At 59.0% G+C, this 53,698-nt stretch carries 38 protein-coding genes, 2 rRNA genes, 1 other RNA gene and 2 pseudogenes; 13 read left to right on the forward strand and 30 right to left on the reverse strand.

All coding sequences use genetic code 11. The features are described from left to right. Positions 1-126, forward strand: a transfer-messenger RNA (tmRNA) gene (gene ssrA, locus ACIP1X_RS14720); the annotation flags it as partial. Between the two features lie 202 nt (positions 127-328). Here ssrA and ACIP1X_RS14725 read toward each other — a convergent pair. Next, on the reverse strand, positions 329-1,258 hold the full coding sequence (locus tag ACIP1X_RS14725) for a YeeE/YedE thiosulfate transporter family protein (RefSeq protein ID WP_400753110.1): 930 nt from the start codon (positions 1,256-1,258) through the stop codon (positions 329-331). A gap of 137 nt (positions 1,259-1,395) precedes the next feature. Here ACIP1X_RS14725 and ACIP1X_RS14730 point away from each other — a divergent pair, with 137 nt between their 5' ends. The 3 genes and pseudogenes from ACIP1X_RS14730 (at position 1,396) to ACIP1X_RS14740 (ending at position 5,103) form a co-directional block, all read left to right on the forward strand. Then, on the forward strand, positions 1,396-2,802 hold the full coding sequence (locus tag ACIP1X_RS14730; protein ID WP_400753113.1) for a DUF2252 domain-containing protein: 1,407 nt from the start codon (positions 1,396-1,398) through the stop codon (positions 2,800-2,802). 310 nt (positions 2,803-3,112) lie between these two features. Next, positions 3,113-3,700 (forward strand): ribosomal protein S5-alanine N-acetyltransferase, encoded by a 588-nt coding sequence (gene rimJ / locus ACIP1X_RS14735; RefSeq protein ID WP_053117000.1) that lies wholly within the window; start codon positions 3,113-3,115, stop codon positions 3,698-3,700. 69 nt (positions 3,701-3,769) lie between these two features. Next, positions 3,770-5,103, forward strand: a pseudogene (locus ACIP1X_RS14740) (ArnT family glycosyltransferase). A gap of 131 nt (positions 5,104-5,234) precedes the next feature. Here the strand turns inward: ACIP1X_RS14740 and ACIP1X_RS14745 are convergent. Continuing rightward, positions 5,235-6,068, reverse strand: coding sequence for a phosphatase PAP2 family protein (locus ACIP1X_RS14745; RefSeq protein WP_400753115.1), 834 nt, complete (start codon positions 6,066-6,068; stop codon positions 5,235-5,237). Continuing rightward, entirely contained in the window at positions 6,065-6,736 is a 672-nt protein-coding gene (locus ACIP1X_RS14750; protein ID WP_400753118.1) for a histidine phosphatase family protein, read from the reverse strand. Before ACIP1X_RS14750 ends, ACIP1X_RS14745 begins: the two co-directional genes overlap by 4 nt. A gap of 389 nt (positions 6,737-7,125) precedes the next feature. Here ACIP1X_RS14750 and ACIP1X_RS14755 point away from each other — a divergent pair. Further along, positions 7,126-8,052: pseudogene (locus ACIP1X_RS14755) on the forward strand (methyl-accepting chemotaxis protein); the annotation flags it as partial. After that, positions 8,047-8,910, forward strand: a complete 864-nt coding sequence (locus ACIP1X_RS14760; RefSeq protein ID WP_371262359.1) for a methyl-accepting chemotaxis protein — start codon at positions 8,047-8,049, stop codon at positions 8,908-8,910. The pseudogene ACIP1X_RS14755 and the gene ACIP1X_RS14760, both read left to right, overlap by 6 nt. A gap of 310 nt (positions 8,911-9,220) precedes the next feature. On the opposite strand, the gene ACIP1X_RS14765 is transcribed toward ACIP1X_RS14760, so the two are convergent. From ACIP1X_RS14765 to ACIP1X_RS14800, 8 genes are all read right to left on the reverse strand, one after another. Continuing rightward, entirely contained in the window at positions 9,221-9,640 is a 420-nt protein-coding gene (locus ACIP1X_RS14765; RefSeq protein WP_400753121.1) for a type II toxin-antitoxin system VapC family toxin, read from the reverse strand. Then, entirely contained in the window at positions 9,637-9,882 is a 246-nt protein-coding gene (locus ACIP1X_RS14770; protein WP_400753123.1) for a FitA-like ribbon-helix-helix domain-containing protein, read from the reverse strand. Before ACIP1X_RS14770 ends, ACIP1X_RS14765 begins: the two co-directional genes overlap by 4 nt. An 86-nt stretch (positions 9,883-9,968) precedes the next feature. Further along, the gene (locus tag ACIP1X_RS14775; protein WP_400753125.1) at positions 9,969-11,342 is read right to left on the reverse strand and encodes a DUF1329 domain-containing protein; all 1,374 of its coding nucleotides are present in this window, start codon (positions 11,340-11,342) and stop codon (positions 9,969-9,971) included. Between the two features lie 131 nt (positions 11,343-11,473). Then, a complete protein-coding gene (locus tag ACIP1X_RS14780) occupies positions 11,474-13,432 on the reverse strand; it encodes a DUF1302 domain-containing protein (protein WP_053116990.1) in 1,959 nt (652 codons plus the stop codon). Between the two features lie 49 nt (positions 13,433-13,481). Then, positions 13,482-14,771 (reverse strand): phospholipase, encoded by a 1,290-nt coding sequence (locus ACIP1X_RS14785; RefSeq protein ID WP_400753127.1) that lies wholly within the window; start codon positions 14,769-14,771, stop codon positions 13,482-13,484. 228 nt (positions 14,772-14,999) lie between these two features. After that, positions 15,000-16,568 carry an FGGY-family carbohydrate kinase gene (locus tag ACIP1X_RS14790; protein WP_400753130.1) on the reverse strand — a complete coding sequence of 523 codons (1,569 nt, stop codon included), beginning with the start codon at positions 16,566-16,568 and terminating at the stop codon, positions 15,000-15,002. 20 nt (positions 16,569-16,588) lie between these two features. Next, a complete protein-coding gene (locus ACIP1X_RS14795; RefSeq protein ID WP_400753132.1) occupies positions 16,589-18,184 on the reverse strand; it encodes a glycerol-3-phosphate dehydrogenase/oxidase in 1,596 nt (531 codons plus the stop codon). A 5-nt stretch (positions 18,185-18,189) separates the two neighbouring features. After that, the gene (locus ACIP1X_RS14800; RefSeq protein WP_400753135.1) at positions 18,190-19,785 is read right to left on the reverse strand and encodes an FAD-binding oxidoreductase; all 1,596 of its coding nucleotides are present in this window, start codon (positions 19,783-19,785) and stop codon (positions 18,190-18,192) included. 209 nt (positions 19,786-19,994) lie between these two features. Here ACIP1X_RS14800 and ACIP1X_RS14805 point away from each other — a divergent pair, with 209 nt between their 5' ends. Continuing rightward, positions 19,995-21,011: an AraC family transcriptional regulator gene (locus tag ACIP1X_RS14805; RefSeq protein ID WP_400753138.1), complete on the forward strand. Its 1,017-nt coding sequence runs from the start codon at positions 19,995-19,997 to the stop codon at positions 21,009-21,011. Between the two features lie 714 nt (positions 21,012-21,725). On the opposite strand, the gene ACIP1X_RS14810 is transcribed toward ACIP1X_RS14805, so the two are convergent. From ACIP1X_RS14810 to ACIP1X_RS14845, 8 genes are all read right to left on the reverse strand, one after another. After that, positions 21,726-22,094, reverse strand: coding sequence for a glyoxalase superfamily protein (locus tag ACIP1X_RS14810; protein ID WP_126359889.1), 369 nt, complete (start codon positions 22,092-22,094; stop codon positions 21,726-21,728). 134 nt (positions 22,095-22,228) lie between these two features. Next, the gene (locus tag ACIP1X_RS14815) at positions 22,229-23,704 is read right to left on the reverse strand and encodes an amidohydrolase family protein (protein WP_400753141.1); all 1,476 of its coding nucleotides are present in this window, start codon (positions 23,702-23,704) and stop codon (positions 22,229-22,231) included. Between the two features lies 1 nt (position 23,705). Continuing rightward, on the reverse strand, positions 23,706-24,566 hold the full coding sequence (locus ACIP1X_RS14820) for a MurR/RpiR family transcriptional regulator (protein ID WP_400753144.1): 861 nt from the start codon (positions 24,564-24,566) through the stop codon (positions 23,706-23,708). Positions 24,567-24,581: 15 nt separating this feature from the next. Next, entirely contained in the window at positions 24,582-25,931 is a 1,350-nt protein-coding gene (locus ACIP1X_RS14825; protein WP_159812847.1) for a GntP family permease, read from the reverse strand. Between the two features lie 704 nt (positions 25,932-26,635). Next, entirely contained in the window at positions 26,636-27,007 is a 372-nt protein-coding gene (locus ACIP1X_RS14830; RefSeq protein WP_400753146.1) for a hypothetical protein, read from the reverse strand. A gap of 7 nt (positions 27,008-27,014) precedes the next feature. Beyond that, the gene (locus tag ACIP1X_RS14835) at positions 27,015-27,908 is read right to left on the reverse strand and encodes an NAD-dependent epimerase/dehydratase family protein (protein ID WP_400753149.1); all 894 of its coding nucleotides are present in this window, start codon (positions 27,906-27,908) and stop codon (positions 27,015-27,017) included. A 103-nt stretch (positions 27,909-28,011) separates the two neighbouring features. Continuing rightward, positions 28,012-28,923 carry a LysR substrate-binding domain-containing protein gene (locus ACIP1X_RS14840; RefSeq protein ID WP_400753152.1) on the reverse strand — a complete coding sequence of 304 codons (912 nt, stop codon included), beginning with the start codon at positions 28,921-28,923 and terminating at the stop codon, positions 28,012-28,014. A 206-nt stretch (positions 28,924-29,129) separates the two neighbouring features. Beyond that, entirely contained in the window at positions 29,130-29,720 is a 591-nt protein-coding gene (locus tag ACIP1X_RS14845) for an NAD(P)H-dependent oxidoreductase (RefSeq protein ID WP_053117939.1), read from the reverse strand. A gap of 185 nt (positions 29,721-29,905) precedes the next feature. Between ACIP1X_RS14845 and ACIP1X_RS14850 the strand changes: the two genes are divergently transcribed. Next, positions 29,906-30,220 (forward strand): putative quinol monooxygenase, encoded by a 315-nt coding sequence (locus ACIP1X_RS14850; RefSeq protein ID WP_400753155.1) that lies wholly within the window; start codon positions 29,906-29,908, stop codon positions 30,218-30,220. Here ACIP1X_RS14850 and ACIP1X_RS14855 read toward each other — a convergent pair. Continuing rightward, complete coding sequence (locus ACIP1X_RS14855; RefSeq protein WP_400753158.1) at positions 30,210-30,974, reverse strand: sulfite exporter TauE/SafE family protein; 765 nt, start codon at positions 30,972-30,974, stop codon at positions 30,210-30,212. The two genes, ACIP1X_RS14850 and ACIP1X_RS14855, sit on opposite strands and share 11 nt — an antisense overlap. Before the next feature lie 215 nt (positions 30,975-31,189). On the opposite strand from ACIP1X_RS14855, the gene ACIP1X_RS14860 reads away from it, so the two are divergent. Together ACIP1X_RS14860 and ACIP1X_RS14865 are read left to right on the forward strand one after the other, a co-directional pair. Then, positions 31,190-32,071 (forward strand): LysR family transcriptional regulator, encoded by an 882-nt coding sequence (locus tag ACIP1X_RS14860; RefSeq protein WP_400753160.1) that lies wholly within the window; start codon positions 31,190-31,192, stop codon positions 32,069-32,071. A gap of 147 nt (positions 32,072-32,218) precedes the next feature. Next, the gene (locus ACIP1X_RS14865) at positions 32,219-32,569 is read left to right on the forward strand and encodes a cupin domain-containing protein (protein WP_103303269.1); all 351 of its coding nucleotides are present in this window, start codon (positions 32,219-32,221) and stop codon (positions 32,567-32,569) included. Between the two features lie 340 nt (positions 32,570-32,909). Here the strand turns inward: ACIP1X_RS14865 and mmsB are convergent, their stop codons facing one another. Beyond that, a complete protein-coding gene (gene mmsB, locus ACIP1X_RS14870) occupies positions 32,910-33,797 on the reverse strand; it encodes a 3-hydroxyisobutyrate dehydrogenase (RefSeq protein WP_400753163.1) in 888 nt (295 codons plus the stop codon). A 9-nt stretch (positions 33,798-33,806) separates the two neighbouring features. Then, positions 33,807-35,333: a CoA-acylating methylmalonate-semialdehyde dehydrogenase gene (locus tag ACIP1X_RS14875; protein ID WP_400753166.1), complete on the reverse strand. Its 1,527-nt coding sequence runs from the start codon at positions 35,331-35,333 to the stop codon at positions 33,807-33,809. Between the two features lie 149 nt (positions 35,334-35,482). Here ACIP1X_RS14875 and ACIP1X_RS14880 point away from each other — a divergent pair, with 149 nt between their 5' ends. The 3 genes from ACIP1X_RS14880 to ACIP1X_RS14890 all read left to right on the forward strand — a co-directional run bounded on the left by ACIP1X_RS14880 (position 35,483) and on the right by ACIP1X_RS14890 (position 38,339). Beyond that, on the forward strand, positions 35,483-36,430 hold the full coding sequence (locus tag ACIP1X_RS14880; RefSeq protein WP_053116972.1) for a LysR family transcriptional regulator: 948 nt from the start codon (positions 35,483-35,485) through the stop codon (positions 36,428-36,430). Between the two features lie 302 nt (positions 36,431-36,732). Continuing rightward, positions 36,733-38,076 carry an S-type pyocin domain-containing protein gene (locus ACIP1X_RS14885; protein WP_400753169.1) on the forward strand — a complete coding sequence of 448 codons (1,344 nt, stop codon included), beginning with the start codon at positions 36,733-36,735 and terminating at the stop codon, positions 38,074-38,076. Between the two features lie 8 nt (positions 38,077-38,084). Next, positions 38,085-38,339, forward strand: coding sequence for a bacteriocin immunity protein (locus tag ACIP1X_RS14890; protein WP_400753170.1), 255 nt, complete (start codon positions 38,085-38,087; stop codon positions 38,337-38,339). A 379-nt stretch (positions 38,340-38,718) separates the two neighbouring features. On the opposite strand, the gene ACIP1X_RS14895 is transcribed toward ACIP1X_RS14890, so the two are convergent. The 8 genes from ACIP1X_RS14895 to ACIP1X_RS14930 all read right to left on the reverse strand — a co-directional run. Continuing rightward, positions 38,719-39,171, reverse strand: coding sequence for an OmpA family protein (locus ACIP1X_RS14895; protein WP_400753188.1), 453 nt, complete (start codon positions 39,169-39,171; stop codon positions 38,719-38,721). A gap of 47 nt (positions 39,172-39,218) precedes the next feature. Beyond that, positions 39,219-40,487 carry a diguanylate cyclase domain-containing protein gene (locus ACIP1X_RS14900; RefSeq protein ID WP_400753173.1) on the reverse strand — a complete coding sequence of 423 codons (1,269 nt, stop codon included), beginning with the start codon at positions 40,485-40,487 and terminating at the stop codon, positions 39,219-39,221. Next, a complete protein-coding gene (locus tag ACIP1X_RS14905; RefSeq protein ID WP_400753176.1) occupies positions 40,484-41,059 on the reverse strand; it encodes a YfiR family protein in 576 nt (191 codons plus the stop codon). Before ACIP1X_RS14905 ends, ACIP1X_RS14900 begins: the two co-directional genes overlap by 4 nt. Before the next feature lie 119 nt (positions 41,060-41,178). After that, the gene (recD, locus tag ACIP1X_RS14910) at positions 41,179-43,287 is read right to left on the reverse strand and encodes an exodeoxyribonuclease V subunit alpha (RefSeq protein WP_400753179.1); all 2,109 of its coding nucleotides are present in this window, start codon (positions 43,285-43,287) and stop codon (positions 41,179-41,181) included. Further along, complete coding sequence (recB, locus tag ACIP1X_RS14915; RefSeq protein ID WP_400753182.1) at positions 43,284-46,973, reverse strand: exodeoxyribonuclease V subunit beta; 3,690 nt, start codon at positions 46,971-46,973, stop codon at positions 43,284-43,286. Before recB ends, recD begins: the two co-directional genes overlap by 4 nt. Then, a complete protein-coding gene (recC, locus tag ACIP1X_RS14920; protein WP_400753185.1) occupies positions 46,970-50,422 on the reverse strand; it encodes an exodeoxyribonuclease V subunit gamma in 3,453 nt (1,150 codons plus the stop codon). The genes recB and recC overlap by 4 nt, the downstream gene beginning before the upstream one ends. Positions 50,423-50,576: 154 nt before the next feature. Further along, positions 50,577-50,692: ribosomal RNA gene (gene rrf / locus ACIP1X_RS14925) — 5S ribosomal RNA — on the reverse strand. Positions 50,693-50,848: 156 nt separating this feature from the next. After that, positions 50,849-53,698 (reverse strand): 23S ribosomal RNA (locus ACIP1X_RS14930); the annotation flags it as partial.

Below are 53,698 nucleotides of genomic sequence, written 5' to 3' on the forward strand. Positions count from 1 at the left end.
ACACAACTCGCCCAAAGCACCCTGCCCTTCGGGTCGCTGAGGGTTAACTTAATAGAAACGGCTACGCATGTAGTACCGACAGCGGAGTACTGGCGGACGGGGGTTCAAATCCCCCCGGCTCCACCAACTCAAAAAAAGACGTCCTCGGACGTCTTTTTTTATGGCTGAAATTCAAGCATCTCGCTGGATTGAATGTATGAGCTCAGATTTTAGAGTACGCCAGCGCCGTGCGGAAACTCGATTCTGGGGTACTCAATCCGTCTTAAGGATTTTGCGCGGTCGCTGATGAGTAAACTGGCTTAAGGCGGCTAATCGCTGGCAAATGCACTCAAGAGAGTGTCAGATTCTTTCTACGCCAAACCCCTCGCCCCCCAACCCCCACCAACACCCCCAACACAATCGCCGCCAACGGCACCGCCCCCACCCATGTCATCGTCGGGAACACCAACAAGATCTGCGAGTCATTCCCGCCCAGCATCATCGACGCGCCAATCCCCATCAGCATCCCGGCCAGTAAATGCCGAACAACCGACAACCACTCCAACCGCTGATACCGAAACGTCCGTCGCTTCAACGTGTACACCAGCATCCCCAGCAGCAACATGCCAAACACCGCCACTCGCTGAACCGTCAACGCGCCCTCATCCATCGCCCAGAACATCCGCGACAAGTCATAAAAGAACACGCTCGGCGTCCACTGCGGTTCGAACGTGTAGAGCGCGCTGGTCAGAGCGCCGAGCAGCAGGCTCGAAACCACCACACGCCGATCGCCATGCACCTGTGACAAAAACACCAAAACCAGTAAGACGATGCCGATAGTCAGCCAATACTGATGGCTGGATATCTCCGCCATCTGCTGAATCTTGTGTTCAGTGAGCATGTTGAGGTGGTGCCAAAGCACGATGCCCAGCACCCATCCGATCACCGTAAACATTTTCGCCAGATGACCGCTGGCCAGTTTGGTCAGGGTGCCGACGCTGCATCCGTCGTTGAGCACCGAGGCGATACCGAACAGCAAGCCGCCAAGTACCAGTGACCAATAACCCACTTCAGGAATAAACAGCGGCTGACTGAACCCGGACAATCCATACAACGGCCCCAGCAACAATCCAAACAAGCCACAGGAAACCAACGACACAAACAGTGTCGGTCGGCGTCGCAGCAGTTGCCCGACCGCGTTGACCAGGCACATGCCCATGCGTTGGGACACCAGGCCAATAAGGAAGGCCAGCAGTAGCGAAATCAACAGTGAAAGCACAAGGCTCTCCGTTTTTGGAGCGTGAGGTCGTTGGACGTTATCGCAGATCGCGCGCGGTACAAACCTTGCGGGTGAAGTGCGAAAGCGCTTCTACACTCACAGCGCACATGCCTTTCAACGCCGACACCCGAATGATCATGACTTCCTTAAAAGACCGCATGCAAACCGGCAAGGACGCACGCAAGCAGTGCCCGCGTAGTGCTCAGGCTTCGACGGGCAAGATGAGTCGTGATCCGATTCCGCTGATCAAGGCGTCGAGTCAGGGGCGTGTCGAATCGTTGGTGGAGTTGCGTTACGGGCGCATGCTGGTGTCGCCGTTTACGTTTTTTCGCGGCAATGCGTTGTTGCAGGCGCATGACTTGTCGAGCACGGCGACCATGGGTTTGATTTCGCCGATCTGCGGTGATTGTCATTTGATGAATTTCGGTGGTTTCGCCACGCCGGAGCGCAATCTGCTGTTCAGCGTCAATGATTTTGACGAGGCGCATCCCGGGCCGTGGGAGTGGGATTTGAAACGTCTGGCCGCCAGTCTGGTGATTGCCGCGCGCGACTTGCGCCACGGCGATTCGGTCGAAGAGTCGGTGTGTCGCGACATGATCGGCGCGTATCAAGCGACGCTGCTGGAGTGCGCCGAACAGAGTTCGCTGGAGAACTGGTACGAGTCGATCAGTTACACCGACTTGCTCGCGCAGGCGCGCAAAACCACGCTTGAACACGTGCAACGCGCTATCGAAAAAGCTGAGCAGCGCACTCACGCAGGACTGCTGCCGAAGATCAGCGAGCGCGATAAACACGGGCGTCTGATTATTCGCGATGACTTGCCGGAGATTTTCCATCTGCACAACAACTCCACGTTGCTCGATGCCGAGGATGACTGGCTGCGACTGTCGGACTGGCGTCCGCTTTACGAGATGTTCATGCGCGATTATCGCGGCACGTTGCAACCCGATCGTCGCGAATTGTTGTCGCGGTTTCATGTGCAAGACATGGCGTTCAAAGTGGTCGGCGTTGGCAGTGTCGGCACGCGTTGTCTGGTGGCGCTGATGACCGACGATCAGGAATTTCCGCTGTTTCTGCAATTCAAGGAGGCGCGGCGCTCGGTGCTTGCCGATTACGTCAAAGGCAAATCGCGGGTGCGCCACGAAGGTCAGCGCGTGGTCGAGTGTCAGCGTTTGATGCAGGCGGCCAGCGATCTGTTTCTCGGCTGGACGACGGGGCCCAACGGTCGGCATTTCTATGTGCGGCAACTGCGCGACATGAAAATCTCCGCCGAACTGGAAACCTTCGACGCTGAAACCTTCGCCGCCTATGGACGGGTTTGCGGTCGCGCCCTGGCCCGCGCGCATGCGAAAGCGTCCGGGCAAGCCGCGCATATCAGCGGCTACATCGGCAAAAGCGATGCGCTCGCCGATGCGTTGTTGACGTACGCGCAAAGCTACACCGCGCAAAATGAACGCGACTTCGAACGCTTTCAATTGGCCTGTCGCAAAGGTCGATTGCGCGCACGTTCGGAAGCCGACTTTACCGCTGATTACCTGCCTTGAACCGGGCTAGAGCGGCCGCAAACGAGATGAATTTTTCTTCACTGCCCCTGCCCGACCGAACCTGTAAAGTTCGCTCGCTCATTCAAGAAACTACGGTTCGCCCGCGCTCCTGCGGGCTTTTTTTTGCCTGAAATTCCTCATCGTTCAAAGTTTCCCGTGTAGGCGCTGCCGAAGGCTGCGATCTTTTGATCTTGAAAACGCAGGAGCGAAAGATCGCAGCCTTCGGCAGCTCCTACTGAAGATCAACCGGTTTGTATTTTCTGCGGTGTCGGGCAATGCTGTCTGACAACCCCGCCGACCGGAACGTCCGATGCCGCTGTTGACCCTGCCCTGCCAACGCCTGACGCTGGCGATTCTTGCCCCGGATCAGGCGGAACTCGAAAGTGAGTTTTATCGCCGCAACCTGCGCCATCTCGCGCCGTGGTCGCCGATTCGCACCACTGAATATTTCTCCACTGCACAAATCCGTCGACGTCTCGAGATTCAGGCCAGTGCCTTCGAGGCCGGGCTGGCGATGCATTTCGCGCTGTTGTCGCCGGACGGCCAGCAGATGATCGGCGCGTGCAATTTCAGCGGGGTTATTCGCGGGGCGTTTCAGGCGTGTTATCTGGGTTATCACATCGATGAAGCCCATCAGGGCCAGGGTTTGATGCAGGAAGCGCTGGAGGCTGGCATCGCGTACATGTTCGAGGGGCAGAATCTGCACCGGATCATGGCCAACTACATTCCCGGCAACGAGCGCAGTGCGCGGTTGCTGGAGCGCTTGGGTTTCGAGCGTGAGGGCTACGCCAAGGCGTATCTGAACATTGCCGGACGCTGGCAGGATCATGTGCTGACGGCGCTGGTCAATCCGCGGTTCGAAACACCAGACAAACGTTGGTCGCGACCACTCGCTTAAGCTTCACGAATTGTTCAGCATTGCCGACGTATGCTCGGGGTTCCCGCCCCTTTCGGTAGCCTGAACGCCATGTCGCGTGCCGTCACTTCGCTGTTTCTGCTTGCCGCCCTGCTGTTTTTCTTTGCGCTGGGCAACCATCAGTTGCAAGGCTCCACCGAGGCCCGCGTCGCCGGCATCGCCATGGAAATGCACCTGGACAACGACTGGGTGACGCCGCGTCTGTTCGGCGAAGCGTTTCTGGAAAAACCCCCGCTGAGTTTGTGGCTGGACGTCGGTGCAATGCGCGTGTTCGGCGTTTCGCCGTGGGCGGTGCGGTTGGCCTCGGCGGTGGCCGGGTTGTTTAGCGTGATGTTGTTGTACGGCATGTTGCGTCGCTTCGAGCGGCCGAAAAGGGTCGCATGGACGGCGGGGATTCTGCTGGCGACCATGGCCAGTTACTGGAGCAACGTACGTGGCGTCGGTGAAGACGCGCTGCTGGCGCTCGGCGTGACGGCGGCATTGCTGGCATTTTTCCAGGCGCAGCGATTGCCGACGCTGGGCAATTCGCTGCTGTTTGTCGTCGGCATCGCCATCGCGACGTTGAGTAAAGGTGTGTTGGGCTTGGCGATGCCGGGCGTGGTGATTTTTGCTTATCTGCTGGCGGACAACCTGATCGACAGGCGTTTGAAGATCGCTGATTGGTTGCGGCCGGGGTTGCTCACCGTGGATCGTTCGTTGAGGCCGGGCATTACGAGCCGTTTTATTACTACCTCGCCAAGCTGCCGCAAGCGTTTTTGCCGTGGAATATCCTGGTGTATCTGGGGCTGTGGCACTTCCGTAAAGAGTTGAAGGCGAATCGGTATCTGCTGTTTTTCAGCCTGTGGATCTTGGCGCAGTTTGTGATGCTGACGTTGGCATCAAGCAAGCGCACGGTGTACCTGATGTCGATGACGCCGGCGGCTGCGGTGATCGCGGCTGAGTATGCATTTGTGTTGTTCGAGCGGTTGAAAGCGTACGAATCGGCGAATCGTTTTGTAGGCTGGGTCGCTCGTCGGCGTCAGGCATTGGGATTCGGCGTGTTGGCGGTGGTGATCGCCGGTTATCTCGGTGCGGCGCAGTGGGCGCTGCCGAATGCGGATAAACACCTGTCGTTCCTGCCGCTGACGGAACACATTCAATCGTTACAGGCCAGTGGTCATCAGGTGGCGTTGTTTCAGGCGAATGAGCGGGTGGGCGGTGCGAGCGTGTTTTATACGCAGAGTGTGCTGAAGGGGCTCGATACGGAGGCGCAGTTGCGGGAGTTTCTGGGGGCGGCAGCGACAAATGTGGCGGTGATCTCGGCGGATACTGAGCCTGTAGCGCCGCTGAAAGTGCTGAAGACCATGATGGTTGGGCGACAGGCTTATTACTTTGTCACTGACTAAACCAGACTAAACACACACCCCTGTGGTGAGGGGATTTATCCCCGATGGGCTGCGCAGCAGCCCTTTCTTTTGAATCAAGAGAGGGGCCGCTTCGCGCCCCATCGGGGATAAATCCCCTCGCCACAGGTTATTCACTGGATGGGCATTCCAACTGTTGCCGACGTGGCGACTGACACTGTCCGCTCATGCTTCTCCAACACCGGCATCTCCAACCGCGCCCGTCCATAAAACGCCAACGCTGTCAGCAAACACGCCAGCCAGACAAAGATCCCGGCCCAAAACGTGTGGGACATGTAGTGCCAACCTTGCAGGACGCGTGTCGTGCCGTAGATAAAACCGAGCAACAACGAGCCCCACAAAATCGCCTTGGAAAACCGCCACTGGTAGCGTCGCGCAACAAAGTACAGCGCCAGCATGGTGAACCCACCCGACGCGTGCCCGCCCGGCCAGCAACGGCCCTCGCCCGCTTCATGGAACAACTGGAAATTCTCGTACCACTCGACATGAGCCATTTTGCCGCCGTACAGCGTGGTCTCGATCGGGCAGTAAACGCTGGTGTGCGCCTTGAGGAAGTGGATCACCCCGGTGCAAACGGCGAACGCCACCACGACGAAGAAAAAATCCCTACGATGATCGGCGGTAAATCGCAGCACTGGCGCGACTCTGCTGCGCTCCAGAAAAGCACCCAGTCGTGGCCGCTTCTGCGGATTGACCAATGGCCAGATCACCGAGAGCATCGCACCGATCACGGCAATCTCGCCCGTCCAGTTCGGAATGATCCGCGCCCATTTATGCGTGAGTTTTTCGAAGAAGTGGATTTTGTCGAGCGGGAAAGTCTGGGTCAGCGGGTCGAACAACAGGTTGCTGAAAGCGATGTCGATTTTGGTCATGTCGAACAGCAGAAACACCACCGCTGCACACAGCAGCGGGATGCCAAAGTTATAAGCGTAGAAACGCGATTTCATCGGGTGGTCACCGTGCGCCAGTCGGAGGCTTCAATGAAGCCGAGCATCTGTGGGGCCGCCGGATTGGCAGCGGAGACAAACAGCGAAGAACCGTAGCCGGGATCGGAGGCCGGTACGTTCAGGTCTTTCTCGATTTGCGCCATGCATTCGCTGTGGGTCACCAGGATCAGATTGCGCCCCGGCACTTTGTGCGCCAGCGCCTCCTGCAACATTCGCCCCTTGCAACTGATCAACCAATCGGCGGCGGTGGAGGTCTTGGTGAACATGTAACCGGCGGTCTGCACGGTGCGCTCGATCGGGCTGTTGTAGAGGTCGGCGTTGCTCAGGCCCAGTTGTTCAAACTGCGAACCCACCGCATCCGCGACACTGCGCGAACGTTGAGTGATGCCGTCGTTGCCACTCAGGCACGGTGCCTTGGAGTGATCGCAGCGTTCGACGTGGCGCACCAGCACGATCATGTCGCCTTGCGCCCAGCCCTGCGCCAACGCCTGCGCGCCGGCGACATTGCCGTGGGCCAGATCCGGTACAGCTGCGGGTGCCAGCAACCACAAGGTCAGCGGAATCACCAGCACGGAGGCGGCCAACACCACCCACGTGTTGCGAAAACGCGCCAAACCGCTCAGATCGATCGTGCGTTTGACGCCGAACAGATTCAGTCTCAATTCCACAAAAAGCCGCCTCACCGGCATGCATCACTTGTCATTCGATGCGGCGAAGGTACAGAGGCGGGCGTGGGCAGCCAGTGAAACCCATGTGAAAAAAGTCTTGGGATCCTTTGTTACAAATTCCGTAGGACAAAATCCTTTCAGCTCTCGGCATTGCGGCCGATACAGACCTGCTAACACCCTTGCTGGCTCAAAAAAACAACAATCTTCCAGCCTAACCGACGACCAAGAAACCCAACGTTTCTGGAGGATTTTTGATGAATAGCTGGTTCGGCAACATCAGCGTGAACATGAAATTGGGCCTGGGCTTCGGCCTGGTGCTGGCCCTGACCTGCGTCCTGGCCCTGACCGGTTGGACCAGCCTCGGCGGCCTGATCGACCGCAGCAACTGGATGAGCGACATCACCCAGCTCAACTCCGGCCTGACCAAACTGCGCGTGGTGCGCCTGCAATACATGCTGACCAACGGCGATGAAACCGCCGCGCAAAACGTGCAGACCACCCTTGAAGCCTTTGCCGCGCAACAGCAGAAGTTGATCAGCAGCTTCAAGAGCCCGGAGAACGTCAAGTTGCTCAAGGCGCAGGCGGCGACCATCGCCGAATACCAGACCTCGCTGAACAAAATGCGCAACGCCTACCGCACCGCCAACAGTGCGCGCGACGCCATGAGCGTGAATGCCGACGCCGCGTATCGTCAGATCGAATCGATCAGCAAACATGTGCAGCAAATGGACATGAGCGAGCAACGTTTCGAACAGTTCCAGGCCATCACTACGGCCAAGGAAGCGTTCATCCTCACCCGCTACGAAGTGCGCAGCTACATGGCCGCCACCAACGCCGACACCGAGCAGAAAGCCGTCGCCCAACTCGACGTGGCGATCGCCAGCCTCAAACAATTGAACGTGCATTTCGCTGACACTCAGGCAGATGCCCTGCGTCAGCTGGAGACCGCGCTGGTCAATTACCGCAGCGCCTTGCAGGCGTTTAAAAACGCCAACAGCGAAGCCGTGCAGGCGCGCAAGGAAATGACCGATCAGGGCGCGACCATCGTCACCCAGAGCGAGCAGCTGTATCAGATCCAACTCGATCGTCGTGACGCCGAAAGCGCTCAGGCTCGCACCCTGCAATTGATAAGCACCCTGCTGGCGTTGCTGGTTGGCGTGATTGCCGCAGTGTTGATCACCCGTCAGATCACCCGTCCTCTGCGCGAAACCATGGCCGTAGTCGACCGCATCGCCAGCGGCGACCTGACCCACAATGTCATCGTTACCCGTCGCGACGAACTCGGTGTGCTGCAACAAGGCATCGCGCGCATGGGCGTGACCCTGCGCGACTTGATCAGCGGCATCCGCGACGGCGTCACCCAAATCGCCAGCGCCGCCGAAGAGTTGTCCGCCGTCACCGAGCAGACCAGCGCCGGGGTGAATAGCCAGAAAGTCGAGACCGATCAGGTCGCCACCGCGATGCACGAAATGACAGCCACCGTGCAGGAAGTCGCGCGCAACGCCGAGGAAGCCTCGCAAGCCGCTGCCGCCGCTGACGGCGAAGCCCGTGAAGGCGACAAAGTGGTCAACGAAGCCATCGCGCAGATCGAACGTCTGGCCAGCGAAGTGGTGCGTTCGACCGAAGCCATGAGCGTGCTGCAACAGGAAAGCGACAAGATCGGCAGCGTCATGGACGTGATCAAAGCCGTCGCCGAACAGACCAATCTGCTCGCGCTCAACGCTGCAATTGAAGCAGCGCGCGCCGGTGAAGCCGGTCGCGGGTTTGCCGTGGTTGCCGACGAAGTGCGTGGCCTGGCCCAGCGCACACAGAAATCCACCGAAGAAATCGAAGGCCTGGTCGCCGGTCTGCAGAACGGCACCCAGCAGGTTTCGGCGGTGATGAACAACAGCCGCGCACTGACCGACAGCAGCGTCGCGCTGACCCGCAAGGCCGGCCTGTCACTGGAAAGCATCACCCGCACGGTGTCGAATATTCAGTCGATGAACCAGCAGATCGCGGCGGCGGCTGAACAGCAGAGCGCAGTGGCTGAAGAGATCAGCCGCAGCATCATCAACGTGCGCGACGTCTCGGAACAGACGGCGGCGGCGAGTGACGAAACGGCGGCGTCGAGTGTGGAGCTGGCGCGGTTGGGTGGGCAGTTGCAGCAGATGGTCAGCCACTTCCGCGTTTGATCTTCACCTTGCAGTGAATGAAAGAACTTCGCGAGCAGGCTCGCTCCCACAGTTACAAGGTCGATCACAAAATGTGTGAACACCTTCAAAACCTGTGGGAGCGAGCCTGCTCGCGAAAGCGTCAGACCTGCCACCTCGATATCCCGAAAAAACCCCGGTACCCGTAGGAGCTGCCGCAGGCTGCGATCTTTTGATCTTCGCTTTTGAACAATCAGAAGCCAGATCAAAAGATCGCAGCCTTCGGCAGCTCCTACAAGTTGTACCTGGTAGCAACGTTTACGAGCAGATACCTAGTTCGCTGTGATATCCCTCAGGCCGCCCACGGATTGATCACCTCGACACCACTAAACTCGAAATCTTTCACGTTGCGAGTGGCAATTGGAACGCCGTGAGTCCGACAGATCGCAGCGATTTGCGCATCGGCCATTGAAGCCGCACGACCCTGGGATTCGCAATCAGCAAGAAGCGTTGCGTACTCAACAGCGGCATGAGCATCGAATGGGAGAATGCGTCCGGCAAAGTCTTCTTCGAACATCGCCATGGCATGCGCTTCAAGTTTCTGTTTGCGCTTGCCTGAAGGCAGCCGGGCAATGCCGTGGAGTATTTCTGCCACTGTCACCGCACTGACTGCCAGCTCCATGGCGGGTTGCGAATCAACCCAAGCAAGCACCCGGGTCTCAGGCTCGACTCGCATAAACTCTGAAAGAACATTGGTATCGAGCACTATCATTCAGAGAAATCCACCGCAGTGGCTTTTTCTGAGCGCTTCGGGAGATCGAGATCAACTCCGCCGACATCGCTGAATCTGTTGCGGATTCGGCTACCAAGTCCACCAGCACGATCGACTGCCGTCAGCGCCCTTCCCAGAATCAAACGAGCCTCTTCTTCCATAGAGTGGCCGTTATGAGCAGCAGTGATGCGCAACTGCTCCTTAAGCTTTTCATCAAGGTTTCGGATGGTGATGCTGGCCATGACGCCTCCTGCAATCAATGAGATCATTGATTGCAGGCTAGCACATCTCTCCTCGCCTAATCCGGGCAACTGCCGAATGGTCGAATTCAGCGCGTCCCACGCTGCCGCAACGCCGACGGCATAAAGTACGCATCCTCGGGCACCGGCTGGGCGAAATCCACGGTCTCGGCTTCTTCGTTGTCGAGGTTCTGCACGTAGTAACGACGGGCCTGCAAATCATGGAAAACGTCCAACGCACTCCACGTGGTGGGCAGGTCGTAGAAGTTTTTCAGATAGGCCATCGACACGCGCCACAACTCCCCTCGCCCGTCGTATTGATCGACCAGCGCGGCGCCCCAGCTGTCTTCATCGAGGAACAGCACGCGTTTCGAGTAGATATGCCGCGAGCCCGGTTTCAGGTTGCCTTCCACCACCCAGACCCGGTGCAGTTCGTAGCGGGTGTATTGCGGGTTGAGGTGGCCCGGGGTGAGCAGTTGCGCGTACTTCACGTCGGGGCTGGCGACTTTGTAGTTGTTGTAGGGAATGTAGATTTCCTGTTTGCCCTTGAGCTTCCACTCGTAGCGATCCGGCGAGCCGTTGAACAGGTCGGTGTCGTCAGCGGTGCGCAGGCCATCGGAGGATGAGATCGGCGTGTCGTACGCGAGATTGGGCGCGCGGCGCACGCGGCGTTGGCCGGCGTCGTAGACCCAGGCCTGGCGCGGGTCTTTGAGTTGGTCGAGGGTTTCGTGCACGAGGGCTGCGCCACCGGCCAGTCGCGCCGGGCTTTTCACGAAGGCGAGGTAGTAGAACAGGATGTTTTTCAGGTCGGCGAACTGGCCGTTCGGGCGGTAGTAGTTGAATAGCGCTTCCTGCTGCGAGGTCACCAACGCGAAGCTGCCGTTGCGCTGTACCGGCGCTTCGGAGGCGCGGCGCACGACGTAGATGCCGCGATAGCGAGTGATGTGGTTCCACAGCACTTCGACGCCGTCTTTCGGCACTGGAAACGGCACGCCGCCGTAAGCGTCGGAGAAGCCGCTGCCGCCTTCGAGCAGTTTCGCCGAGGTCGCGTTTTTCAGGGTGTTGTCGTACAGCCATTGCGGCGCCGAGCCGGAGCGACGGGACGGGTAGATCGGCATCTGGAAGGTGTCGGGGTAGCTGTTGAACAGCGCGATCTGGCCGGGGCTGAGATGGGCTTTGTATTGGTCGAGATTGGCTTTGGTGATGGTGAACAGCGGTTTGTCCGCCGCGTACGGATCAGGGTGATGCTGACCCGGTTTGTAGCCGGCCGGGGCTTGGGTGATGCCACCCGTCCACGCCGGGATGGTGCCGGCGGCGTTGCCGGCCCGCTCGGCGCCCATGGGGGTCAGGGTGGTTTTCAGTTGCTCGGCTTGTTGCGGGGTGATGGCGGCGAAAACGCTGCCGGCGGCCAGACCTAGAACAAGCCCGAGCGAAGCCCTGGTGAATCTTGAACTGTGAACCATGATCTTCTCCAAAATACAAAAACCTGTGGGAGCGAGCCTGCTCGCGAAAGCGGTGTGTCAGTCGACATCAATGTTGAATGTGCCGGCCTCTTCGCGAGCAGGCTCGCTCCCACAGGGGATCTGTGTGGTCTTTAAAGGAAATACTTGAGGTTGAACCCGACGTTGTCGCGGTCGCGGATGCCGTTGTTTTGTCCGCCGCCGTAGAACTCGGTGTACTGCAATTCGGCTTCGAGCTTGTTCTGATAGTTGGCCTTGATCCCCAGCGTGTAGGCCTTGCGACCTTCGATGGTGTTGCCGGCCTGGTAGCTGTTGCCCTGGAAATCGTCCTTGTAAACGATGTAAGGCGAGACGTTGACCCCGGCGTACACGTCGTTCCACGTGCCGTTGAGCATCGCCGTGTAGCTGTAGGAATCACGGTTGACCTGATCGTCGCGATCACCACCGGACACATAGGAATAGTTACCGGTACCCGCGTAATAACGCGTGCTGCCGTCATAAGCCGTGTATTGCAGGCTGCTGCCACGCAGATGTTCCGAGGCCAGTTCGAAGATGCCGAACAGCGAGTCGAACGAGGCCGTCGGGCCGAAGTTGTAGATGGTGCCCAGCGAGGTGTTGAACGCTTCGACGCGCTCGGCGTTGTTGATCTCGCTGTTGAGGTTGACCATCTGCCCGCCGACGTTGATCGACCGGCCCGTCACCGCCACCGCCGCACCGTTGGCCAGGTCGCCGATCAAATCGTTAGTGGCCGCGACGCCAATCGGCAGGTTCGGCCGATAAGCGATTTCGCCAAACACCGAGGCCTCGCCCAGCGTGGTGTTGAAGCTGAAGCCGTACATGCGGATGTCTTCGGCGTAACGACGATGCGCCTGAATGTTGCCCATCACATCGGCCGTGGCCAGACCACCGGCAAGCGCCCCGGCCTGATCGCCGGCAACGCCGGACAACAGATTGGTCAGCGCATCCATGTCGATGCCCTTGTACCCGCCCAGATCCGCCGCGATGGTCGGTTCCTTCGCGTGGTAGTTGACCATGTACAACCCAAACTCGGTGCTGTTGAGCTGCTCGGCGATGTAGCGGAAAGCGAAGCCGAACTGACCGTCGTTGCGCGCGTTGTAGTCCTTGCCGATCGACGCCACTTTCAACGTGTTGCCGTACGCAGGCGTCACACCGTTGGCGTACAGCCCGGTGGTTTGCAGGGCTGAACTCAGCAACGGGTTGTTACCCAGCGCGCTGTACAAGCCGATCACGTTGCCAAACCCCGGCACTGGCGTATCGAGCGCGGTGCCGCTGAAGTTGTTGTAACCGGTGTTGCCGCCATCGGCGAACAGGTCGGTTTGCGAGTAGAAAGTGCCGACCGGATCGATGCGGGTTTCTTTCCAGTTGGTCTGGTAGAAACTCTCCATGGTCAGCGAATCGGTGAGGCCGACGTTGAAGCTCAGCGCCTCTACCGGCACCAGCACTTCCTTAACTTCGGCGCCGGGCAAACGGTACTTGGCCGCGTCCACCGGGTTGGTGGTGTTGATCCCGCCGCGATAGAAAATCCCCTCGCCCCAGTTGAACACTTGTCGCCCGACTCGGGCGGTCACCGGCATCTGCGCGACGTCCCAACTGCCGTGCACATACGCGTCGAGCATCTCGATGCGGCTGCCGGCAATATCGCGGGTCTGGCTGGTGAAACGGTCGTCCTGCGGGTAGCTCTGGCTCGGTTGCGAGGGACTGTTGTTGTCGTAGTAGTTGTTGCGCTTGTCCATCAGCTGCGTGTCGTAAAACCCCGTGCCGCGCATGAACAAACCGTAGTTCTGATAGTTGGCTTCAAGCTCGGAAGTGATCTTGTACACCTCGGAAACCAGCCCGGTGTCGAAGTTGCGATTGCCGTCGTTGGTGTTGACGTCATCGTTGGATTTGTCGCGGCCCTGCACCCGCCACATACGACCGTACGACAACGTCGTGTCGATCGAACCGGTGACCTGTTTGTCCATGAAGCTGAACTCCACCGCGTGCGCCGCATCGACTGCGCACAGTTGCAGCAGCCCTGCCAGGCCGACACCGGGGAGCGCCGCGCCCGTCAGGCGCAATCGAGTGTTGATCATGTGTTCCTCCTTCCCTGTTTTTTTATTGTTTTTTGTCCTGTCGCGGTGGCTAGGGCGCCAATCCCGCGCTGACGTAGATCCGGCTGTGCGCGCCGAAATGGCCGAGCAGTTTGAACAGCTGTTGATTGAGTGCCGGATGGTCGAAATCTTCGCGTTGCAGCTGATTGCCGCTGCTGAAATCGCTGGTCGCTGGCGCCGTTTCCAGCCATTGGCCGATCGCTTCGTCGAAGGCGGCGGAGTCGTCGACCGACTCAGCGCTGACCACTTCGCGCAGGTAGTCGACCGAGTACGGCGGATAGCTTTTGTCTTGAGCGACATCGGTGTAAGCGTCGAGCATCGGATGCGGATTGCCGGCACGCAGCAAGCGCCGCAGCCAGGTTGATTGATACTTCTCCACTTCCATGTGCCGGGTCGCAACGCGTTCGATGGAGGCCTGTTTGTCGGCGGAGAAACCGGCCAGCGCCTTGCCTTCCAGCAGCAAAAGACTGGCGAGGTCGACACCCGGCAATGGCTTGGCGTGATACGGCTGAGTCAGATCCTGAACGTGGTGCAGGCCCCAGCCGAGAAAGCGATAACCCCAATACGGATGGCCGCTGGCAAATGCCAGTCGCGCCAGGCCCATGTATTGATACGCACGCCAGTCCGGCCAACTGCGTTCGAGGAATCCGGCAGCGGCATAGACCACCGGGCTTTCGTGGAAGAAGCCCATGTGGAACGGCGCTTGCGAGCTGTACTGGAAACGCTCGTCACCAAAGGGTTGCGGGCCGAAACCGTAGCGCGCGCCAGCGTCGCCGGGGTTGTCGCTGAACAGGTTGATGTCGTGGCCGTAATCCGGCTCGTCGGCGGCGCTGGCGAGCACCGCGAGTGGCGCGACTTTTTCGTGGATGGCGACGACGATGAAACGCTGGCGATTCCACGGTGACAGGGTTTGTTCGACCATGACTTGATTGGCCTGCAAATGCTCGCGCTCGGGCAGGTCTTTGCCGGGTAATGGCTGGATGACCATCGCCAGATGAATCTGCGGGTTGATGCGCAGCGCGGTGAAAAAGTCGTGGCGCAGATTGTCACTCGGCGTGGCCGGTAATTTCAGCGCATCGGGGCGTGGCGGGTATTGAGCGAAGTGTTCGCGGGCGAAGGTTTCCTGCTCCTCCAGCAATGTGCTGACGGCTTGGTATTGCTGCGTGAGGAAGGTTTCCAGCGGCTCGACTTCCACCAGTGGCGCATCGCGCAACCCCGGCAGATCCTGCAACGCCAGGTAGCTGCCCACCGTATGGTTCGACCAGCCCCAAGCACTTGGGGCCGTTGCACAAAGCAGCAACAGGAGGAATGTCAGCTTCATTGCCGGGTTCTTATTGGAGGTGCCGTGGGGGATGAGCCTAACAACCGCCCCCGCCCGTGACACTGTCCGATCTCACCAGAAAAAGTCTCCGATGGCGCCAATTCAAATATCAACACGATCCCTGTAGGAGCTGCCGAAGGCTGCGATCTTTTGATGTTGATCCTGAAAAAAAAGATCAAAAGATCGCAGCCTTCGGCAGCTCCTACAGGGGGAATTGTGGTGTGCTTTTCAGGCGGGGTAGCCGGTGATTTTGCGGATGCTCTGGTACAGCGGTTTGAGCTGGCGGTACATGCGCAGGTAGACCTCTTTGTACAGTTGCTCGTAGATTTTCTGCGCCTCGGGTTGTGGGGTGAAGACCGCACCGACGCGGGTCATCGCGGCGATTGCAGTTGGGAAATCTGTGTGCAATCCCAACCCCACCGCACAGCAGATCGCCGCCCCCAAGCCAGATGCTTCGTACACATGCGGTCGCTCCGCCGGCAACCCGAAAATATTCGCCGTCAGCTGCATCGCCGCATCACTCTGCGAACCGCCACCGGCCACGCGCAGGCGCTTGATCGACACCTTTGAACGCCGCTCGATGTTCTCCATGCCTTGGCGCAACGCATACGCCAGTCCTTCAAGAATCGCCCGGTAAATATGCGCGCGGGTGTGCACATCGCCGAAGCCGATCATCGCGCCCTTCGCTTCCACGCCGGGCTCGCGAATCCCCGGCGACCAGTACGGTTGCAGCATCAAACCCATTGACCCCGGCGGCACCGCATCGACCAGCGCATCGAACAATTGCTCCGGCTCGATGCCCTGCTCTTCGGCCTGCTGCATCTCGCGCAAGCCGAACTCGTTCTTGAACCAACTGACCATCCAGTAACCGCGATAAATCATCACTTCGCAGTTGAACTGATCCGGCACCGCCGACGGGTACGGCGGAATCAACGGGACAATTTCCAGATAGCGCGAACGGGTGCTGGTGATCGTCGCCGTGGTGCCGTAGGACAGGCACACCGTGCCCGCATCGACCACGCCGGCACCGACCACTTCACACGCCTTGTCGGCGCCCGCCGCAATCAGCGGCAAGCCTTCGGGAATGCCGGTGTGGCGAGCCGCTTCAGCGGTGATGTAGCCGAGGGTTTCACCGGGTTTTTGCAGGGTCGGCAATTGCTCCGGACGTACCGCCAGCGCCTGCCATTTCCAGTCACTCGGCGCGGCCCATTTCAGCCGTTTGAAATCGAACGGCAGATAGCCAACGCAGCAACCCACCGAGTCGACAAAGCGCCCGCACAGTCGATGGGTGAGAAACCCCGAGAGCAACAAAAACTTGTCCGTCGCCGCCCACACCTCTGGCTGATGCTGCGCAATCCAGTTGGCCTCAGCCTGGGCACGAAAATAATCCACCGTACCCTGCGCGCCGACCAGTTTGAACAGCCAGCCCCACGGCCCTTTGATCCCGCCCTCGACTTCACTCTGGCGCTGATCGAGCCACAAAATTGCCGGACGCAGCGGTTTGCCTTCGGCATCAACGTTGATCACCGTGCCGCGCTGGGTGGTCAGGGAAACGCCAGCAATCTGCGAACGATCAATGCCGGTTTGCGCCCAGACTTGCTGACACGCCTCGCCGAGTTTCGCCCAGTAATACTCAGGATCCTGCTCGGCCCAACCCGGTTGCGTCGAGTAATACGCCTGCAATTCAACCTTGCCTTTGCCGAGCAGATTGCCCTGCAAATCGAAGAGCAGCGCACGCACGCTCTGGGTGCCGTTGTCGATCGCCAGCAGGTAACGCTTGTTCGGGTGGTTATCCATGGAGCTCTCTTCAAGGGGCATCAAGGCGTGGCATCCGGCAGACCGTGATGGCGTTGCCACAACGCCCGATAACGCTGAATTTCCTGCTGCCAGTATGCGTCGCTCCAGCCGAGTCGTGGCTGGCAGATTTGGCGGATGGCGGTGAAATAGTCTTCGCCACCGAGTGGCAACAACAGGCCGAGACGCGTGCGGCGCAACAGTAGATCGTCGAGGTGCAGAACCATTTCCGCTTCGCAGGCGAAGGCCAGTTCCGCCCACAAGGTGTCCGTGATGCCAACCGTGTCGTGGCCGACTTCTTTGATCAATTGCGCCAGCCTCGGCAGGTTTCGGCCATGCCTTCCGGCCAGTCGTCGCCACTGCTGACTGCTCAATTCTGCAATCGCCAGCGCAGGTACGGCGGCAAACACCGGCGCGGCGTCATCGACGAAGGGACGTTCGAGCATGTCCGCGCAGGCCTTGAGCACTTCGATGGCTTGCGGGCGAAACGTGGTCAGTTTGCCGCCGGCCAGCGTCACGCATCCGGGCTCCTGCCACAGCACATGTTCACGGGTTTCGTTCGACGGTTGGTCTTGATGATTGCCCGCCGCACTGCCGACGACCGGACGTACGCCCGACCAGGTCGACAGCACGTCATTGGCCGTCACTTCAGCACCGGGAAACTGTTGTGTGCAGGCCGCCAGCAGATAGTCGAGTTCTTCGCCGCTGATGCTCGCGCTGTGATCCAGATCTTCGCGATGATCGAGATCCGTGGTGCCGACCACCGTCGCGCCCTCCCACGGAAAAACGAACACCGGACGGCGGTCGCGTTCATGCAAAAACGTAAACGCCTGCGCCACCGGCAAACGCCAACCCGGCAGCAATAAATGACTGCCACGCAACGGCCGCAATTGCCGTGGTGCCTCAGTCGGCCGCAAGCGCTCAGCCCATGCACCGGTGGCCACAGCAAGCACGCCACAACGCAATTGCAGGGTCGCGTCGGCCTCGCAGTCTTCGATCTGAACGCCGCACACTCGCCCGTTTTCTCGCAGCAAATGCTCGACACGAACGCCATTGACCACGACCGCGCCATCCGCTCGCGCCTCGCTCAACACGCGCATCACCAGCCGTGCATCGTCGGTCAGCGCATCGACAAAACTGGTGCCGCCGAGCAAGTCATTTTCCTTCACGCCCGGCGCCAGATATCGAAGCTGTTGTGCATCATGAAAACGGTGGCTGCGCCTTCCGGCCAAAGCATCGTAAACACTCAACAAACCACCCAACACCCGAGGCCCGGGGAAGCCGCCGCGATAGTGCGGCATCATGAAACTCATCGGCTCGACCAGCCCCGGCGCTTCGTCGAGCAAGCGCTGACGCTCGCGCACCGAATCGCGGGTCAGACGCCACTGGCCCTTGGCGATGTAACGCAAACCGCCATGAACCATTTTCGACGATCGACTGGACGTGCCCCAGGCAAAATCACGTTGCTCCAGCAACAGGCAGCGCCAGCCTCGGCGTGCAGCTTCACGCAGGATTCCGGCGCCGCTGATGCCGCCACCAATGACGATCAGATCCCAGGTTTCATCCGCCAGTGTTGGCAGAGTCTGCTGGCGCCATGCGGCGTTCCAGTCCTGACTCATGGCCGTCACTCCGGCAACAGCGTGCCGGGGTTGAGGCGCCCGGCCGGATCGAAGTGTTTACTCAGCGCCTGCAAGGTATCCATCGCCAGTGCGCCCTTCTCGCGCAACAGGTACGGCGCGTGATCTTTGCCGACGCCGTGTTGGTGACTGATGGTGCCGTGGTTGTCGACAATGGTCTGGCTGGCCGCGTGTTTGAGCGCTTTCCAGCGCGCGAGCGTCGCCGGATAGTCTGCGGCCGGGCGAAACACGTAAGTGGTGTAGATGCTCGAGCCTTCACCGTAGACATGGGACAAATGGGTGAACACATGCACGCGTTCGCCTTCGGCCGCCAAGGCGTCGCGCAGGCTGTTTTCGATGAGATTGAGCAGGTTGTCGACGTTGCTCCAGTCGGTGGCGGTTTCCAGAGTGTCGACGACGTAACCGGCGTTCCACAGGTTCTCGCGCAGGTAGGGGAAACGGAAGCGGTTCTGCGCCCATTTCTTGCCGAGCAAGGTGCCGGTGAACACGCCGCCGAACGCCTTCAGATGTTGCCGCGCCTGTGTCAGCGACAATGCGTTTTGTCGGCGATTGCCGGTGACGCCGAAGGTCAGCAGGCATTTGCCCTCTGCCGCCCCCCTTAGCTTCAGATACTTTTCCAGCCAGGCGATTTGTTGCGGATGACCGGCCAGCGCCAGTTGCGTTTCGGTTTCCACGGCGTTGGATAAACGCAGCATCGACAGCGGCACGCGTGCCTGGGCCAATTGGCGAATGGCTCTGAGTGCCTGCGGCCAGTCGGCGAGAAAAACGCCGTAGAAACGTTCATCGGCAGGCAGCGCGCTGACCCGCACCTTGACCTCGGAAATGATCCCGAAACGGCCCTCGCAACCCAACACCACTTCGCGCAAATCTGGCCCGGCAGCCGAAGCCGGAAAGGTTGGAATGTGCATCGGCCCGGCAAAGGTTTCCAGCGTTCCGCCCGCAAACAGTTGCTCGATCCGGCCATAGCGCAACGACTGCTGACCACTGGAACGACTGGCAACCCAACCGCCCAACGTCGACAACTCCCACGACTGCGGAAAATGCCCCAGCGTGTAGCCCCGCGCACGCAACTGACTTTCCACCTGCGGCCCACTCGCACCGGGGCCGAACGTCGCCAGCAGGCTTTGTTCGTCGAGATCGATCAGCCGATTCATCCGCGCCAGCGACACCGTCACCACTGGCCGCGCCGAATCCGGCGGATTGATGTGCCCGGCCACCGAAGTACCGCCGCCATACGGGATCAGGCACAAGTCCTGTTCGTGGGCGAGCGCCAGCAATTGGCGAATGTGCTCAGCGGTCTCGGGAAACGCCACTGCATCTGGATATTTGCCCAGCGCACCTTCGCGCAACGCCAGCCAGTCCGGCAGACTTTGGCCCCGCGCATGCAACAAACGATCATGAGCATCGATACTGTACAAAGTGTGCGCCGACAACCGCGAGGCCGGCACACGCGCCAATGCCGCTTCAAGCGTGGCATCGGGCAGCGCGCGTCCCTCGCCCAGTCGCTCATGAAGAAACTCCGCGCCCTGGGCCGGCAGTTCGACCACCGTGGTTGCATCTCCCCAGCCGTTCCAGCGTCGCATGCGTGTGTCCTTTTTTGCCGTCAGATCAGTGATATTTCAGGCCCCCATACTAGCCAGCGGCCGCAAAGTGTCACGGTCGCATCCGGCCAGTTCGTGTAGCCAATTGAGTCAAACGTCGCGCAAGCGTCAGCCATTTACTTTAGTCGGGGTTTCAAATTACCTTTCAGGCATTCATCCGCCCGCGCGGCCGTCGATCAAAGGAAGGGATCATGCAATCGCTCGGCTTCACCTCAGTTCCGCCCCTGCTCAAATACCTGCGCCATGCCGAACAACTGGGCATGGCCGTCGAACCGGCGTTGGCGGCGGCGGGTTTGCACGCGCAGCAGCTGAGCGACAACACCCTGCGTTTGCCCGGTGAGGCGCATGAGCGGCTGCTGGATTATTTCTGCGAACACTCGGGCGATCCGTTGTTCGGGCTTAACGCGGCGAATTTCGTCCTGCCCAATTCGTGGAGCGTGCTCGGTTACATCACCATGAACTGCGCGACGTTGGGCGATGCGATGAGCCGGATCATGCCGTTCGAAAAACTGGTCGGCGACATGGGCGTGAGCCGCGCCGAGGTGCTGGATGGCCACGTGCATTTGATCTGGACGTGCCGTCATCAGCGCCCACGGATTCGCCGGCATCTGGTGGAAAACGTGCTCGGTTCCTGGCTGCAATATGCACGCTGGATCGCTGATACGCAGATGTCGCCGGCCGCAGTCTGGCTCGAACATTCATGCCCGGCCGAGGCGACGCCTGCGCAGTACGAGGCGTTTTTCGATTGCCCGGTGGTGTTTGATCAGGCGTATTCGGCGCTGATCGTGCCGCTGGCGTATTTGCAGTTACCGCTGCGTCAGGCCGATGCGCAGTTACTGCGCACCCTGGAGGAACATGCGCTGGGGTTGATGGCAACGCTGGAGGATGCGTCGCTGGAGCAGCAGGTGAAGAACATTCTGCGGCAGTTGCTCAAGGAAGGCTTGCCGCGCAAGGAACAGGTGGCCGAGCATCTTGCGGTGTCGGTGCGTACGTTACAGCGCCAGTTGCATCAGGCGGGGACGTCGTATCAGCAGATTCTCGATGATTTGCGCCAAGAGTTGGCGGAGCATTATTTGCTCAACAGTACGTTGCCGATTCAGGACATTGCGCAGTATCTGGGGTTTACCGAACCGAGGTCGTTTCACCGCACATTCAAGAGCCGACGCGGGATGCCGCCGGGGGAGTTTCGGCAGATGCATCGGGAGTGATCGCTCCGGCCTCTTCGCGAGCAAGCCCGCTCCCACATTAGATCTTCAGCGAACACAGACTTTGTGTACGCCATTGAACCCATGTGGGAGATCAGCTGCCTATCACCCTGCATTCAAAATAATGGGTATCAAGACAGTTGCTCCCACATTGGATCTTCAGCGAACACAGACTTTGTGTACGCCATTGAACCCATGTGGGAGATCAGTTGCCTATCACCCTGCATTCAAAATAAAGGGCATCAAGACAGTTGCTCCCACATTAGATCTTCAGCGAACACAGACTTTGTGTACGCCATTGAACCCATGTGGGAGATCAGCTGCCTATCACCCGGCATTCAAAATAAAGGGTATCAAGACAGTTGCTCCCACATTAGATCTTCAGCGAACACAGACTTTGCGTACGCCATAGAACCCATGTGGGAGATCAGTTGCCTATCACCCTGCATTCAAAATAAAGGGTATCAAGACAGTTGCTCCCACATTGGATCTTCAGCGAACACAGACTTTGCGTACGCCATAGAACCCATATGGGAGATCAGTTGCCTATCATCCTGCATTCAAAATAAAGGGCATCAAGACAGTTGCTCCCACGTTAGATCTTCAGCGAACACAGACTTTGTGTACGCCATAGAATCCATGTGGGAGCGGGCTTGCTCGCGAATGCGGTTTGACATTCAACGCGTGCATTGGCTGAAGCACCGCTTTCGCTTCACCTCAGAGGCTGATCGCATTGGTAAACACCAACCGATTACCAAACGGATCGGCAATCGTCATGTCCTGACTCCCCCACGGCATCGCCTGAATCTGCGGATGCGAGAACTTGTAGTCCTTGGCGATCAATTGCTGCTGAAACGCCTCCAGCTCATCCGTCTCGATACGCAGCGCCGAACCCGGGCTCGCGTCGCCATGGTGCTCGGACAAATGCAGCACACACTCACCGCGAGACACCTGCAAATACAACGGGAAATTCGCTTCAAAGCGATGCTGCCAGTCGATCTTGAAACCGAGAAAATCGACGTAAAACTCTACCGCTTTGGCTTCATCGAAGATCCGCAGGATCGGGGTGGTTTTGCCGAAGCTCATGGGGTGCTCCCTGACTGGTTGGCCCCACAGTGTAGACGGGGTGGATGTCAGGAATTCGGCTTGTTGATGGCTTTCTTTAATCTCAGATTGCCACTATGAGACGTAGATCAAAAGATCGCAGCCTTCGGCAGCTCCTACAGGGGGGATTTCGACTGATGAAATCCTTTGCGTAAATCACCTTCGCGCGCCAGAAACCGCCCTTCCCTGCGCCCATTCGCCTGCCCGTCGCGGTAACTCAACACGCCATTGATCCAAACCCCGTCAATACCCTGCGCCGCTCTTTGCGGATCGTTGAAATCCGCGACATCACGCACCGTCGCCGGATCAAACAACACCAGATCCGCCCAATACCCTTCACGAATCTCGCCGCGCGCCTTCAAACCAAACCGCGCCGCCGACAGCCCGGTCATCTTGTGCACAGCGGTGTGCAGCGGAAACAGGCCGACGTCGCGACTGAAATGGCCCAACACCCGTGGGAACGCGCCCCACAGGCGTGGATGCGGGAACGGGTCTTCCGGCAGTCCGTCGGAACCGACCATCGACAACGGATGCGCGAGGATTCTTCGTACATCCGCCTCGTCCATGCCGTAGTAAACAGCCCCCGCCGGTTGCAAGCGTTTCGCGGCATCAAGCAGCGGCAGATTCCATTCCGCAGCGATGTCGATCAAGTCGCGACCGCTGACTTCCGGGTGCGGCGTCGACCAGGTGATGGTGATGCGATGCGCATCGGTGACTTGCTTCAAATCCAGCGTCGAAGAACTCGCCGCATACGGATAGCAATCGCAGCCAACCGGGTGGGTTTTCGCGGCCTCTTCCAATGAAGCGAGGAGCTCAGGGCTGCGCCCCCAGTTACCCACCCCTGCACACTTGAGGTGGGAAATAATCACCGGCGATTTGGCGTGACGACCGATCTGAAACGCCTCATCCATCGCCTCCAGAACCGGGGCGAACTCGCTACGCAAATGCGTGGTGTACACCGCGCCGAATGCCGTGAGTTCTTCGGTCAGTTGCATCACTTCATCGGTGGACGCGTTGTAGGCGCTGGCGTAGGCCAGACCTGTGGATAAACCCAACGCACCGTCCTCAAGGCTTTCACGCAATTGCTCGCGCATCGCGGCGATTTCTTCGGGTGTCGCAGTGCGCAACAGGTCATCCAGATGATTACTGCGCAGCGCCGTGTGACCGATCATTGCGGCGACGTTCAGCGTGGTATTCGCCGCTTCAACCGCCGCGCGGTAATCGCTAAAACGTGGATAAACAAACGCCGCCGCAGTGCCAAGCAGGTTCATCGGATCCGGCGGATTGCCTTTCAAACTCACGGGCGAGGCGCTGATCCCGCAGTTGCCGACAATCACCGTGGTCACGCCTTGGCTGAGCTTTGGCAGCATCTCTGGCTGACGAATCACCACCGTGTCGTCATGGGTGTGCACGTCGATAAAACCCGGCGCCAGCACGCGGCCAGCGGCGTCGATTTCTTCGGTCGCCGTGGCCTCGGACAAATCGCCGATGCGCTCGATACGGCCATCGCGGATGGCCACGTCGGCCTGGTAGCCGGGCGTGTTGCTGCCGTCGATGATCAAGGCGTTGCGAATCAGGGTGTCGTACAACATGTCAGTCTCCCAGCGGCAGGTGATCGTCGCCACCACGGTATTCGTCGAGGGCCAGTTTGATCCGCCGCAGACGTTCTTGATTGTCTTCAGGATTGGCCAGCGCCAGCTCGGTGGCGAGCACGTCGATGGCGAGCAGCATGCCGTAGCGCGCCGCCGTCGGTTTGAAAATGAACGAGGTTTCCGCGCTCTGCAGCGGCAGCAAGACGTCGGCCAGTTCGGCCAGCGGCGAGTCGGCGCGGGTGATGGCGAGAATGCGTGCGCCGTAGTTGCGCGCCAGCTCGACGGTCTCGAGCAGCTCCGGGGTGATGCCGGTCAGCGAGCAGACGATGACCACTTGTTCGGCGTTGAGGCTGGCGGCGGTGACGCGCATCATCACCGCGTCATGACACACCGCAACCGGGTAGCCGAGGCGCACCAGCCGCACCTGCAATTCATCGCTGCACAGGGTCGAACAACCGCCCATGCCGAAGGCGTGAATCATCCGCGCCTGGCCGAGCAATCTCACTGCATCGGCGAAGCGTGATTCATCGAAACCGGCCAGATGCTGACGCAAGGTGGTTTCGATATCGCCGACGATTTGCCCGTAGAAAGCTGACTGATCGGGCGTACCGGCAGGGTCGAGAAAACGGCTGCCAACCCCGCTGGCCTGGGCCAGTTGCAGACGCAGATCACGCAGGTCGCGACAGCCGACGGTGCGGGCGAAACGCGACAGCGTGGCGGTGCTGACTTCGGCGCGTTGCGCGAGGTCTTCGAGGCTGGCGCTCGCGGCAAAACCGACGTCGTCGAGCATCAGCCGGGCGATACGACCTTCGCCGGCGCTGAAGGAATCCTGACGGGCGCGGATCTGATAGAGGATGTCCATGACGGCTGGCTCCGGTTACAGCAGGTAAGAAAGACCGAGGGTCATTGCAAAAGCGACCACCGAAATCAGGGTCTCCAATACAGTCCAGGTCTTGAAAGTCTGGGCGACCGTCATGTTGAAGTATTCCTTGATCAACCAGAAGCCGCCGTCGTTGACGTGGGAAAAGATAACCGACCCGGCGCCGGTCGCCAGCACCAACAGCTCCGGATGTGGATATCCCAGACCAATGGCCACCGGCGCGACCACACCGGACGCGGTGGTCATGGCCACCGTCGCGGAGCCTGTGGCGATGCGCATCAGCGCTGCAAACAGCCAGCCCATGATCAGCGGCGACAGGTGGAATTCGTGAGCGAGGCCGACGATCTGATCGGTGACGCCCGCGTCGACCAGAATGCGGTTCAAACCGCCGCCAGCGCCGACCAGCAAAGTGATGCTGGCGGTGGGGGCGAGGCATTCGTTGGTGAATTTGAGGATCGATTCACGGCTGAAACCCTGGGCGATACCCAGCGTCCAGAAACTCAGCAACGTCGCCAGCAACAGCGCGATCACCGAGTTGCCGATGAACAGCAGGAACTGGTTGAAACCGCTGCCCGGCGTGGAAATCAGGTTGGCCCAGCCACCGATCAGCATCAACACCACCGGCAACAGAATGGTCGCCATGGTGATGCCGAAACCCGGCAGCTTGTCGCGCGGTTCGCGGTCGAGGAATTGTCTTTCCAGCGGGTTATCCGCCGGCAAGTGAATGCGCGGCACGATGAATTTGGCGTACAGCGGGCCGGCAATGATTGCCGTCGGAATGCCGATGGCAATCGCGTAGAGCAAGGTCTGCCCGACCGACGCCTGATAGGCCTGCACCGCCAGCATCGCCGCCGGGTGCGGCGGCACCAGCGCGTGCACCACCGACAGACCGGCGACCATCGGCAAACCGACCATCAAAATCGACACACCCACGCGGCGCGCCACGGTAAACGCAATCGGCACCAGCAAGACGAAACCGACCTCGAAGAACAGCGGCAGCCCGACCAGAAACGCGATGCAGACCATCGCCCAGTGCGCATTCTTTTCACCGAATTTATCGATCAACGTGCGCGCCAACTGCTCGGCGCCGCCGGACTCGGCCATCATCTTGCCGAGCATCGTCCCCAGCGCGACCACCAGCGCAATATGCCCCAGCGTCTTGCCCACCCCGGCCTCATACGCCCCGACCACCCCGGAGGCCGGCATCCCGGCCACCAGCGCCAGACCGATGGAAATCAAGGTAATGACAATGAACGGATTGAGCCGGTAACGGGCGATCAACACGATCAAAGCGATGATGGCAACGGCTGCATAAACCAGCAGCCAATAGCCGAAGTCAGGCGTCATGCGGTACTCCTCGAAAGGGTCACGTTCGAATGGGTTGTGAAACTCATAAATCATTTCGAGATCGAGATTTCAAACCACATGAAAGTAATTTTCGTGGAGAGGTAAGGGATGTCGTAAATGGATATGTCTTGTCGCGATTAATGAAAATCCACCCAGCGAATTTTCATGTCCACACAAGACCTGTAGGAGCCGAGCTTGCTCGCGAAGACGATGTCACATCCTACATTTATGTCGACTGACACAGCGCTTTCGCGAGCAAGCTTTGCTCCTACAGTTTGAATGCACTCCGTCAGTCAGAATGCGAACACCTGTGGGAGCTGGCTTGCCAGCGATGACGGCTGCACATTCAACTTGGATGCTGACTGGTGAACCGCTATCGCTGGCAAGCCAGCTCCAACTGGTTCGCGTCCAACCCTACGTTGTGTTTCTCTAAGCCAGCCAAGCGCTATACTCGCCTTACAAATTCCGTAGAGTCCCCGCCATGACCTCCGCGCGTCGCACCCGAAAAAAACTGACAGCCGATACTCTGATCCGCGCAATCGCCAGCTCGACAGCCATAGAGACGGGCCAAAGTGTCGAGGCAATTGAGCGCAAACTCAAAGTCAGATCCAGTAAGTTTCTAAATTTGCCCCTGGCCAAGTAGCGTCGACTTCAAGACCACAATGCCTGCCGAACCCAATACTCCATGCGTTCGTAGTTGCAGTTCAGCCCCTGACTGATTGCTGCAAAATAAGCCTCTTTGTTTCGTTCCCAACCTGAACTGTCAGTGGTCGATCAGGTAAATGCTCGATGAGTACCGATTGGTAAAGCTTTTCCAACAAAACCAGCTCTGCATCGTCCATGTCTTCAGGATCGGTAATTCCCAGCTTATTGCTCAGCACTTGCTCATTCGAGCCAAGCTGAAAAGTGCTCTGTGCCCCTTCTGCGTCGTAACGGTTAATCATCCCTGTACCTGCTGAATTGACGATGTTCAGAGCACCATAGGTCTGGCGCAATACAAGCGCAAAGCCTGAAACGAAAACGGCTGCCCGATGGCAGCCGTTCTGAAGGGTGATAGCAAAGCCCGGCGGGCTCAAACACCCATCACACCATTTCGTTACGAATCCATTCAACCACGGACGTGCGCTTCGGCGTCCAGCCCAGTATTTCGCGCGCATGTTTGCCGCGCACACGGCTGTTGGAACCGAGGCCATAGTTGGCCATTTCATAGCCCCACTCGGCTTCGGCGTCTTCCAGTGGCCAGTCTTGCGGGTGGCCCAGGTTCAGCGCTTGGGCCATGGCGGTGGTCATGTCGATAAACGACGCTTCGCCGCTTTCAACAAAGTAGAAAGTGCCCGGAACGTTTTTGGTCAGCGCCAGCAGGTAGAGGGCGACGACGTCTTCGATGTGCACGTTGGACCAGATGTTTTGGCCAGTACCCACGTGACGAACGACACCGCTTTTGCGCGCTTGTTTGAGCAGTCGCGGCAATTGCACGCTGTCGCGATTGACGCCCAGGCTGTGGCCGTAGATCAGCGTATTGCAGATGACGGCGGAGTTAACGCCATCCTTCGCCGCCGCGAGGATCAGGTTGTCGATGGCCACGCGTGCGGCTTTATCGACGGTCGGCTCCGGCAGATTGTCTTCGTAGTAGATGACGTCGCTGGACTTGCCGCCCGACGCATCGCCAACGATGCTCGAACCGCTGGTGTGCAGGAACACTTTGTTGGTACCGCGCAAAGCATCGAGCAACGCTTCCACCGCGCCGCGATGGTCGCTGCTGGCGGCGTTGATCACGGCGTCGGCGGCGCGGGCCTGTTCGGCGAGCAGTGCTTGGTCGTCGAGTGTGCCGATAACCGGGGTGATACCGAGTGCTTTCAGCTCATTAGCCTGTTCGGCGCTGCGCACCAGGCCGGTGACGTTGTGCCCGGCCTGAACCAGACCGGTAGCGATGGAGCCGCCGATAAAACCGGCAGCGCCGGTGACGAATACGTTCATGGAGAAACTCCCTGCGTGAGTAAGTGATGGGACGAGTATCGGCCCGTGAGCCCGGGGGAAAAACCCGCTCCCGCCCAATTCACTCTTGCGCAGAGGTCACGAATCAGCCTTTGAAATCGGCGCTGGCGTAGGCGGCGAGTTTGCTCTGGATGAAGTCGAGGAAGCACTGAATGCGCAGCGCCAGTTGCGAGTTACGGTAGTACACCGCGTTGATCGGCTGGCGATAACCGCTGTTGAATTCACCGAGCAGGACTTTCAAACGGCCGGCGCGGATGTCGTCAATGGTCATGAAGTGCGACAGGCAAGCGATGCCCTGCCCTTCCAGCGCCAAACGCCGCACAGTCTCGCCGCTGGAGGCGCTGATCGCCGGGGTGATTGGCCAGCGGTCACCGTGCACGTAACGCAGCGGCCATTGGTTGAGGCCTTCGTTCTGGGTGAAGCCGAGCAAAGTGTGTTCGCTCAGATCGGCGACTTGCTGCGGCGCGCCGTGCTTTTCCAGATACGCAGGACTGGCGACGATCAGCAGCGGACTGCAACCGAGCGAACGCGCGTGCAGCGTCGAATCGGCAAGGGTGCCGATGCGGATGGCGATGTCGGTGCTTTGTTCCAGCAGGTCAATGATCAGGTCATTGCTGTTGAGCTCGAGCTGAATGTCTGGGTAGAGCCGGCGGAATTCGTCGATGTAGGGGACGACGGCGTGGAGCATGAACGGCGACGCCGCGTTGATGCGCAAACGCCCGGACGGAGTTTGCTGGCGTGAGGACAGGCGTTCTTCGAGTTGATCCATCTGATCGAGAATCAGCTTGGCGTGCTCGAAGAAGTACTTGCCCTCCTCGGTCAGATCCATGCGCCGCGTGGTGCGGTTGATCAGCGTGGTGTCGAGTTTGGCTTCCAGCTTCGACAGCGTGCGGCTGACGGCCGAAGGCGTTTGCCCGACCTGCTCGGCAGCGGCGGAGATGGAACCGCACTCGATCACGCAGACGAAAATCTGCAACTCATCGGATCTGGCTTTCACGGGTGTCCCTTACGATGGTCATCACCCCTGTATTGTGGTGAAAGAATGGCTTGGGCGGGTGGGGAATTTTCTGTTCACAGAGATCTACTTGTGGCGAGGGGATTTATCCCCGATGGACTGCGCAGCAGGCCGCTCTGTTTCAAGATCAAGAGCGGGGCCGCTTCGCGACCCATCGGGGATAAATCCCCTCGCCACAGGAAATCATCTCAAGCCTTAAGGCCAAACACCTCGGTCAGATGCTGCTCATAACGCGCTACATCACCTTCGATGTTCGGACGCTTCATCACATCCACACACAAAAACGTCGGCAACGCGGTCATGCCCAGAAACTCATTGGCCTTGTGGAACGGGAAGTACACCGCATCAACACCTTTGGCCTCAAAGAAATCGGTCGGGTCATCGAAGGCTTGTTGCGGTGCGTTCCAGGTCAGCGACAGCATGTATTGCTTGCCCTGAATCAGACCGCCGCTGCCGTACTTCTGCGACGCATCGGAGCGGGTGCGGCCATCGCTGGCGTAGAGGCTGCCGTGGCCTTCGGTGAAGACTTCGTCGAGGTACTTTTTCACCGTCCACGGCGCGCCCATCCACCAGCCCGGCATCTGATAAATGATCACGTCGGCCCAGAGGAATTTCGCCACTTCTTCAGCGACGTCGTAGCCCTCGTCGATGAAGGTGGTTTTGACGTCGCAACCGCCGCGATCCAGCACGCTCAGCGCCGCTTCGTGCAGAGTGGCGTTGTAACGACCGTCAGAGTGGGCGAATTTTTTACCGCCATTCAACAACAATACTTTTTTCATGAGAAAGCCTCGGCGCAGCCATTCCGGCTGGGTGGAGAAGGAAAACTGGAATGGCGGCAGATTAACCATCTGCCTCGCGCGGAATAAGCCGTGATTGCGCAAAATACATTTGACCAAAAAGCACGAATCAAACACAGATTGTTGCCATAGCATGCTCGGCTATCTGTATTTGAGGAGTCGTTGTGATGAGTGAACGCCAGGGTTTCATCCTGCACGCCAAGACCCGCCCGGAAAAAGCCGAGGCCTTTGAAGCGCTGTTCCGCGCTTATGTTGAACCGAGCCGCGCCGAGCCCGGCTGCATCGAGTACCACATGCTGCGCGACAAGGAAGATCCGTCGCTGTTTATCTTCTACGAGATCTGGGAGAGCCAGGCGCACCTGGATGTGCACTCGAATCTGCCGCACATGAAGGCGTTTTTCGCCGAGCGAATGGACTATCTGGAACGCGATTTCGACATTCGCGCCATTGACATGCTCAGCGCAGCCTCGGCTAACCGCTGATCAATAAGTGGGCGCCGAGGGCGCCCAGACCGATGAAGAAAACCCGTTTGAATAGTACGGCGCTGATGCGTTGCCGCAGCCATTGGCCGAGCAACATGCCCAGCACGGCGGGGATCAGCGCCAGCAGCGAGGCGCTCAATTCACCGCCGCCGAGTGCGCCGCGCCAGAGCAAACCGCCGGCAAGCGCCAGAGTCGAAACGGTGAAGGACAGGCCGAGTGCCTGCACCAACTCGTCGCGGTTCAAACCCAGCGCCTGCAGGTAGGGCACCGCCGGAATCACGAACACGCCAGTGGCTGAGGTGATGACGCCGGTGATTAAACCGCAGGCCGGGCCGAGCCAGGGTTCGTGGCGGGGATTTACGCTCAGCGTCGGCAGGAACAATCCGCTCAACGCATACAGGAACAGCGCCGCGCCGAGCCCGCGTACCACCCAATGTCCGCCGGCCATGCCGATCCACAACGTGCCGATGCCGGTGCCGAGGAAGATCATCAGCAGCATCGGCCAGAGGCGTTTGATCAGGCCTTTTAAATGCCCGCCGAATGCCAGTTGCCAAAGGTTGGTCAGGGTGGCAGGGATGATCAACAACGCGGCTGCCTGCGATGGCGCCATAGCCAGACCGAGCAGGCCCATGGCGACCGTGGGCAGGCCGAGGCCGATGATGCCTTTGATCAGGCCGGCGAGGATGAAGGTGGCGATGACCAGCAGCGACAGGGTCAGGCCCAGGTGTTGGTAGAAGTCTGTGAGTGTGTTCATGGCGGTACTGTGCGCCCGTCGGGGTTGGCTGAAAATCTGCCATATACTGAGGGTGCCTCTGCTTTTGGGAGAGGCTGATGATTTCGTTGGGGCTGATGGCCTCTTCGCGAGCAAGCCCGCTCCCACAGTGGATCTGTGTCGTACATGAGTCCAATGTGGGAGCGGGCTTGCTCGCGAAGGGGCCGGCCCAGCCACCACAAAACCAGAGGCTAACCATGCACTTCGACCTCACCGACCTGCGCCTCTACCTGCACATCCTCGACACCGGCAACATCACCGCCGGCGCCGCGCGCAGCCATTTATCCCTCGCCGCCGCCAGCGCCAGAATCCGCGCCATGGAAGCCTCGCTCGGCACCGACTTCCTCGAACGCGGTCGCCGTGGCGTCAGCCCGACACCCGCCGGCAAAGCCCTCGCCCACCACGCGCGCATCCTCCTGCAACAAGCCGAGCGTATGCAGCAGGATCTCGCCGACTACGCGCAAGGCGTCAAAGGCCAGGTGCGACTGCTGTGCAACACGACGGCGATCACCGAATACCTGCCGGAAGTGCTCGCCGATTTCCTGCGCAATCACCCCAATCTCGACATCGATTTGCAGGAACTGCCGAGTGCGCGCATCACCCACGCCTTGCGCCAAGGCGCGGCGGAACTCGGGATTGTTTCCGACGCCGTAGACACCCGCGACCTACAAACCCAACCCTTTCGCGATGATCCACTGGTGCTGATTCTGCCCCTCGATCACCCGTTGTCTGACGCCGACGAGGTCAGTTTCAGCGATGCGTTACACCATGATTTTGTAGGACTCAGCGCCAACAGCGCTTTGGCGATCTACCTCGAAGAACAGGCCCTGCACAGCGGCGCCCGCATGCAGGTGCGTATCCGCGCCGACGGTTTCGACGGCGTGATGCGCATGGTCAGCCGTGGCGCCGGGCTCGCCATCGTGCCACTGGCAGCCATCGAACGCGCGGCGCCACGCAGCTTCAAAAGCGTTGCGCTCAACGAACCGTGGGCGCGCCGCACCTTGATGCTCTGCGCCAAGGACTTCACCGCCCTGCCGAGTTACGCCAAAGCCCTGCTGCACGCCTTGACTCTCCCCTAACGGACAGACTTCATCCAAACAGATTCAGCCGCTGGAAAAACCCTGAACGTGCGCGCGTTTCTGAGCAGCTCGATGTCGACCCCAGACAACTGGGCAGCGCCCGGGCGCTATACGGTGCGGCTTCAATTTCTTCTGCCCGGAGCTCCCATGACCGCGACCGCCCCAATCACCGTTCTGCGCGACACCCACCCGCTGCCGGTACTCGATGCCTGCAAATGGGAGAAACTCGAAGGCGACCCGCACACCGTCAACCTCAACGCCTACACCAGCGAAGACGGCAGCAAGATCATGGGTACGTGGATCTGCACGCCGGGCAAGTGGCGCGTGGAATACGTGAAGTGGGAATACTGCCATTTCCAGGAAGGCTACTGCGTGATCACCCCGGACGGCATGGCGCCGATTCACTTGCGTGCTGGCGATATCTTTGTGATTGAGCCGGGGATGAAAGGTACGTGGGAAGTGGTTGAGACGGTGCGTAAGTATTTCGTGTTTGCCTGATAAAGCAAAAGATCGCAGCCTTCGGCAGCTCCTACAGAGATACGTTTCCTGTAGGAGCTGCCGAAGGCTGCGATCTTTTTTTGGCACAAAAAAGCCGGCAAATCACCCGACGTGATTTCCCGGCAACACCTACTGCAAATTTTTGAACACACCCCAATGATCCCTATGGAAGTAGAGATCCCTGTGGCGAGGGGATTCATCCCCGCTCGGCTGCGCAGCAGTCGCAAAACCTGAGCACTCGGTTTACCTGACACACTGTAGGGGGCTGCTGCGCAACCCATCGGGGATAAATCCCCTCACCACAAAGTCTCACTTGCCACAAAAGTATTGCTGACCCAAGTTACTGCGGTTTGCGGTAGCTGTTGATAATCGCCGAGAAATCTTTCCCGCCATCCCCACGCTGACTCATCGCCTGATACAACTGCTGCGCCACCGCACCAAGCACCACCGGCTGATGCGCCTGACGTGCCGCTTCCGTCGCCAGGCCTAAATCCTTCAGCATCAATTCCGCACCAAACCCACCGGTATACCCGCGCGAGGCCGGCGCCGTTTCAACAATCCCCGGCCACGGGTTGTACATCTCCGAACTCCAGCAACGTCCGGTCGAGCTGTTGATGATCCCGGCGAGCACCGACGTATCAATCCCCAACGCATCGCCCAGCGCCATCGCCTCACTGACGCCAACCATCGAAATCGCCAGCAGCAAGTTGTTGCAGATCTTGGCGATCTGCCCGGTGCCGACTTCACCGCAATGCACAATGTTGCGGCCCATCTGCGCCACCACCGGTTGCAGGATGGCGAACAGTTCTGGCGTGGCACCGACCATAAAAGTCAACGTCCCGGCCGTCGCGCCGCCCGTACCGCCAGATACCGGCGCATCCGCCATCGCCACGCCTTGTTTCGCGGCAGCGGCAGCCACATCACGCGCCGTCTGCGGATCAATCGTGCTGCAATCCACTGCCGGCACGCCTTTGCCAATTCCGGCCAAAACGCCGTCCTCACCCAACCAAACACTGCGCACATGCACAGCCGCCGGCAGCATGGTGATCACCAGTTCAGCATCCTCGGCCGCCTCACGCGCCGAAGCGCGAATGCTGCCGCCCAGTTGTTCCAGTTCCGCCAGCACGGTTTTATTGAGGTCGACCAGGTTCAGCGAGTGGCCAGCCTTGATCAGGTTGCGCGCCATCGGCGCGCCCATGTTGCCCAGCCCGACAAATGCGATTTTCATGGCCGATCCTCAGCGCAGGTTGATTGTGGTGTTCACGCCGTCGTTGACGCTGTCGTCGTCGAACCAGCGCGCCGTGACCGTTTTGGTCTGCGTGTAGAACTGCACCACTTGCTTGCCGTACGGACCGAGGTCGCCGAGTTTCGAGCCGCGCGAACCGGTGAAGCTGAAGAAAGGTACCGGCACTGGAATCGGGATGTTGATGCCGACCTGACCGACGTCGATTTCCGTCTGGAATTTACGTGCCGCTGCGCCGCTCTGGGTGAACAGGCCGGTGCCGTTGCCGAACGGATTGGCGTTGACCAGCGCAATGGCTTGATCGAGGGTATCGACTTCCAGCACCACCAGCACTGGGCCGAAGATTTCCTGGGTGTAGATCTGCATGTCGGTGGTCACGCCCGAGAACAGGGTCGGGCCGACAAAGTTGCCTTGCTCGTAACCCGGCACCTTGATGTCGCGGCCGTCCAGTTCCAGCTTGGCGCCTTCCTTGATGCCGCTTTCGATCAGATCAAGAATTCGTGCCTTGGCTTTTTTCGAGATCACCGGGCCTACATCGGTGCCCGGCTCGCTGCCGGCGTTGACCGTGAGTTTCTGCGCCAGCGCTTTCAGATCCGGCAACCATTGTTTCGCCGCACCAACCAGCACCACCACCGACGTGGCCATGCAACGTTGCCCGGCCGCACCGAAACCGGCGCCGACCAAGGCATTCAGTGCTTGCTCGCGATTGGCGTCGGCCAGCACCACAGCGTGGTTTTTCGCGCCCATCATCGATTGCACGCGTTTGCCGTGCTTACCGGCCAAATCGTAAACGTGAGTCCCAACAGCGGTCGAACCGACGAAGGACACCGCTTTGATGTCCTTGTGCGTGCACAGGCCATCGACCACGTCTTTACCGCCATGAACCACGTTGAGCACGCCTGCCGGAACGCCCGCCTCGACCGCCAGTTCCACCAGCAGCATGGTCGACAGCGGATCCTGTTCCGAAGGCTTCAACACAAACGTGTTGCCGCAGGCGATGGCCATCGGGAACATCCACAGCGGAATCATCGCCGGGAAGTTGAACGGCGTGATGCCGGCGCAAACACCGATTGGCTGGCGCAAGGTGTAGGTATCAACACCGCCCGCAACGTTTTCAGCGAATTCGCCCATTTGCAGGGTGCCAATGGAGCAAGCGTGCTCGACCACTTCCAGGCCACGGAAAATATCGCCCTCGGCATCGGCAATGGTTTTGCCCTGCTCGGCGCTGAGCACCACGGCGATGCGTTTGGAGTGTTCGCGGATCAGCGCCTGCAGCTTGAGCATGATGCGCATCCGCGCGCCGATCGGAGTCAGTTTCCAGGTCTGGAACGCACGCTGCGCGGCGTTGACCGCAGCATCGACTTCAGCGGCGGTGGCGAACGGCACTTTGGCCAGCACTTGCTGGGTAGCCGGGTTGACGATGTCGTGCCATTCGGTGGTCTGCGATTCGACCCACTCACCATTGATCAGCAGCTTGACCTTCTGCAGCGTGGTTTCGTTGGGCGTAAGCGATGCGTTCATGCTGGTCTCCGAAACTTGTTTTTATCGTAGGAGCTAAGGCGAAAGGTTCGCCTTGAGATGAGGCGTGTGTCACGAATTGGTTGTCGGACTGTTTTTGGAGTATAGATGTGCAAACTTCTAATAAGAACGCACATATAAGCCCGTCCATCATGCAAAAAAACATCACCTCTCTAGGTTCGCTGAACTGGGACGACCTCAAGTTTTTCCTCGAAGTCGCCCGCACCCGCAAGGCCAGCACCGCCGCCAAACGGCTCGCCGTCGACTACACCACGGTGTCGCGACGGATCAGTTCGCTGGAAGCGGCGCTCGGCACGCTGCTGTTTGAAAAGTCGCGCACCAGCGGTTTCGTCCTGACCGCTGAAGGCCAGCGTTTGCTGGGTTATGCCGAGTCGATTGAAAGCACGTTGCACATGGCTTGCGAGCAGGTCTCCGGCTCCGGCGTCGCCTTGTCCGGCCACGTGCGCATGGGCTGCACCGAAGGTTTCGGCAGTTTTTTCATCACCCCGCAACTGAGCCATTTCGTCGACGCCTACCCGGCGATCTCGGTGGACATCCTGCCGCTGCCGCACTTCATCAGCCTGTCCAAACGCGAGGCCGACATCGTCATCGCCCTCGAACGCCCGGAGCACGGGCCGTACGTCTGCTGCAAACTCTGCGACTACCGCTTGCAGCTCTACGCAACCCAGGACTATCTGGACAAACACCCACCGATCCGCCGCCCGGCAGATTTGGGCAAGCATCAATTCATCAGTTATGTGGACGATCTGGCGTTCAGCTCGGAGCTGCTCTACCTGGCCAACGTGCTGCCCGGTGCCCACGCAAATTTGCGCAGCACCAGCGTGATCGCACAATTCGTCGCAGCGCAGCAAGGGCGCTCACTGGCGATTCTGCCGTGCTTCCTCGCCGCGCAGGATCCGCGCTTGCTGCCGGTGCTGCCGGAGGAAATCAACATCACCCGGCAGTTCTGGATGTACTGCCGGGAGGATCTGCGGAAGTTGAAGCGGATCACTTTGTTGTGGGATTACATCCGCGAGGTGACTGAACAGAATCAGGGTCTGTTGATGGGTGAGACCCGCGAGATGCAGTTCGCCGATTGATGATCTTCAAGAAATCAGGCGTCGGCATCGTAACGAAGCCAGCATAACGATATAGGTCATGTCTTGAGCGTTTCAATTTAAGCTGGCATGTCGGCAAAACAGTCGAAGATTTCGATAGAGGCGCCAAGGCAAACCGCCATCATTCAAGAGCCCTTACCAACCCGGTATCCTTCTTTCCCTCAGTAATGACACGGAACACAGGAAATTCGGCTTGGCTTTTGGGACTCGTCCTACAGCCAGTGACCGGTCGTTCATTCTGTCCCAGCTCTGGCTGGAATTCCCCAAGGACGTAAGGAAGCTGCATGTCTGGCTATGTACCCAACTCACCGAAGGGCTACCGCAATAGCGGCGTTGAGCCTGTCGATATCCACGCCCAGCATTGGGCTGAATACAAAGACCTTCCCTCCAAAGAAGACGCCAAGCCAAACACTGTTGGCTGTGTGTTCGCCAAGAGCTGCGACCTACCAGACGGCGTAATTGATCACAAAAACCCAGCCGGGTTTATCCCTGTCGAGAAAGTCAACAGCTACGGCGAGCTTGCCATCCTCGGTGGCCATGAGACGGACGCACAAGGGAACATTCCCCTAAAGAAAGTGAGCGGTTCAATACCAACAACACTTGGAACGCTTCTGTTGGGCGGGGCCGCTGTAACTGCTGGCGTGTCGTGTGGTGGTCTGTGCTCTGCCGGGGTGGCTGGTGCCGGTGCTGCTGCTACTGGCGGAAGTGTTGTAACGGGCGTGGGTGCTACCGGAGCAACTGGTGGGGTTATCACTACGGGGGTTGCAGCTGGTGCGTTAGCTGGCTTCGTTGCGCTGCTATGGCCTTCCAGTCTGGGTGATAGCAGCCTGTACACAGAAGAACAACTGCAATCCCTCAAGCAAGGTCGCACACGGCTTCGGATTCACGTCGAGCAACAGGCCGATGGCACATTGAAAGGATACGGGTACACCACCCAGAGCCGCACTGACTGGGAGATGATTCCGGTGGTGCAATTCGTTGAGCAAGGTTCTCAACAGGTTGCAGACTTTGGCGATGGTGTAACCCTGATCTGGACACCAGCCGTTGACCCATCCAGCACGTCAGGAATCCCACCGTTAGAGGCGGCACCTCAAGCCCCGCAAATCTGGATTTATCCACCGTCTGAGAAAGCAGACAGCATCATCGTTAACCCGATCTACCCGCCCGAGTATAAAGACTTCATTCTGGTATTCCCTGCTGACTCGGGAGTACAACCTCTCTACATCGTAATGAACGTCCGGCTCGATCCTGGCACGGTTACAGGACGGGGAAAGGAAGTGACAGGCATCTGGCTCGCTGGGGCGAGTTCAGGACTCGGCGCCCCGATACCAACAGAGATTGCCGATCAACTACGGGGCAAAAGCTTCGCAAGCTTCAATAGTTTCAGACGGGCACTCTGGAAGGCAGCAGCCAGTACTGGACTGGTCGAACAATTCACAGACAATAACGTTGACCGAATGCGAGAAGGCAAGGCACCAAAGGCACGCTATAGGGACAGAGCAGGAAAACGCAGCTCTTTCGAACTCCACCACACAGATGAAGTAGCCAAAGGCGGGAAAGTTTACGATGTTGATAACCTGAACGTCGTCACGCCTGAGCATCACATCGACATCCACAGGAACGGATAACTCCGACAATGAAAAACGGTATCGCCGACTTTACCGAAGACGAATTCATCGCCTTCATGCACAAGATTCTGGCTGAGAACAAGGCGCCAACGGATGATGTGTTGGACGTTCTCTTAGAAGAGTTCTGCGAAATAACTGGTCATCCAGATGGCACCGACCTTATCTACTATCCCGAAGGTGACTCCAGCGGGTCAGCAGAGGATGTAACACGCGTCGTGAAGGAATGGCGCGCTGCTCAAGGTCTACCGGGTTTCAGGAGCTGACAGAAAAGAAAGCCCGCTCATGGCGGGCTTTGGCATCACTGTACAAGCTATTCGCTGATCGACGGATGTATCCGCCCCATCTTGGTTTTTTCAGATCCCGTACAACTTCTTGTGCAATCTTTAGCTGTGTATCCAGCTTGCACCTTACCTAATTCCTAACCTGAACTTTCGCAACTTTCCAAGCGCCAAATATCTTCTGTTTCTCTTCCGGTTTTTTAACCGATAGCCAGGTCGTTGATCTACCTGATGAGCCGCTCACTGAGATCTCGTGGTTGTTCTTGCATGTATGCGACGTTTAATCGGATGCCTTGCTTCCTCGGGTGACTGAACAGAATCAGGGTCTGTTGATGGGCGAGACCCGCGAAATGCAGTTCGCCGATTAGTCGGCGCTGACCACGATCGACACCCGGCGGTTTTCCGTGCGGCCGGCGGCGGTGTTGTTGGAGGCCACCGGGTCTTTGCTGCCCAGGCCTTGCAGCTGGATGTTCTCTTGCTTCATGCCGACGGTGCTGAGCACGGCGGCCACACTTTTCGCGCGGCGCAGCGACAGTTGCTGGTTGTAGGTTTCTTTGCCCGAAGCATCGGTGTGGCCATCGACTCGCACGCGTTCAATGCCGACACCGAGCAAGGCTTTGCCGATGCGCTCGACGATTTCGGTGCTTTGATTGTTCAGGCTTTCGACGTCGCTGCCAAACAGCACTTTGCCGGACAGGCCAAATTCCCAGCCCTCATCGGTCAGCTCGAAACCTTGTTGTTTGAGCACGGCGACTTGCGCCGGCGTCAGGCCTTTTTGCGGCGCGGTCTGGCAACCGGTCAGGGCCAGCACGGCCATCAACAGCACAGCGGAGAACAATCGAAATGGATGTTTGAACACGGGAATCAGCTCCTGGTTTGAACGGGATCGACCGGGTGCTCCGACCCGGCCGTAAATTGCGCGCCACGGGAGAGGCGCTTGGCTTGATACATCGCCGCGTCGGCAGCGTTGAGCAGGGCACCGGGGGTGGCGCCATGATCAGGGAAAACCGCGATGCCGATACTGAGCGACGTCACGACACTGGTGTCGCCGGGCAACGCGATGGGCGTGTCCATGCTGGCGAGAATTTTGTCGGCAATGCGTTCGGCATCTTCGATCTTGTGCAACGGCGTGAGCAGCACGGCGAACTCGTCACCGCCCAATCGCGCGACCAGATCTTCTTCACGCAGCTGTGCGCGGACACGATTGGCAATCGCCACCAGCACTGCGTCGCCGGCGGCATGGCCGAAGTTGTCATTGATGCCTTTGAAACGGTCGCTGTCGAGAAACAGCACCGCCACGCGCTCGTTGAGCTTGCTGGCGTTACGCAGGGCACGCATCAAGCGGCCTTCAAAAAAGGCGCGGTTGGGCAGACCGGTAAGGCTGTCGTGACTGGCCTGGTGCGCGAGGGTTTCGTTTTCGCTTTGCAGGTTGCTCTGCCAGGACTCGAGTTCGTCGAGCAGTGCATTGAAGTCGTTGCCGAGGTTGTCTAGTTCGGCGATTTGCGCCGGTGGCACGCGGCGATCCAGCGCCCGTTCGCTGCGTGCGGCGTGGGCCACGGTGGCGAGGCTGCGCAGCGGACCGATGATTTCACGCAGTTGCCGGCGCGCGAGATAGATCGCCACAAAAGCGCTGATCGCCGTGCAAAGAATGATCCCCGCCAAACCGCTCAGTAGAAAACGCATCAGGCTACCGCCATGACCGGTGAGCAGGATGCGGCCGATTTCATGCTCTTGATGCACGATCGGCAGACTGATAGGTTTTTCCAGAAGGGCGCGGGTGATCTGCATTTCCAAATCGGAGAACAGGCCGTTTTCCGCGCGATGCCAGCGCGCCAGCAATTTTCCCTGAGCGTCCAGTACTTGCGCGTCGGCGACTTCTTCGGTCGAAGCGATCAGCGCCAGCGCTTCCGTCGCCGCCGCTTTGTCGTTAAAGACCACCGCGGCTTCGACGGTGTAGCTGATCGAACGGGCGATCAGATGCAGATTGTGGTCGGCATAAACCCGCAGCGCCAAAACACCGAGCAGCGTCAGTGAGACACTGGCCATCGCTACCGCCAGCAATGCCACGGTTAAATGTCCACGGCCCAGTACCGAGCCCAACGTGGGGCGCTTATTCGATCTGAACAATTTCATGGGGCCGCCGATTTACGGCGCGACAACTGCAGCACGCTCGGGTGAATGCGCACGCCACTGCGGGCAACGGAGTCGAGATTGACTTCAAAGGACACCTGCTCGTCGCCGACGCGCAGGCAGAACAGACTGCCGACCGTGCATTGGTCGTCGGCTTCGCTGATGCTAAGCACCGGGTGTCCGATCAATGCGGCGAACAGGCGATTGCGCTCATCGGCGGTGAGCTTGCCGATGTACACGGCATTGCATTCGCTGACGATGGCCGGGTTGTCGGCCAGCAAGCGGCGCACGACAACCAGTCGGCCGGTGGCTTGAGTGGTGCCTTTGACCAGGTCGTCGGTGTATTCGGTGGGGCCGACGATGCACAGACGCAATTGCGCAGGCTCTACCGGCCAGCGAGCATAACTGAGGATGCCCAGCACGACTTGGGTGACAGATTTGGCGCGTTGTTCGGCCATGCCCGTCGGCGCTTGCGGTTGTGCGACGGCCACGCTCGTCAACAACCAGAGCAGGCCGACAAGCAACGCGTGCTTGCAGCCAACCACGCGCTCTGCCGCCCAGACAGACACCTTCATGCAGGGATTCTCTTGGATCTTACTGAAATGATGCCGCAACGATAGCACAGCGGCGAATGGCCAGCGAGGCAGCGACCTCTGACTGGTCGGTCAGAAACCGCTGGCCGTCATCGCGATTATCATTCAGGAGACTGGGCGCCCTCCTCCAGTTCCAGCATCAGTCCGCTGAGGCGTTTGACCTTGCGTTGTACGGCCTCTTCAAATACCCCGTCACGCGGCTCGATCAGGGTGAACCAGTGTTTGGCGCGGGTGATCCCCGTGTAGATCAACTCCTTGGTCAACACTGGATTCAAAGCATCCGGCAGGATCAACGCAGTGTGGGCGAACTCAGAGCCCTGGGATTTGTGTACGGTCATGGCGTACACGGTTTCTACATCGTTGAGTCGGCTCGGCAGGACGAAACGCACGCCGCCCTGACCGTCATTGCGCGGAAACGCCACGCGCAATACCGGTTTGCCGGCGTCGGGCCCTTCACGTTCCGGCAGTTTGAGGGCGATGCCGATGTCGCCGTTCATCAAGCCCAGACCGTAGTCGTTGCGGGTCATCAACACCGGCCGGCCTTCGTACCATTGCTGGTCGTGCTCGATCAGCCGGGCCTTGAGCAACGCGGCGGTGATGCGCTGGTTCAAACCTTCAACGCCCCACGGGCCTTTGCGTACCGCGCACAACAACTGGAAGGTGTCGAACGCCTGCAAGACGTCGCGGGCCCAGAGAATCCAGTCCGGATGTTCCAGCGGTTTGCCAGATGCAGGGCGTTGATTGCGCAGCACGCTCAGGTAATGCCGATACCCCTGCGGGCCTTCGCCATGACCGTCGAGCAGCAGCCGCTCGAGTTTGTGATCGTGCTCGCCCTTGAGCGGCAGCGAAAACACATCGTCATAGTGCCCCGCCGCGAGCAATTGCCGCGCCTCATCCGGCAACTGCTGATTGACCCGGCGCGCCAGTTGACCGATGCCGCTGCCTTCACCGAAACGCCGCGAGTGGCGCAACATCACCACTTGCTGAGCCAGCGGATGCGAGCCGTCGAGATCTTCGTGCAGACCACTGTCCTGCAACGACTCACCGCTGACCGATTCCAGCCATTGGCGGGTTTGCCGGTTGTACCAGCCGCCCTCGGCATCGCGGCACAGATCACCCAGCACCGCACCTGCCTCCACGGACGCCAACTGATCCTTGTCGCCGAGCAACACCAGTCGCGCATGGGCCGGCAAGGCGTCGAGCAGATTGGCCATCATTTCCAGGTCGATCATCGAGGCTTCGTCGACCACCAGCACATCCAGCGGTAGACGATTACCGGCGTGATGGCGGAAATGTCGGGTGCCCGGACGACTGCCGAGCAAACGATGCACAGTGGTCACGTCACAGGGAATTTTCGCCCGCACGTCTTCGCTGACTTTCAGCGATTGCACTTGCTGGCTGATCGACTCGGTCAAGCGTGCGGCGGCTTTACCGGTGGGCGCTGCCAGGCGAATGCGCAACGGATGGCCAGCCTCCACCGCCGGCGCCTGCAGCAGCGCCAACAAACGCACGACGGTGGTGGTTTTGCCGGTACCGGGGCCGCCGGTGACGATGCTGAAGGCACCGCGCGTGGCGAGCGCACAAGCAAGTTTTTGCCAGTCGATGACCTCGCCGGACTTGGCTGAACCGAACAGCTCATTGAGGCGCTGCGGCAGATCGGCCGGCGTCGCTTCGGATTGGGCGAGACGCTGGCGCAACGCGGAATCGATACGCCGCTCGTAAGCCCAGTAGCGCCGCAAGTACAGACGCTTCGAGGACAACACCAGCGGGCGTTGCTGAGCGTCTTCACTGGTATCGGCAGCCAGGGCGACCAGAGCGCTGCCCGCCAGAGCCTTGCACCAATGAACACCGTCGAGCGCCTCAAGCAATTGCGAAGGCAGCAACAAGACGCCACCCTGCACATCGCCTTCGGGCGGCAATGACAGCGCAAAATCCGGCGCCTTGAGGGTTTCGAACAGATCCAGACAAACGTGACCATGGCCGAGTTGATGGCTGGTCAGCGCCGCCGCGAGCAACACCAGCGGATCGGTGTCCGGTTCGAGCTCATGCAGAAACGCGACGAATGCCTTGTCCAGCGCGCGCAGCCAGCCGCGCTCGACCCAGCGGGTGAGCAAGAGCAACAAGTCTTCGGCACGGGTCAGCGGCGAAAGTCTCGACAGGCTGTCGGCGGCCAAAGGCGTCGGCAGAAGATCGGCGAAGGTGCGGCTCATAGCAAGACTCCCTGTTCCCACGCGGGTTCGGCCTTGGGCTCGGGTTTGCCCTGAAACAGCCGATCCAGACGTTCGATCAATTCACGGGGTGGCCGGGCGAAGTACACCCCGCGACTGTCTGCGCGGGTGCCACGCAGGAAAAGATAAAGCGCACCACCGACATGCCGGTCGTAGTCATAGTCGGGCAACCGCGCCTTGAGCTGACGGTGCAAGGCCAACAGGTACAAGACGTATTGCAGGTCGTAACGGTTGTCGAGAATCGACTGCTCCATGGCTTTCTCGGTGTAGGCGAAATCATCGACGCCCAGCCAGTTGGATTTGTAGTCGGCCACGTAGTAACGGCCATCGTGTTCGAAGGTCAGGTCGATAAAACCCTTGAACATGCCGTTGAGTTGCACCGCTTCGGCAGCCACCCGCGCCACGCCGTTGTGGGTGTGCTGACGTACCAGCTCATCGAGTTTGAGCACGTCGACTTTATGGCTGGCGAACCAGAATTCCATCTCGACGCGATACTGCGTTAACTGCTCAAGCACCACCGGCGGTTGGCCGGCGCCGATCGGCAGCGGCGATTTGAGGAGGTGTTGCAACCAGTCGCTCAACGTGGTGATCCAGCCTTCCCAGCCGCGCAGGTTGCAACGCCGGCCGATCGCGTCTTCCACGGCTTTGGGCGTGACGGCGAAACCGTCATCCCCTGCCCACTCGAGCAAACCGTGAAGGAAAGTCCCGGGGTTGGGGCCACGCGGGAAGCGATGGATATCAGCGCCGCCGGCGATGATTTCGCGTGGTGCATCCGGATCGAGGCGTTCGTCATCGAAGAGCTTTTGCGCCTGCGGACTGTCCGGCGCCTCATCGCTGCCGACGCTCAAAACGTCGCTGATACGAAGCGCACTGTACGAGGCGATCCACCAGTTCTCGCTGGCCTTGCGCTTGGGCACAAGCGTGGCGCTGAGAACCGCTTCGTTGCGCGCAGGTTCGTAATGTTCGGCGCTGGCCGGCGGCATTTCACCGACGCTGATCGCCGGGCAATCCTGCTGCAAATCTCGCAGCCAGCTATTCAAACCGCTGGACTCACCCAACGACGCACCACCGCCCAATAAATAGCCCAGCGCAGAAAGGTGCAGCACCGAACTGTTGTTATTGCCGCGTTTGAGATCGGTCACGCCCAACCAGCAGGCATGTTGCGCACGCGTCAGCGCTACGTAGAGCAAACGCAGGTCTTCAGCCAGACGCTCGTCATCGGCCAACGCAATCAGCTCAGGCGTCGGTTTCAGACTCAATTGCGCGTTGCCCGAGGCGTCGTGGTAATGCAGCGGCAGGCGGCTACCGTCGACCGGTTTGGCCGAGCAGATGAACGGCAGGAACACCAACGGATATTCCAGGCCTTTCGATTTGTGGATGGTCACCACTTTGACCAATTGCTCATCACTTTCGAGGCGCAGAATCTGTTCTTCGCCGGCCTGCCCGGACAAGGCCAGCAGCTCGGCCAGATGCCGGATCAGCGCTTGTTCGCCGTCGAGTTCAGCAGCGGCTTGCTGCATCAATTCGGACAAGTGCAGCAGGTTGGTCAGCACGCGCTCGCCATCACTGCGGGCAATCAATGTCTGTGGCAAATGGAAGTCATGCAGCAGACGTCGCAGCATCGGCAGCACGCCCTGTTTGCGCCACAACTCGCGATAGCCACGGAACTGCATGACGCGGGATTCCCACACCAGTTCGTCCTGATTCAGACGCTCCAGTTCGGCCAGCGGCAGATTCAGCGTGATGCAGGCCAGCGCGGCTTTCAGAGAACGTTCAACGTCAGGCTCGGCGCAGGCCTTGAGCCAGGACAGCAAGTCTCGGGCTTCCTGCGCGGCAAAAACGGAATCCTTGTCTGACAGATAAACGCTGCGCACGCCACGGGCGGCCAATTCACCACGAACGGCCTGCGCCTCTTTGCCGTCACGAACCAGAATCGCGATATCGGAAGGACGCAGGCCTTTGAAGTCTTTGCCGTCCTGCACAAATCCGGCCTGACCGGTTTGCCCGCCATTGAGCAACACGGTGATTTCACTGGCGCAGGCGGCAGCCAGTTGTTGACGATACACCGCGCCGGACAACGGCTGATCGCTGGACAACTGCCAGACGTTCAGCGCCGCGACTTCCTGCCCGGCAATCTGCAGATGCTCCTTGCGGCCTTGCGAGTCGACGGGTTGAAACGGTACCGGGTTCTCACCACTTTTCTCGCGGAACAAAAACGCGCCGCGCCCCTGCTCGCGGGACTCGGCGCGTTCGAATACGTGATTGACCGCTTTGACCATGCCGTGGCTGGAACGGAAGTTGGTGCCCAGGGTATGCAAGCGGCCGGTCGTAGCCTTGCGCGCGCGCAGATAGGTATAGATGTCCGCACCACGGAAGGCGTAGATCGCCTGCTTGGGATCGCCGATCAGAAACAGGCCAGTGTCAGGACTGTTTTCCTCGATGCGATAGATGCTTTCGAAGATCCGGTACTGCACCGGATCGGTGTCCTGGAATTCGTCGATCAGCGCTACCGGGAACTGCTCGCGAATCAGTGTCGCGAGCCGTTCGCCACCTTCCGATTGCAGCGCGGCATCGAGTCGCAGCAGCATGTCGTCGAAGCCCATTTCGGCGCGGCGACGCTTCTCTTCTTCGAAGCGCGCGCCCACCCATTTCGCGGCGTGCTGCAGGACGGCGGCGTCTGGCGTGGGCAAGCCATCCAGACTCGACTTGAGTGCGGGCATGGCATCCAGCCCCGGATGACTCGGTGCCTGACCTTTCCACGCTTCGGCCATGCCGTCGGGGGTCAGTCGGGTGAAGCCGGTGCCGATATCCAGTTGCTCCATGGATTCATCTTCGGCCCAGCTTTTAAGCTTCTCGAACCAAGGTTCAAAGTAGCGCGCCTGCATCTTGCGACCGTCGACGGTTTTGCTGGCAACGCCTTGATGACAGATGGCGAGCAACTCATCGGCCCACTGCCGCCAAGGCATTTTCAGCTCGACCAATGCTGCGCGACGCTCCAGCAAGCATTCCTCGATCAGCTCGGCGGGGGCCTTGCCTTCGTCGCTGTCGCGCTCGCTGGCGAACAGTCCACGGACACGCGGCAACAGCGCTGCCGGCCCACCCCAATTGTTGCGAACCCAGTTCAGCGCATCGCCCTGCATCGGGTAGCAGAACAGCCGCCAGTAATCGCGCAGCACTTCACCGAGCAGATCGCTGTGATCGGTTTCCAGCGATTGAGTAAACAGGCTGCCGCTGTCAAATGCGTGCTCGCGCAGCATGCGCTGGCACCAACTGTGAATCGTCGAAACGGCGGCTTCATCCATCCACTGTGCGGCGATGTCGAGACGATTGGCGCAGCCGGGCCATTGTTGTGGCTCGAACTGTTCGCGCAGTTCGGCGATGAGCGCGTCGGGCGCAGGCGTCTCGTCGCGGAAGAATCGCGCAGCTTCGGCCAGACGCGTGCGGATCCGTTCGCGCAGTTCTTTGGTCGCTGCGTCCGTGAAGGTCACCACGAGAATTTGTGGTGGCAGCAGGTCGCGACCGAAGCCATTGGTTTCGCCGCCGTGGCCAAGGATCAGCCGCAGATAGAGTGCAGAAATGGTGAACGTCTTGCCGGTGCCGGCGCTGGCTTCGATCAGTTGGCTGCCGTGCAGCGGGAAGGCCAGTGCCAGTGGAGTTTTGCTGCTCATGCGCGCGCTCCTTCACTGGACAACGAACGCCAAGGTGCTTCCAGCAGTGGCCGATAGAGCGCGTCGCACCAACCAGAGAATGTCTCATCGGCGAGCAAGGCATCGAAGTCGGCAAACTGTCGAGACAACGCCGGGCTTTCGCGGCGCTCACCTTCATTGGTCTGGCCGTCACCTTCGTACGCTTTGCGCGCGGCGGCTTCGGCCTTGAGTGGGTCGGTCTGGGACAGCCAGGCGAACGCCGTTTTTACTGCAATCGGCAGTGGTTGGCGCATGCCGGTCTGCCAGGCGAGCAGCAGATCGCTGAGGATGCGAACCGCGCGGTCTTTTTCCATGGGCTCCAACAGCAGTGAATCGTCACTGGCCACCAGCGCTGTGGTTAACGAAAGTCCGCTGGCACAGGCCACCAGATGGTTGACCCACGGTTTGGTCAGACGATGCCATTTGCGGCTTTTGATCGAGCCAATACTGTTGGGAATGGTTGTGACCGACAACAGGCCACCATCGGCGCGCTCATGCAAACCTGAGAGCCAGCCTTCAAGGCGCAAGCCCTGCAATTCAAGGCTGATCGGAATTGCGCTGGTCAGCGGGGTCGGCCACAACGTCAGCAGTTGTTGGTAGCGTTGCAGCAAGTCCGGCAGCGGCTCGATCAGCTCGCGTTGCAGGCATTCGCCAAAACCAGCCATTGGCAGCAGACCACTGTTTTGCAGGCGACGGGCCTGAGATTCGAGGGCCTGATCGATATTGTCCGGCTGTCTCATTGCGGCTTCGAGCAGCCTGTCGCTGAGCGTGTAGCGCTGCAAAGCGTCGAGCACGAATGGCTCTTCGTCCGCGAGCGGCGCCTCGGCGGCTTCGAAATAGACCTTGAGGCGCTGGGTAAAAAAGTGTCTAACCGGGTTGCGCAGGAAGTCCTGTAACAGGGCGAGGGTCAACGGTTCCTCTTGGACATAAGGCGCAAGCAACTCCGTATCGGTTTGAGATCCGTGCTGTTGGTGCAGCACCTGCCATTCGCTGGCATAGCTGAAGAGCTGATCGCCCTCATGAAAATAGCGCGAACTGAACGGTTGCAACGGATGCTCCTCGGTCATGGCGCTCAGAATATCCTGGGTCTCGTCGAGCAATCGCCAGCCGCTGGCGAGGTGATCGCGTAACTGGCCGATCAGCACCGAAGCAGGCCGCTCGCTGTTGTCGCGAATGCTGCGGCCGACCCAACTGATGTAGAGCTGATTGCGCGCGGACAGCAATGCTTCGAGCAACAGATAACGGTCATCCTCACGCCGCGAACGGTCGCCGGGACGGTAATCGCTGCCCATCAAATCGAAGTCGAGCGGCGGTTGTGCACGCGGATAATCGCCATCGTTCATCCCCAGCAGGCAGACCAGTTTGAACGGGATCGCACGCATGGGCATCAGCGTGCAAAAGTTCACCGCACCGGCGAGGAAACGCTGCGATAAACGCCCCTGATCCAGACCGGCGAGCCAGGCTTCACGGACGACAGTCAGCGGTAACTCATCGTCGAGACCGACGGCCTCGCACGTCTCCAGCCAGGTTTCGCGCAGCTCTTCGAGTTGGGTGAGCAGGTAGTCGTCGTGCTCGTTGCTGGCTTTGAAGAACAATTGCATCAGCGCCTGCAACCGGTAGCCCCACTCTTTGGGTTGAGCCGGTTGCATCAATTCCTGATGAGCGAGTTCCAAGGCATCGAGCAGTGCCACCAATGGCCCGATCAACGCGGCGTCCAGTCCGCCGATTTCATCGTAGGGTTCGATACCGGCGCAGGCATTCGCACTGCCGACGGCGTAACCCAGCAGCATCCGGCGCAGGCCGAAGTGCCAGCTGTTCTGCTCCAGCTCATCCGGCAAACCGAGGCCGGCACGTTGTTCGGCGCTCATGCCCCAACGCACACCAGCGCCTTCGATCCAGCGGTGCAGCGTTGGTAAGTCGCGCTCTTCCACACCGAAACGAGCGCGCAGTGCAGGAACGTCCAGCAGGTCGAGGATTTCGCTGACGGGGAAGCGGCTGTCTGGCAGCTTTAGCAGGTGCTCGACTGCAATCAGCAAGGGGTCACGGCCGCGTTGGCCCTGATCCGCCAAGGTGAATGGAATGAATCGCGGATCATGGCGATCGAGCTGGCCGAATACGGCACGGATGTGCGGCGCGTAGCTGTCGATGTCCGGCACCATCACGATCACATCCCTAGGACGTAGTTCGGGATCGGCGCTGAAGCGCGCGAGGAGTTGGTCGTGAAGGATTTCCACTTCACGCTGAGCGCTGTGAGCAATGTGAAAACGGATCGAATGGTCTTGTGTCAGATCGACAGCTGGCCAGAGCTCGCGTGTCTCGTTGAGCGGGCGCAGTTCAAGGATGTCGTTCTGCAGCTGATTGAGCAGGTTCTCGGGTTGAGTATCGCTGAACAGGTCGATGCGACCGTCCCGGAAAGCCGCGCGATAACTGTTGGGATCGTCGTAGCTGTCGAGCAGGTTGATGTAGTCGCGGCCCTGCTTGCCCCACGCAGCTAGCAGCGGATGGGCGTGTTGGTGCAAAGCGTCCGGATCGAGTACGACGGGCATACCGCTCTTGCGTGCCTGGCGTTTGTACTGGTGTCGCAGCAGATCCTTATCGGCAACGATATCGGCCCAATGGTGGCGACATGGATTGTGCACACAAAGCAGAACCTGACTGAAACGTGCAAGCCCGGCCAATGCTTCGAGCACTTGAGCGGGCAACGAAGAAATCCCGAAAACGATCACTCGCGAGGGCAAGCCGACGGGTGCGTCCGTGAGGGTGTTGATGCGCTCGATAAATCGTTGATGAACACCGGCGCGACTTTGCGCCATGCCTTGTTCACCGACATCTTCCAGCAGCGCACGCCACAGTTCAGCCTGCCAGCAGCTCGCCGGCGCCAGTGGCTTTATTTCACCTCGGACATTTCGGATTTGGTGCAGTCCTTCGGCCCAATCTTCGAGCCAGTCGGCCCGATAGACCTGGTACTGGTCAAAGAGATCCGCCAGTCGCTCGGACAACTGGTAACGCTTACGCAAGTCAGTGTCGTGAGTGAGGAAGCGTTGCAGCGGCTCGAAATGCGGGCGCTCGATCACTTGAGGTAGCAAGCGCATCAGGCGCCAGGTCAGCGGTGCTTTATCGAGCAGGGATTTCGGTGGGATTTCATCACGGCCCAACACCATCCGGTACAGCTGCCACATGAAGCTGCCGGGCAGCTGCACATCGATAGCAGCGGCAATACCGCAGCCACCGAGGTCATCTTCTTCAGGGTCTTCGGCCAAGGCCAATTTGAGCCACTGGGCGATGCCGTTGCTTTGTACGAGGGCAATTTCGTTTTCCAAGGGCGCCAGTGGATAGCGCCGCATTATGCTGATCACCAAGCTGCGCAGTTCGTCCAGGCTATTGCTTTGAACCACCATGAATGCAGCGTTGAGGGACTGGGCGCCCGGCATAAAGGATTCCTTGGAAAAGTGCGAAAGCCAGGGCAGAACCTTAGCATTGTCAGCAGGTTGTGACAGCCGGACGACGCCGTTGAATGCTGTAGGAACTTTCCTGCGGGCAAAACAAAACCCCAACTGCTTTCGCAATTGGGGTTTCGGAATTTAATCTTGACGATGACCTACTCTCACATGGGGAAACCCCACACTACCATCGGCGATGCATCGTTTCACTGCTGAGTTCGGGATGGGATCAGGTGGTTCCAACGCTCTATGGTCGTCAAGAAATTCGGGTACTGAGTCGTGACCAGTTGGCCTCGCTTCAGCAAATTGGGTATGTGATAGCTTTCGGTGTTTGTGAACATCGAACTTTCGGTTCGTTTCGTCTTCACACACCGCAATCTGATGCTCTCTCGAGTAGTCAAATTGCTTGGGTGTTATATGGTCAAGCCTCACGGGCAATTAGTATTGGTTAGCTCAACGCCTCACAGCGCTTACACACCCAACCTATCAACGTCGTAGTCTTCGACGGCCCTTCAGGGAACTCAAGGTTCCAGTGAGATCTCATCTTGAGGCTAGTTTCCCGCTTAGATGCTTTCAGCGGTTATCTATTCCGAACATAGCTACCCGGCAATGCCACTGGCGTGACAACCGGAACACCAGAGGTTCGTCCACTCCGGTCCTCTCGTACTAGGAGCAGCCCCTCTCAAATCTCAAACGTCCACGGCAGATAGGGACCGAACTGTCTCACGACGTTCTAAACCCAGCTCGCGTACCACTTTAAATGGCGAACAGCCATACCCTTGGGACCGGCTTCAGCCCCAGGATGTGATGAGCCGACATCGAGGTGCCAAACACCGCCGTCGATATGAACTCTTGGGCGGTATCAGCCTGTTATCCCCGGAGTACCTTTTATCCGTTGAGCGATGGCCCTTCCATACAGAACCACCGGATCACTAAGACCTACTTTCGTACCTGCTCGACGTGTCTGTCTCGCAGTCAAGCGCGCTTTTGCCTTTATACTCTACGACCGATTTCCGACCGGTCTGAGCGCACCTTCGTACTCCTCCGTTACTCTTTAGGAGGAGACCGCCCCAGTCAAACTACCCACCATACACTGTCCTCGATCCGGATAACGGACCTGAGTTAGAACCTCAAAGTTGCCAGGGTGGTATTTCAAGGTTGGCTCCACGCGAACTGGCGTCCACGCTTCAAAGCCTCCCACCTATCCTACACAAGCAAATTCAAAGTCCAGTGCAAAGCTATAGTAAAGGTTCACGGGGTCTTTCCGTCTAGCCGCGGATACACTGCATCTTCACAGCGATTTCAATTTCACTGAGTCTCGGGTGGAGACAGCGCCGCCATCGTTACGCCATTCGTGCAGGTCGGAACTTACCCGACAAGGAATTTCGCTACCTTAGGACCGTTATAGTTACGGCCGCCGTTTACCGGGGCTTCGATCAAGAGCTTCGCGTTAGCTAACCCCATCAATTAACCTTCCGGCACCGGGCAGGCGTCACACCCTATACGTCCACTTTCGTGTTTGCAGAGTGCTGTGTTTTTAATAAACAGTCGCAGCGGCCTGGTATCTTCGACCGGCATGAGCTTACGGAGCAAGTCCTTCACCCTCACCGGCGCACCTTCTCCCGAAGTTACGGTGCCATTTTGCCTAGTTCCTTCACCCGAGTTCTCTCAAGCGCCTTGGTATTCTCTACCCAACCACCTGTGTCGGTTTGGGGTACGGTTCCTGGTTACCTGAAGCTTAGAAGCTTTTCTTGGAAGCATGGCATCAACCACTTCGTGTTCTAAAAGAACACTCGTCATCAGCTCTCGGCCTTAAGATCCCGGATTTACCTAAGATCTCAGCCTACCACCTTAAACTTGGACAACCAACGCCAAGCTGGCCTAGCCTTCTCCGTCCCTCCATCGCAATAACCAGAAGTACAGGAATATTAACCTGTTTCCCATCGACTACGCTTTTCAGCCTCGCCTTAGGGGCCGACTAACCCTGCGTCGATTAACGTTGCGCAGGAAACCTTGGTCTTTCGGCGTGGGTGTTTTTCACACCCATTGTCGTTACTCATGTCAGCATTCGCACTTCTGATACCTCCAGCAAGCTTCTCAACTCACCTTCACAGGCTTACAGAACGCTCCTCTACCGCATCATCCGAAGATGATACCCGTAGCTTCGGTGTATGGTTTGAGCCCCGTTACATCTTCCGCGCAGGCCGACTCGACTAGTGAGCTATTACGCTTTCTTTAAAGGGTGGCTGCTTCTAAGCCAACCTCCTAGCTGTCTAAGCCTTCCCACATCGTTTCCCACTTAACCATAACTTTGGGACCTTAGCTGACGGTCTGGGTTGTTTCCCTTTTCACGACGGACGTTAGCACCCGCCGTGTGTCTCCCATGCTCGGCACTTGTAGGTATTCGGAGTTTGCATCGGTTTGGTAAGTCGGGATGACCCCCTAGCCGAAACAGTGCTCTACCCCCTACAGTGATACATGAGGCGCTACCTAAATAGCTTTCGAGGAGAACCAGCTATCTCCGAGCTTGATTAGCCTTTCACTCCGATCCACAGGTCATCCGCTAACTTTTCAACGGTAGTCGGTTCGGTCCTCCAGTTAGTGTTACCCAACCTTCAACCTGCCCATGGATAGATCGCCCGGTTTCGGGTCTATTCCCAGCGACTAGACGCCCTATTAAGACTCGCTTTCGCTACGCCTCCCCTATTCGGTTAAGCTCGCCACTGAAAATAAGTCGCTGACCCATTATACAAAAGGTACGCAGTCACAGAACAAAGTCTGCTCCCACTGCTTGTACGCATACGGTTTCAGGATCTATTTCACTCCCCTCTCCGGGGTTCTTTTCGCCTTTCCCTCACGGTACTAGTTCACTATCGGTCAGTCAGTAGTATTTAGCCTTGGAGGATGGTCCCCCCATATTCAGACAAAGTTTCTCGTGCTCCGTCCTACTCGATTTCATGACTAAGAGATTTTCGCGTACAGGGCTATCACCCACTATGGCCGCACTTTCCAGAGCGTTCCGCTAATCTCAAAGCCACTTAAGGGCTAGTCCCCGTTCGCTCGCCACTACTAAGGGAATCTCGGTTGATTTCTTTTCCTCGGGGTACTTAGATGTTTCAGTTCCCCCGGTTCGCCTCTTGCACCTATGTATTCAGTACAAGATAACCATCTTATGATGGCTGGGTTCCCCCATTCAGACATCTCCGGATCAAAGTCTGTTTGCCGACTCCCCGTAGCTTGTCGCGGGGTGCCTGGGCTTGCCGGGGC

Source organism: Pseudomonas sp. NPDC088885 (assembly GCF_044750025.1).
GTDB lineage: Bacteria > Pseudomonadota > Gammaproteobacteria > Pseudomonadales > Pseudomonadaceae > Aquipseudomonas > Aquipseudomonas rustica.

Bases quoted from the DNA above. Each gene is read 5' to 3' on its own strand.
- ACIP1X_RS14730 (WP_400753113.1), top strand. From the start codon at position 1,396: ATGACTTCCTTAAAAGACCGCATGCAAACCGGCAAGGACGCACGCAAG.
- rimJ (WP_053117000.1), top strand. From the start codon at position 3,113: ATGCCGCTGTTGACCCTGCCCTGCCAACGCCTGACGCTGGCGATTCTT.
- ACIP1X_RS14745 (WP_400753115.1), bottom strand. From the start codon at position 6,068: ATGAAATCGCGTTTCTACGCTTATAACTTTGGCATCCCGCTGCTGTGT.
- ACIP1X_RS14760 (WP_371262359.1), top strand. From the start codon at position 8,047: ATGGGCGTGACCCTGCGCGACTTGATCAGCGGCATCCGCGACGGCGTC.
- ACIP1X_RS14765 (WP_400753121.1), bottom strand. From the start codon at position 9,640: ATGATAGTGCTCGATACCAATGTTCTTTCAGAGTTTATGCGAGTCGAG.
- ACIP1X_RS14770 (WP_400753123.1), bottom strand. From the start codon at position 9,882: ATGGCCAGCATCACCATCCGAAACCTTGATGAAAAGCTTAAGGAGCAG.
- ACIP1X_RS14775 (WP_400753125.1), bottom strand. From the start codon at position 11,342: ATGGTTCACAGTTCAAGATTCACCAGGGCTTCGCTCGGGCTTGTTCTA.
- ACIP1X_RS14780 (WP_053116990.1), bottom strand. From the start codon at position 13,432: ATGATCAACACTCGATTGCGCCTGACGGGCGCGGCGCTCCCCGGTGTC.
- ACIP1X_RS14785 (WP_400753127.1), bottom strand. From the start codon at position 14,771: ATGAAGCTGACATTCCTCCTGTTGCTGCTTTGTGCAACGGCCCCAAGT.
- ACIP1X_RS14790 (WP_400753130.1), bottom strand. From the start codon at position 16,568: ATGGATAACCACCCGAACAAGCGTTACCTGCTGGCGATCGACAACGGC.
- ACIP1X_RS14795 (WP_400753132.1), bottom strand. From the start codon at position 18,184: ATGAGTCAGGACTGGAACGCCGCATGGCGCCAGCAGACTCTGCCAACA.
- ACIP1X_RS14800 (WP_400753135.1), bottom strand. From the start codon at position 19,785: ATGCGACGCTGGAACGGCTGGGGAGATGCAACCACGGTGGTCGAACTG.
- ACIP1X_RS14805 (WP_400753138.1), top strand. From the start codon at position 19,995: ATGCAATCGCTCGGCTTCACCTCAGTTCCGCCCCTGCTCAAATACCTG.
- ACIP1X_RS14810 (WP_126359889.1), bottom strand. From the start codon at position 22,094: ATGAGCTTCGGCAAAACCACCCCGATCCTGCGGATCTTCGATGAAGCC.
- ACIP1X_RS14815 (WP_400753141.1), bottom strand. From the start codon at position 23,704: ATGTTGTACGACACCCTGATTCGCAACGCCTTGATCATCGACGGCAGC.
- ACIP1X_RS14820 (WP_400753144.1), bottom strand. From the start codon at position 24,566: ATGGACATCCTCTATCAGATCCGCGCCCGTCAGGATTCCTTCAGCGCC.
- ACIP1X_RS14825 (WP_159812847.1), bottom strand. From the start codon at position 25,931: ATGACGCCTGACTTCGGCTATTGGCTGCTGGTTTATGCAGCCGTTGCC.
- ACIP1X_RS14835 (WP_400753149.1), bottom strand. From the start codon at position 27,908: ATGAACGTATTCGTCACCGGCGCTGCCGGTTTTATCGGCGGCTCCATC.
- ACIP1X_RS14845 (WP_053117939.1), bottom strand. From the start codon at position 29,720: ATGAAAAAAGTATTGTTGTTGAATGGCGGTAAAAAATTCGCCCACTCT.
- ACIP1X_RS14850 (WP_400753155.1), top strand. From the start codon at position 29,906: ATGAGTGAACGCCAGGGTTTCATCCTGCACGCCAAGACCCGCCCGGAA.
- ACIP1X_RS14855 (WP_400753158.1), bottom strand. From the start codon at position 30,974: ATGAACACACTCACAGACTTCTACCAACACCTGGGCCTGACCCTGTCG.
- ACIP1X_RS14860 (WP_400753160.1), top strand. From the start codon at position 31,190: ATGCACTTCGACCTCACCGACCTGCGCCTCTACCTGCACATCCTCGAC.
- ACIP1X_RS14865 (WP_103303269.1), top strand. From the start codon at position 32,219: ATGACCGCGACCGCCCCAATCACCGTTCTGCGCGACACCCACCCGCTG.
- mmsB (WP_400753163.1), bottom strand. From the start codon at position 33,797: ATGAAAATCGCATTTGTCGGGCTGGGCAACATGGGCGCGCCGATGGCG.
- ACIP1X_RS14875 (WP_400753166.1), bottom strand. From the start codon at position 35,333: ATGAACGCATCGCTTACGCCCAACGAAACCACGCTGCAGAAGGTCAAG.
- ACIP1X_RS14880 (WP_053116972.1), top strand. From the start codon at position 35,483: ATGCAAAAAAACATCACCTCTCTAGGTTCGCTGAACTGGGACGACCTC.
- ACIP1X_RS14885 (WP_400753169.1), top strand. From the start codon at position 36,733: ATGTCTGGCTATGTACCCAACTCACCGAAGGGCTACCGCAATAGCGGC.
- ACIP1X_RS14890 (WP_400753170.1), top strand. From the start codon at position 38,085: ATGAAAAACGGTATCGCCGACTTTACCGAAGACGAATTCATCGCCTTC.
- ACIP1X_RS14895 (WP_400753188.1), bottom strand. From the start codon at position 39,171: ATGGCCGTGCTGGCCCTGACCGGTTGCCAGACCGCGCCGCAAAAAGGC.
- ACIP1X_RS14900 (WP_400753173.1), bottom strand. From the start codon at position 40,487: ATGAAATTGTTCAGATCGAATAAGCGCCCCACGTTGGGCTCGGTACTG.
- ACIP1X_RS14905 (WP_400753176.1), bottom strand. From the start codon at position 41,059: ATGAAGGTGTCTGTCTGGGCGGCAGAGCGCGTGGTTGGCTGCAAGCAC.
- recD (WP_400753179.1), bottom strand. From the start codon at position 43,287: ATGAGCCGCACCTTCGCCGATCTTCTGCCGACGCCTTTGGCCGCCGAC.
- recB (WP_400753182.1), bottom strand. From the start codon at position 46,973: ATGAGCAGCAAAACTCCACTGGCACTGGCCTTCCCGCTGCACGGCAGC.
- recC (WP_400753185.1), bottom strand. From the start codon at position 50,422: ATGCCGGGCGCCCAGTCCCTCAACGCTGCATTCATGGTGGTTCAAAGC.